This window comes from Kocuria sp. CH-021 (genome assembly GCF_049716185.1).
GTDB classification, from domain to species: Bacteria; Actinomycetota; Actinomycetes; order Actinomycetales; family Micrococcaceae; genus Kocuria; species Kocuria cellulosilytica.
On the sequence record NZ_JBNAFK010000014.1, the window covers coordinates 1 to 57,415 of the forward strand.

Here is a 57,415-nt window from a genome sequence, read left to right on the forward strand (position 1 = left end):
TGGTCCATCTCGCCGTGGTCCATCTCGCCGTGGTCCATCTCGCCGTGGTCCATCTCGCCGTGGTCCATGCCCCCGTGACCCCCATGATCCGCGTCCTCGGGGATCTCGGGTTCCTGCGCCCGCTCCCGGGCGTCCTTCCGGTGATGGGGGGTGTCGAGCAGGAGCGCTGCGGCGTCGTCGAGGGCGGCCCCCACAGCTGCGGGAGAGGCGATGTCGGCGCGGACGCGGGGACCGGGCATCTGCTCCCAGAGGCGCTCCACGAGTTCCGCGAGCTCGGGGCCGGGTGCGCCGCACACGGCGAGCACGTCCGCGTCCGCGGGCGTCCATGCCGGTCGCCACCCGCGGCGGAGCAGCTGGTGCTCGACTTCCATGCGGGTCGCCCCGTGTCCCGGGACCTCGACGACGAGGACCTGGGCGGCCCGGACGGCGAGCCGGGCGAGGATTCCGCTCAGGCCCATCGGAAGGCTCCCTCTCGCCAGGCCCAGGCCACGGCGACGAGCAGGGCCCCGAGGAACAGGAACATCTCCACCACCGCGGAGATCCCCTTCTCGATCACCACCACCGCCCACGGATACATGAAGAGCATCTCGACGTCGAAGGCCAGGAACACGATCGAGGCGAGGTACCAGCGGGCGTGGAACCGGGACAGCGCGTGCTCCTGAGGCATCCACCCGGACTGAGCGGGCAGCACCGTCAACGGGTCTGCCGTGACGGCGGCAACGCGGTGCAGCGCGTGGAGCAGAACGACGAGCGACAGCGCCACCAGGGCCATGGCCACGATCCCGGAGTACACGACGGTCTCCCCTTTCGCGCGGTCGGAACATGGAAGTCTGTCGTTGATCGGTGGGGCCACCCTAACGGGCGGCCCCACCGATCGCGCCGTTTCAGCTCGGTGATCAGGCGCGGCCGGCGAGCCAGGTGCGGAAGTCCGCGACCTGGGCCTGCTGGGTGGTGATCCCCGAGGTGGCCGCCACGCGCAGCTGCGGGTGCACGGCGCGGGACTGCGGCTCGAGGAACTCGATGATCCCGCTGTTGTGGTGTGGAATCATCTTCTGCACGAAAGCGACATCGAAGTCCTCACCGGCCTCAACGGCCGAGAGTTCCTCGATCATCATCTGGGTCTCCTCCTCCAGGATCTTCATCTCCTCCTGGGCTTCTGCCGGGGCTTGGGCCATGGCCTCTTCAGGGGTCAGCCCGTACCACTCCTCCAACCAGGTGGTGAACTGGTCGATCTGGTGCTGCTGATTGGCGATGATGTTCTCCGCGTGGGTGCGGATGTCCGGGCTGGTTCCGCGCTCGAGCTCCAGCTGGGCCATCTCGATCGCGGCCCGGTGGTGCGGAATGATCTCGGCCAGGAACGTGATCTCCAATTCCTCGCCCTCCAGCCCGGCCAGGGTCTCACCGAACTCGTAGGCGGTCGGGGAGGTCGGGTCCGGCTGGAGCATCTGCGTCTGACTGTGGGAGGACACCGGGGCGGCCTCCCAGTGGGAGGATGCCGGCGCAGTGGCTCCGCCCAGCAACGCAGTGGCCACAGCGGCCGCGGAGGCGGCGGCCGCGGTACGGCGGCCTAATGGAATGTGGTGCATGGCAGGTTCCCTCTCGGGCGATGAGCCGGTCCCTCGATACCGGCTCGGCGGATGCCGGGCGGTCTGTCACCGGGACCATGCGTGCACCGCGGTGAAGCAAACGCCAGGCAGTAGTGGGTGGTATGGGGGAAGACGGAACCTGTCCCCGTGCAGCTCGTTCGTGCAGGGGCAGGCCCCGTCTTTTACCGGCGGATGGTGTAGATGGACATCGGCCGGTCAGCGGGTCGATCAGGCGGTGGCGGCGGGGCGGCCGCCTTGGCGGTCGTACCACTCCTCGAGCCAGGTCTGCATCTGTGCGATCTCGCTCAGCTGGACCGTTTTGATGTTCTGGCACAGCTGCAGCAGGTCCTGGTGCTCGGCGCGGTCCAGGCAGGTCTCGGCCTCCCGGATCGCCGCCCAGTGGTGGCGGATCATTGACTGCATGAACCGGATCTCGTACTCGGCCCCGGTGAACTGGTCCAGCCGTTGCATCGAAGCCATGTCTCCGGTGGACAGCTGGGGCTCATGGGTGATTCCGTACCACTCCTGCAGCCAGGTCTGCATCTGCTCGATTTCCTGGTTCTGGACCGTGATGATGTCCTCGCACATCGCGGCCAGCTCCGGGTGCACGGCCTTGTCCACGCACTCCTGAGCCATCACGACCGCCATGTAGTGGTGGTCGATCATGTTCTTCAGGAACTCCACCTCGAAGCTGGCGGCTTGCTCGTTGCCGGCCGGGGCATCGGCGAAGGCCGGGGCCGCCGTCGCCACCCCTGTGCCGGTCACCGCCCCGAGAGCCAGAACGGCCGACGCGGCCGCGGCAGGAACACGCCGCCGAAGGCGCCGTTTGCCCGAGATCACGCTCTGTTCTTCCATGCTCGTCCTTTTCCTTTCCTGCGTCAGGTCAGTGTTCGGCCCGTCTCAGTTCAGGGAGGAGATCAGGTTCGCGCAAGCCTGCTCGCAGCGGCGGCAGGCCTCGGCGCACACGCGGCAGTGCTCGTGCTCACCCGCGTGCTGGGCGCACTCGTCGCCGCAGGCCTTGCAGGCGGCCCGGCATGCCTCCAGGACGGCCCGGGTGACCTCGGCGTTGTTGCCGGTCTGACGGGAGAGCACATTGCCGGTGGTCGCGCAGATGTCGGCGCAGTCCAGGTTCTTGCGGATGCAGGTGCTCAGTTGCGCGACCATGTCCTCGGCCAGGCAGGCATCCGCGCAGGCGGTACAGGTCTGGGCGCACTCGAAACAGGCCTCGATGCACTCCGCCAACTTCTGCTGGTCGATGTCCCCCAGGTCCTTCGGGTAGGTCTCCAGCATCGAGCTCACGTGATGGGTCATGGTTCTGCTCCTTCTCTCATACTGCGGTTTGTGCGGTATATCGATCTGGTGCCGACGGATCGTGCGATCCACCATGTTTCCGACAGTAGCCTTATCAGCGTTGTATCGAAACGGTGATCAACTCCATGTCAGGGCGATGAGCGGGAATCTTCATAGAACCTTCAAGAAGGAGGTCCTGGAACCGTGGGCTCTTCCCTGGCGTGGCGGGCTGGTGAGCTTGTCGGCATGGAGCAGCGCCACGCGCGTGGACGCATCCGTGCGGCTGGGCCCGTCCGGCATCGGTTCCGCACTTCGGGTGGCTGCCCCAGCCGGGACCGTGAGAACGTGGCGGACACCCGGGGATGGAGGGGAGGAAACTGTCCCAGCTGGCCAGAAGGCTGTGTCTGTGCGGTTTTCCTCCGTGGGGTGACCCGGCCAGCTGATGTCCGTCTGAGCGGCGGAGGACCGAGAAGGGAGCACACCATGCAGGTGGGACTGGTAGGACTGGGCAAGATGGGCGGCAACATGCGGGAGCGGTTGCGCGAGGCCGGGCACACGGTGGTCGGCTACGACACCGATCCCGAGCTCTCCGATGCCGAGAGCCTCACCACCATGGTGGAGCAGATCGGCAGCCCGCCCCGGGTCGTGTGGATCATGGTGCCGGACACGGTGGTGGACACCGTGATCGACGAGCTGGCCGCCGTGCTGGGCGAGGGCGACGTGATCATCGACGGCGGCAACTCCCGGTGGGTCCACGACGCCCCCCGCGCCCGGAGACTGGCGGACCGGGGCATCGAGTACCTGGACTGCGGTGTCTCCGGCGGGGTGTGGGGGATCACCCAGGGCTACGCCCTGATGGTCGGCGGGGACGAGGAGACGGTGGCCAAGGCGCAGCCGATCTTCGACTCGCTCAAGCCCGCCGGCGAGTTCGGCTTCGTCCACGCCGGTGAGCACGGTGCGGGCCACTTCGCGAAGATGGTCCACAACGGCATCGAGTACGCGATCATGCAGGCCTACGCCGAGGGCTGGGAACTGCTCGAGGCCGCCGGTCACGTCCGCTCGGTACGGGAGACCTTCAACTCCTGGCGCGAGGGGTCGGTGATCAAGTCCTGGCTGCTGGACCTGGCGGTGAACGCGCTGAACGAGGACGAGCACCTGGACCGGCTCGCCGGCTACGCCGAGGACTCCGGCGAGGGCCGCTGGACGGTGGAGGCCGCCCTGGACCTGGCGGTCCCGGTGCCGGCCATCTCCAGCGCCCTCTTCGCCCGGTTCGTCTCCCGGCAGGACGAGGCCCCGGCGATGAGGATGATCGCGGCGATGCGCAACCAGTTCGGAGGCCACACGGTCCGCGACGTGGCCGCGGGCCCCGAGCACGTCGAGGCCGCACCCGGTGAGGAGCCGGCCCACCCCGCCGAGCAGTAGGTCCGACCGTCCCCGGCCGCCAACGGCTCGGAAGCGGCCACCCTCACCCCCCTGCAAGGCCTGCGCCATGCCGATCCGCACGGTCACCACGGTCGGCACTGCTCCCGCCCGGTGCCGGCCTTGTCGAGGAACGCCTGCGGGGCGAGGGGATCGCGGATCAACCGCCCGTGACCACGATCGAGGCAGCGGTGACGGCACCGCCCGGCGTCCACAATCGGCCCCGGAATACTGATCGGCCCAGCTACGTGGCAGCCGGCAGCCCAGTGGCTCCGCCGCTGACCATCCTGGCCTCACCCACGACAGCGAAGGACCCGCTTAATTACTTCCCTCGCACCGGGCCATTGATCTACCGGTCCGATACATGGACCCGGATGAATTTGAAGATCTCGTGAAGAAAGCAGCTCTTCTCACCTGTTCGACACCCTTGGATATGAAGATTTCATGAAGAAAACAGCTCACTCCCCCAAGCCATGCTGGGCGGTTCCGTAAAAAAATCCGAGAACACCCTTGAGGGACGCTGAAGCTCCCCCGGGGGTTCACCTTCCCCCGCACCGGGCGCAGGCCGGAGAATTCCACGGGTAGTGAGGGGCAGCGAATCCGAGCTCCCACCGCGCTCATCGGCGCGATACCGCAGGTCAGAGCCTCCCCGGGCGGCCCCGATGAGTGGTGGCACCGGGAGAAAACACAGCTGGCGGCGCCACCCCGCCGGAACGAATATGCCCCAGGCGTGGTGGGCTACCGGCCGGTTTCCCGGCGACCGCGCGAGGCCGGTGCAAGCCTTTTCCCGGCACCACAAGGAATGTGACCTTTTCGTTATCTACGCGCTAGTGTCCTCTGCGTGCCGTTGGCTGATCTCATCGGCTTCCCCGGGTGCTTCGCCGAATTCTGCCGGCAGCCGGGGTCCCCATCACAGAAATGACTTGGCAGAAGCGGGGGAACCATACCCGGTCCGCACCCGGACCTTGGGGTGAAGCCGCCGGAGCTGCAGGCTCGGCGGCCGGGTGCCTCCCACCCGAACCCGACAGCTCACCTCGTAGGCAAAAGGAGGACCCTCATTCATGGCTTTCTTCACGCGTAGCTCTGCCCGCCACCGCGCCCAGACCCCCTCGCACCTGGTGCGCACCACGACCCTGGCCGCCGCTGTCGGCGCGGCGGTGATCGGCTCCGTCGCCCCGGCTCAGGCCTATGCCGAAGCCCCCGCCATGTCCGGCGCCGCTTACTCGGCCCCCGCGACCTCCCCGGCTCCGGCCGTTTCCCAGGCTCCCGTCACTGTGCAGGCGGCGAGCCTGCCGGCCGCTCCGGCCGCTGGGGCGGCCACCTCGAGTCTGTCCCCCCAGTCCTCGGACATTTCCGAGATCTCCGCCACCTCCGCTGCGGCCGGCGGCATTGTCGGCACCGCGATGCAGGGTGTGGGCACCGGCTACGTCTGGGGCGGCACGGACTTCGGCGCCTGGGACTGCTCCGGGTTCACCCAGTGGGTCTACGCCCAGCAGGGCATCGACATCCCCCGCACCAGCCAGCAGCAGTGGGCGGCCGGCACCCCGACCACCGACCCGCAGCCTGGCGACCTCGTCGTCCAGAACGGCGGGGCCCACATCGGGATCTACCTCGGTGGCGGCAAGATGATCTCCGCACTGAACCCCACCCAGGGCACCTTCGTGCACAGCGTGAGTGCCATGCCGACGGTCGGCTACGTCACTTTCCGCTGAGCCAACACGCCGCCCGCCACGAATGCCGCTCGTGGCGGGCGGCGGGTGTGCACCCACCTGACCAGCATCCGGGACCGGCCGGCCAGAACCGAAGATGCCTGCACCCGGCCACCGCCGGGGAACACCCCGATTCGGCCCCCTGATGGGCCCGCTCTTGAAGGTTCGGTGAAGATCTACCGCCCAGCCCTCCCAACCCGGAGAAGCCAGCTGCGGCGGGGCTACCGTGGACGGATCGGCCCGCCTCGACCCGAGGCTGACCAGAGCAAACACCACGATGTGCAGGCCCGGCACGGGCTCTTGCGAAAGAGAGGTTCGTCATGACGTCGACGATCAAGCACCTGGCCGCCGGGACGGCCCTGGCGCTGGCCCTCAGCGGTGCCGGGGCGACCGCGGCGGTCGCGTCCCCGACGCACAACCCCGCCTCCGCGCAGATGAGCGATGAGCGGAACATGAACCACGACCGCCATTTCGCCGTGATGATGGTCCCCCACCACCAGGGTGCGATCGACATGGCCGAGCTGGCCCTGGAGAAGTCCGAGCGCCCCGAGATCCGCGACCTGGCGGAGAAGATCATCGAGGCCCAGACCAAGGAGATTCAGCAGCTGGAAGCAGCGGCCCAGCGGCTGGCCGACGAGAACACCCCGGGGCACCACCGCCACCACGGCCACGGCCACCACCACGGACACGGGCATCACGGACACGGCCACGGCCACGGCCACGGTCAGAGCATGAATGCCGACATGCAGGGCGCCATGATGGGCGATATGGACGGCATGGACGGCATGGACGGCATGAGCCTGGAGGAGCTGGCGAAACTGTCCGGGGATGATTTCGACCAGGCCTTCCTCGAAGAGATGATCGCCCACCACCAGATGGCCCTCGAGATGGCCGAGATGGAGCTGCAGATGGGCACCGACCCCGAGCTGCGAGCCATGGCGGAGAAGATGATCGAGGACCAGCAGGCCGAGATCGAGCTCATGCAGGGCTGGTTGGAGGAGTGGTTCGCGGCCTGATCCAGGACCACGAGCTGAGCCGTCACCTACTGGAACGGGCCGACACCGGGATGTCATGGTCCCCGTCGATCCGTTCCAGCCGGTCCAGTGCGGTGATCCCCGACGCGGCACCCGATGGGCGCGCACCCTTCGCGCAGTCAGCAGCACCCCGAACGGTCACCGACCAACCGTAGGTTCGCCAGCGCCGCGCCCTCTTGCCTCAGGACACGGCCCCCCCCTCCCCTTCGCCTGGGGTCCTGTTCCTCCCGCGCGCACCGTCACCGAGATGGCCGAGATGGCCGAGACCACCGGAGTCCCCTCGCTCGGTGGTGGTGGCCGGGTCCCGGCCGTGTTGCGTCTGTCCGGGCTCGTGGAGGGGCGACACGCGATCTTCTCCGTGCCCGATAACCCTCTCCTCCGCCCGGGGCAGGGGATCGTTAGCCACAGCGACCACCGGTTCACCGGTGAGCCCGGCCACGACGAGTCCGCCCCCCCTGTTTCGTTTCCGAGGCCTCAGACACGGTCGCCCTGGGACGCTGGGGCTCGCAACACAGTGTTCATGTCACAGCGATCAGTACCGGGAGGACAGATGACGGATCCGCTCACCGGACGTGTTCTGGTGGTCGACGACGAGGTCGACCTCGCGCAGCTGGTCGCGGGCTATCTGCGCAAGGCCGAGCTGGAGGTCGTGGTGCGCCACGACGGCACGGAGGCGGTGGCCGCGGTGCGGGAGTACGCCCCGGACGTGCTCGTGCTGGATCTGGGGCTGCCGGGGATCGGGGGGATCGAGGTGTGCCGTCAGGTGCGGACCTTCTCGGACTGCCACGTGCTGATGCTCACCGCCCGGGATGATGAGGTCGACAAGATCGTGGGCCTGTCGGTCGGTGCCGACGACTACGTGACCAAGCCGTTCAGCCCGCGCGAACTCGTGGCGCGGGTCCAGGCCATGCTGCGCCGGGCCCGCACGGGAAGTGTTGAATCCACTACGGCCTTACCGCACGGGCAGCAGGCACTGGTGATCGGGGAACTGGTGGTGGACGGGGACTCCCGCCAAGTGCACCTGGCTGGGGAACCGGTGGCATTGACCCGGATCGAGTTCGATCTGCTCCTGTGCCTGGCTGCCCGCCCCCACCTGGTGCTCTCCCGCCGGCAGCTGGTGGAGCTGGTCTGGGACACCGCCTGGACCGGGGACGAACACCTGGTGGACGTGCACATCGGGCGGATCCGCAAGAAACTCGGCGACGTCGCCACCAGGCCGACGTTCATCCACACGATCCGCGGGATCGGCTACCGGATGGGCACCGGGCGATGAGCGCCGCCGTCTCCGACCGGACCCGGGCCTGGTCTTGGTCCTGGAGCCCGTTGACGGTGCGATTGATGCTGGCCCAGACCGCGGTGCTGGCCATCGGGCTGATCATCGTGGTGATCACCGCGGTGCTGGTCGGGCCGAGCATGTTCTATCACGAGCTCGTCGAGACCGGCCACGCCGATGCGGCCACCGGCTTGGTGCACCTGGAGGACGCCTTCCGCTCGGTGAGCCTCACCGCCCTGACCATCGGCGGGCTGCCGGCGCTCTACATCGCCGGGATGCTCACCTTCTACCTCTACCGCACGATCGGGCGGTCCCTGACCTCCTTCAGCGCCGCAGCCCAGGAGGTGGCTGCCGGCAACTACGACGTGCGCGTCACCTCCACCAGCCTGGGCCCGGAATTCGACTCCCTGGCCGGGTCTTTCAACGACATGGCCGCCAGGCTCGACGCCGTGGACACCACCCGGCGCCAGATGCTGGCCGATCTGGCGCACGAGATGCGCACCCCCCTGGCCAGTCTCAAAGGACATCTGGAGGGCATCGAGGACGGAGTGGTCGAGTGGGATGAACGAACCACGGGCATCTTGTACGCCCAGATCGCCCGGCTGGAACGACTGGCCCGCGACATCCGCCACCTCACCGCCGCCGAGGAAGGCATGACCCACCTGCAGCTGACCCTCCAGGACCCGGGCCAGCTGGCAGCCCAGGCGGCCGCGGCCGTCCAACAAGACGCCGCCGCTCAGAACATCTCAGTGACCGCCATCAACACCGGCATGGAGGTCACACCGGTGCTGGTTGACCGGGAACGGATGGGACAAGTGTTGGGCAACTTGCTGGAGAACGCATTGCGCCACACCCCATCCGGCGGCGCCGTCACCGTGCGCACCGATCACACCCCGGAAGCGGTCACCCTCACCGTCGCCGATACAGGGGAAGGTATCGACCCCCAGCACCTTCCGCACGTCTTCGCACGCTTCTACCGCGCCCACCCCGGCCGGGAAGCCCACCGCGGCGGCTCCGGCCTGGGACTGGCCATCAGCAAATCCCTCGTCGAAGCCCAGGGCGGGACCCTGGAGGCCACCAGCGGCGGCCCCGGACGCGGGACCAGCTTCCGGATCCGCCTGCCCCGCCACACGCCCCCGGACTGACTCCAGCGTCACCACCAGACCGTGCTGTGACGACGGCGGGCCGTGCCCGCCGCAGAGAGCACATCTGCTGCGGCGGGCACGGCCCGTCATGTAGTGGCTGCCGGCACAGCCTATCCGTGGCTGTCCTTGGCCGGCCTGCCCAGTACCAGCCGGCGGGTGCCTTTCACACTGGTGCTGACCACCTTCTCCAGCGGTCCCTGTCCCAGGCTCCGGTGCCAAGCCACCGCGAACAGCGCCGCCACCGCCAGGTGGACCATGAACCACAGGTAGGGCAGCTCGTAGTGGGCCTCGAAGGACAGTGCCACCAAGTGGACGGTGTAGAGGGTCAAGGTCATCACGCCCATCGCCGACAGCGGCAACAACCATGCCCCGATCTTCGGGCCGATCAGCAGGAAGACACCCAGCACCGCCAGGCTCACCCCAAGGCTGGCCGCGATCGCCAGCGGGGTGTTGGTGTGCGGGGTGGCGATCGCCAACCACCACACGGTCTCCGTGGGCAACGAGTCCGGCCCCCAGACCAGCACATCCTCCAGCTCGTGCTCGCCCATCGAGGAGGCATCCAGCAGCCGCTGGTAGCCACCCAAGGCATAGAGCAGGACATAGGAAGTGGTCTGGGCGAAGATCGCCAGCCCCACGCCCACCACCACCAGTCGAGCCTGAACCTCCGTCTTGCGCAGATTCAACCGCCCCAACCCCAACCCGACCAGCAGATAGGTCATGTACGGCAGGGCCGGATAGGTCCCGGTCAGCAGCAGCTGGGAGGCCGTGGCACCGGGCTGCGTGAGCAGATCCGTGAAAGTGGGGTTGTAGGAGACAAATTCGGGCAACCCATCCTGGAGTCCCTGCATCAGCATCGGAGACACCACTCCGAAAAGCACTGCGGAGATGAACAGGGCCTTCGGGCCTGCGTGCAGGAACGGAATCGCCAGCAGGAAGAACACCCCGTAGTAGATCAGGATGTTGTAGGCGGGCGGGTCCTCCGACATCAGCGTCCCGATCCACAACCCCACGATCGCGATCAGCACCGCGCGCACCACCAGGCCGATCCGGTCAGCGGTCATCGTCCTACCCTCGTGCGGGTGCCGCCCCCCGGAGGTCAGTGCCAGCCCCACCCCTGCCAGCAGGGCGAACAGGGCCGCTGAGTCCCCCGAGAACAGCCGCCACGACCAGCTCGCTTCCCCGGTCTCCTCGTTCCAAGCCGGCAGCAGATGAATGGCCATCAGCCCGATCAGCGCCAGCCCGCGAGCCGCATCGATCCCCACCAACCGGCGCGTGGGCCTTACCACCGCGTCTCCAAGACCCGCTGACAAGTGCCCTCCCATCCTTGATCCAGTACTCATCATTCCCCCTGTTGACTACAAGGTCCCGGTGCATCCAGGACCGTCTGTTCCCAGGGTGGACGTCTCACTTGGAGTCCCCGTCGCGGGATTCTCAAGGTTCCATGAAGACTCCAGAGTCCATGGACGACGCAGGAGCTCCTCCGTGCGACCGAAGCACGAAACGAGGAAAGGGAAACCCAGCGCAGAACCCGCGAGGTAGCCCAGGGTCCGCTGGGCCCCTCGATCCGAGCCAGGCCACCCCTTCACGTTAAAGACGGGTGCCCCAGCCCTGGGGAGGAATACTGGGGCACCCGAATGTCCGTGCACGAACGGATGAGAACGGGGTGTTCTCACTGGCAAACTATGCCCTCATTGACCCAGAAAAACAGGACGTAGAGCACCCAGGAGAGCAAGCTTCAGGGAATCTTCATGTCGTCTTGAGGGAAGCTCCACAATTGACTTCACATCCCGTCGTCACCCTTGAGCTGCCACAGGATCCGCGTCGATGAGCGACCCACGAACAGCTCCTTCAAGTGCCGAAAGAGTCTTAATTCATGGAGGGCGGGAGCTCTCGGATTCGCCGATACAGGGTGGCTCGCGACATCCCCATATCCCGGGCTACTTGGGTCGCAGGCTCTCCGCCCTGGATCAACCGGAGGGCACTGCGGATCTGGCTGTCTGTGAAGGTTGGACGGCGCCCGCCCAGGTCCTTGGCGGCGGCCCGACGCTTGGCCACCGAGTCGGTGATCCGCTCCCGCTTGATCTCCAACTCCATCTGGGCCAGGGCGGCCATCACGGTGAAGACCATCGAGCCCATTGGGGTGTGGGTGTCCACGTCTCCCCCACCCAAGTTCAGCACCCGCAGACCGGCGCCCCTGCTCCGCAGCGCTTCGGCGAAGGCCAGCATGTTCTGGGTCGAGCGCCCCAGACGGTCCAGGGTCGTGACGACTAACGTGTCGCCCTCGACGAGAGCAGCCACGGCCCTGTCGAACTGCGGACGCGAAGCATGAGCTCCAGACACTCCATGATCGACATAGAGGTCATCGCGACGCACTCCAGCAGCAACCAGATCGGACACTTGACGATCCGCATCCTGCAGCGACGTCGATACGCGCCCATACCCAATCAACTTATCCACGTCAACCCCAATGTGTCTCGCAACCAACGTCCAGTACACGATTCTAGGCGCACAGATAAAGCACATAGTTGCAAGACTTGCCGGTCCGCGGAAACCCGCACAAATCTGGGACCACAAAAATTCACCGACGAGACGTCTCGCATCCCATCGCTTGAGATACCTGGTGCGCTTTCGTGACTGTCGCTCTTCCTAGGTTCGAGCACACGACGCCGGAACGCGAAGATTTTGGCGCTGACGACCTCGCACCCTTTCTGGACGTCGGCCAGCGTGTCAGAGCGCGGCTGTCGCACGTCCTGCTATTTCGAGAGAAAGACTGGGGGGTGGGCCACGCCGTCCCTGATGAACCGGGCTCATTGCTCCTTGGCCGTTTGGATGCGGTCCTAGCCAGGTCTCAATAGCCAGTAGGCAATCTGCTCATTTGCCTTTCGCAGTTTGAAGACCTTTGACCAAAAGCGGTTCCCTACGGCGTCGACCCTGACCGTCAATTTTCCAGGGATCACTGGAAGATTCCATGGACTCACTCAAACAGCTTATGTCTCGTAGTGGCCAGCCGCGCCTTAATCAAGATCCAGTTTCCCTGAGGGTCGTTCAGTTTTGCCTGTATCTCGATACCGCCGACGGCCCTGCACGTCGCCCTGCGAGCGCTACAGCCCTTCGTGGGCCATGTTCGCGAACCGGGAGTAGTGGCCCTGGAACGCCACCACGATCGTCTTGGTGGGGCCGTTGCGGTGCTTCGCCACGATCACGTCGGCCTCACCGGCACGCGGCGACTCCTTGTCGTAGACGTCGTCACGGTGCAGCAGGATCACCATGTCGGCATCCTGCTCGATCGAGCCCGACTCGCGGAGGTCCGAGACCATCGGCTTCTTGTCCTGGCGCTGCTCGGACCCACGGTTCAGCTGGGACAGCGCGATGACCGGGACCTCCAGCTCCTTGGCCAGCAGCTTCAGCGCACGGGAGAACTCCGAGACCTCCTGCTGGCGGGACTCGACCTTCTTGCCCGAGCTCATGAGCTGGAGGTAGTCCAGCACCACGAGCTTGAGGTCGTGCTTCTGCTTGAGCCGCCGGCACTTCGCCCGGATCTCCATGAGGGACATGTTCGGGGAGTCGTCGATGAACAGCGGCGCGGAGTCCATCTTGCCCATCGTGGTGGCGATCTTGGCCCACTGCTCGTCCTGCAGGCGGCCCTTGCGCAGGTCCTGCATGTTGAGCGTGGCCTCGGCGGAGAGCAAGCGCATGGCGATCTCGTTGCGGCTCATCTCGAGGGAGAAGATCACCGTGGTCTGGTTGTGCTTGATCGCCGCGGACCGCGCGACGTCGAGGGCCAGGGTTGATTTGCCCATGGCCGGCCTCGCCGCGATGACGATCATCTGGCCGCCCTGGAAGCCCTGGGTCAGCTCGTCGAGCTCGATGAAGCCGGTGGGCACGCCGCGCATGCCCTCGCCGCGCGAGCCGGCGGCCTCGATCTCGTCGACGGTGGACTCGATGACCTCCTTGAGCACCGTGTAGTCCTCGGAGGAGCGGCGCTCGGCCACCTGGTAGATCTCGGCCTGGGCGGCGTTGACGATGTCGTCGACCTCGCCGTCGGAGCTGTAGCCCAGCTGCACGATCTTGGTGCCGGCCTCCACGAGCCGGCGCAGCACGCCGCGCTCGCGCACGATCTCGGCGTAGAAGCCGGCGTTCGCCGCGGTGGGCACGGAGGAGATGAGGGTGTGCAGGTACGCCGGGCCGCCGACGCGCTCGATCTCGCCGCGCTTGGTCAGCTCGTCGGCCACGGTGATGGCGTCGGCGGGCTCGCCGCGCCCGTACAGGGAGATCACGGCCTCGTAGATGGACTCGTGGGCGGGCTTGTAGAAGTCGACGCCGCGCAGGACCTCCACCACGTCCGCGATCGCGTCCTTGGACAGCATCATCCCGCCGAGCACGGACTGCTCCGCCACGTTGTCCTGCGGCGGGGTCCGGCCGAACTCCCGGTCGCTCCCGGACGAGCGCTCCGACACCATCGACACCTGGTCCACCTCTCCTCGCGCGTCCTGCGGGGGGCAGGGTGCGCACACGACGACGACGCCCCGACCTTCCGGGCAGCCCCTCCATTCTCGCACCGACCGCGGACACCGCTTGCCGCCCGGGCCCGTCCGTGGACACCATGGACCATGACGCTCAGCACAGATCTCAGCGGTCCCTTTTCGTGGGACATCCGGACCACTCGGGCGGAGCTGACGGCGGGCCGGATCAGCCACGTGGAGCACCTCGACGCCCTGCTGGAGCGCCTGCCCGCGGCGCGGCGGCTGGGCGCGGTGATCAGCGCGGACCCGGAGCTGGCGCGGATCTTCGCCCATGCGCTGGACCGGCGGCAGACGCGGGGCCCGCTGACGGGGATCCCGCTGGCGGTCAAGGACATCGTGGACGTCGCGGGGTTCCCGACCACGGGCGGCACGCGAGCGCTCGAACGGGACGTGGTGGGCCGGGACGCCCCGGCGGTGGCCCGGCTGCGCGAGGCGGGCGCCCTGTTCACCCTGAAGACGAACCTGCACGAGCTGTCCTTCGGCATCACGTCCAACAACGGCTCGTTCGGCCCGGTGCGCCACCCCGCCGACCCGGCGCTGAGCCCCGGCGGCAGCAGCGGGGGCTCGGCGGTGGCCGTGGCGGTGGGCCTGGTCCCGGCGGCGGTCGCCGCGGACACCGGGGGCTCGGCCCGGATCCCCGCCGCCCTCTGCGGGATCGTGGGGTTCCGGCCCACGCTGGGCCGCTACCCGTCGTCGGGCGTCCTGCCGATCGCCCACTCGCGGGACACGATCGGCCCCATGGCCCGGACCGTGGACGACGTGGTGCTGCTGGACGCCCTGCTCGCGGGCGAGCACCCGCACGGCGCGCCCGGTGCGCGGCACCTGGAGTTCGACGACGAGGGGCCCGGCCCGCTGCACGGCGTCCGGCTGGGCGTGCCCGAGCTGTTCCTCGAGGACCTGGAGCCGGGTGTGGACTCGGTCTTCGGCGCGGCCCTGCGGGCGCTCGAGGCCGCCGGTGCGGAGCTCGTGGGCGTCGACGTCCGGCCGGCCCGCGAGCTGGCCGCCGCGGCCGGGATGACGATCGCCCTCCACGAGTTCCTGCCCGATCTGCAGGCCTACCTGGAGGCCCGCGGCACGGGGCACTCCCTGGACGAGGTCCGGGACGGGATCGGCAGCCCGGACGTGCGGCGGATCTGGGAGCTGGCGCAGGTCTTCCGCGCCGCCGACGACGACTACCGGGCGGCCCAGGAGGAGCGCCGGCTGGCCCTGCGGCTGTACACGGGGGCGATCCAGGGCCAGGGGGTGACGGCCCTGGTGCAGCCGACGTGCCCACTGACGGCCCGGCCGATCGGCGACGACGAGACCGTGGAGCTCAACGGCCGGCGCGTGCCCACCTTCGACACCTTCACCCGCCACTCCGACCTGGCGGGCATCCTCGGCACCCCGGGGATCAGCATCCCCGCCGGGCGCACCGCGGAGGGCCTGCCGGTGGGCCTTGAGCTCGCGGCGGGCCCGGGCGCGGACGCCGTGCTGCTGGACCTGGCGCGCACCGTGGAGGCGTTGCTGCGCGACCAGTGAGCCCGCCCGGTTCTCTTCGGGGGACAACGCAACGGTTCAGAGCCACAACCGTTGACGAATCCAACGGTCTGCCTCTACGGTGAGGACACCGGCGTGCGTGATGCATGTCACAGCGGATTCACCGGTGCCGGCCGCCGGCAGGACCGACCCGAGGAAGAGGACCCACCATGAAGCACCCGTTCGCCAGCGCAGCCGCCGTCGGAACCGTCCTGACGTTCGCCCTGACCGCCTGCGGCGGCGGGGGGACCACCGGCGGGGGCGGCGAGGAGCTGCAGCCGCTCACCATCGGCGTCATCCCCATCGCGCCGTCCGCGCCCGTGCAGCTCGCCCTGGACGAGGGGATCTTCGAGGAGCACGGCCTGGACGTCACGATCGAGACCGCCCAGGGCGGTGCGGCCATGCTCCCGGCCGTCTCGGGCGGCTCCATGGACATCGGCGTGGGCAACCCGCTCTCGGTCATCCTCGCCAAGGACCAGGGCCTCGACATGAAGATCCTCAGCGGCTACAGCAGCTCCCTGCCCGAGGGCGAGGACATCACCGGTGTCGCCGCCAACCGGGACGCGGGCATCGCCTCCTGGGCCGATCTGGCCGGCAAGCGGGTCGCGGTGAACACGGTCAACGGCCAGGGCGACCTGACCATCAAGGAGGCCGTGAGCCAGGACGGCGGCGACCCCGACGCCGTGGAGTTCGTGGAGATGCCCTTCCAGGACATGCCGGCCCAGCTGGACCGCGGGGAGATCGACGCCGCCTGGGTCCCGGAGCCGTTCCTGACCCAGCTGATCAACGGCGAGCAGACCGAGCTGGTCGGCTACAACTACCAGGACACGGTGCCGGGCCTCGACACCATGGTCACCTTCAGCAGCGCCGCGTTCGCCGAGGAGAACCCGGAGGTCCTCGAGAACTACGACGCCGCGATCGAGGACGCGCTCGAGTTCGCGCAGGACAACCCGGAGCGGGTGCGCGAGACCCTGGTGAGCTTCCTCAACATGCCGGAGGAGGTCGCCGCCGACCTCCGGCTGGAGGAGTTCGACGCGGAGGTGGACCGCGACGAGCTCGAGACGCTCTCGGAGCTGATGCTGAAGTACGACGTGATCTCGAACGAGGCGAACCTGGACGAGATCATCCAGGCGGACTAGTCCTCCGGGTCCGGCCGCGCCGGCGGGAAGTCGTCGGCGCGGTCGATGGCCTCCTCGGTCATCCGCCGGCCGAGCTCGATGAGCTCCCCGGCGCGGTGGAAGTCCAGCAGCCGCCCGGCGCTCTTCGGCACGGTGACGAGGAGGTCGGGCGGATAGCCGGCCAGCCGGTAGCGCAGCACCATGGACTGCAGCACCTCGAGGGACAGCTGCATGACGTCGAGCGTGCGCAGCCCCGCCGGCAGGACGCCGAACCCCTCCGCCACGGCCTCCTCGACGGCCTCCTCGACGACGTCCTGCACGAGGGCCTCGCCCACGTCGGCGGGGACGGCCCCGGCGGAGCGCGGGAACCGGGACGACGCGCCGCGGCCGCGCGTCTCCGCGAAGCGCTCCAGGACGCTGCGCGTCAGCTCGCGGTCCAGGACGTGGGAGGCGCCGCGGCGGAACCGCCCCACCCACTCCTCCGCGGGACGCGCGGCGGCCGTCTCGTGGGCGGGGACCCGGCCTTCCCCGGACTGCTGCCCCCCGGAGAGGGAGACCGCCACCGTCACGTCCGCGCGGGTGGCGACGGTCGCGGCGATGGGCACGGGGTTCATGATCCCGCCGTCGGCGAGCAGCCGGCCGTTGAGCATGACGGGGGTGATGATGCTGGGCAGGGCGATCGACGCGCGGACGGCCACGTCCACCGGGCCCTCCTGGAACCAGACCTCCTTGCGGGCGAGCAGGTCCGTGGCCACCGCGGTGAAGGGGATGGGCAGGTCCTCGATGAGCATGCCGTCGAGCAGCTCGCGCACTTTCGCCATGATCTTCTCCGCCCGGATCACCCCGGGCGCCGAGGGGGACGGGTCCAGCAGCCGCAGCACGTCCCGCTGGCTCAGCCCCAGCACCCACTGCGAGTACGCCTCCAGCCGGCCGGCGGCGTGGAGCCCGCCCACGAGGGCCCCCATGGAGCTTCCCGCGACGGTCACGATGTCGTAGCCGCGCTCCTCGAGGACCTGGATGGCACCGATGTGCGCGTAGCCGCGGGCGCCGCCGCTGCCCAGCGCCAGGGCCACACGAGTGCGTGGGGACATCCGCCGCTCCTCCTCCGCAGGGGCTTCCGGGCCGGTCCGGCCCGGGTGCCCCGAGCCTAGCCCGCCGATCGCCGTCCGCGGCGGGCGACCGGCGCGCGGAGGACCGAAAACCCTACCAGCCGACGCGGTTTTCCACCCTGTGGACAACCGGTGGAAAACGCCGTGGACGGCTGTGCACAGGTTGGGGAGAAGACTGTGGAAAGTCTGCTGTGGAACTCCGCGAAATCCGCTCTGACCTGGGCTGATGTCGATGCACACCCTGTGCAGGGACAGTGCGGACAACACCGGCACCGTCCACAGCACTGTGTTTTCCACCTCGTGCTCCGGCCCACGTCGGAGGCCCCTGCCGGAGGTCCATCGAGCGGAGCCGCCGCACCCCGGCGGAGCGCCGCGCCGGGGCGGTCAGGCCACCGAGACGAGCAGCGCCAGCCACAGCAGCGGGTGGCACAGCACCGAGAGGCCCAGCAGCACCAGGAACCGGACCCGGGCGGCCGCGAACCCGACGGCTCCCGCGAGGGCCACCACCGCCGTGACGGTCGCCCCCACGGCCGCCGCGACGAACCCGATCACGAAGAACGCCATGGAGGTCTCGGTCCCCGCGGAGTTGCCGCCCAGGAACGCCACGGCGAAAGCCAGTACCGTGAAGAGCAGGCACCCCACGCCGAACCAGTACAGGGCGGACGGTGTGACGCGGGAGATCAGGGAGGGCATGCACCCATTGTCCCCCGGGGCGCCCGGCGGCACCGCCGCGCCGCCCGCGAGATCCGGAACCGCCCGACCCAGCCGCCCGAACCACCCAGGAGATGCCCGTGGACGACAACCAGCGCATGTGGGAGGACCGGTACGCCTCCGGGGAGTCCTCCCCCGACGGCGCCCAGCCGCACCCGGAGGTCGCCGCCCTCCTGGACCGGGCGGACCGGCAGCCCGCGGACGGCCCGCCGACCGCCCTCGACCTCGGGGCGGGCACCGGCCGCCACACCCTGGCCCTGGCGGTCGCCGGCTACGACCCCACCGCCGTGGACTTCTCCCCCAGCGCCGTGCGGACCGTCGCGGGTGCCCTGGCGGAGCGCGGCCTCCCGGGCCGCGCCCTGATCGCCGACCTGCGGACCTGGTCCCCCGAGCAGGAGCAGCGCTCGGGGCCGGACGCCGTGCCCCTGCAGTTCGACCTGATCGTCGCCGCGTACTTCCAGCACGACCTCTCCCTGCTCCGCCGCGCCGCCGAGTGGCTCGTTCCCGGGGGCCGGCTGCTGTGGATCACGCACGCCCCCGGCAGCGTCGAGGGGCCGCCCCCGACCGTGCCCCGGCCGACCCTGCAGGAGACCGTCGCCGTGCTCGAGGGCAAGGGCCTGGACCTGCTGCGCGCCGAGCAGGTGCGCACCACCGAGACGGCGCTCGACGTCGTCGTCGAGGCCGTCCGGCCCCGCTGACCGGCACGCCTGGGGACCCCGGGAACGCGCAGAGGGCCCCCGCGGCGCACCGCGGGGGCCCTCTGTGCTCGGACGGACCGGAGGAACCGATCAGGCCGGGACGACCTCGAACTCGACGTTCGCGTTGACGTCCTCGTGCAGGCGCACGGAGGCCTGGTACACACCGGTGGTCTTGATGTGCTGGTTCAGCTCGACCTTGCGCTTGTCCACGGCGCCGAGGCCGGCGGCCTCGACGGCCTTGGCGACGTCCTCGGCCTTGACGGTGCCGAAGAGGCGTCCCTCGGAGCCGGCCTTGACCGGGATGGTCACGGTGGCGGAGGTCAGCTTCTGGGCCAGGACCTGGGCGTCCTCGAGCGAGGCGACCTCGCGCGCGGCGCGGGCGGCCTTGATGCTCTCGATCTGCTTCTCGCCGCCGCGCGACCACGGGGTCGCGAAGCCGCGCGGGAAGAGGTAGTTGCGGGCGTACCCGTTCTTGACCTCGACCACGTCACCGGCAGCGCCGAGACCCGTGACCTCGGTCGTCAGGATGATCTTTGCCATGAGTGTCTGTCCTCTCTGATCAGCGGCCGGCGCCGGAGTAGGGCAGCAGCGCGACCTCGCGGGCGTTCTTGATCGCCAGGGCGATCTTGCGCTGCTCCTGCACGGTCACACCGGTGACACGGCGGGCGCGGATCTTGCCGCGATCGGAGATGAACTTGCGCAGCAGCGCAACGTCCTTGTAGTCGATCTCAGTGACTTTGGCAGCCTTGAGCGGGTTCTGCTTTGGTTTGGGCTTACGGAGTTCAGCCTTGGCCATCGTGGTGCTCCTTGTTCTTCGAGTGGAGCCCGCGGCTTGTCACCGCGGGATGGGGTGGATGGGAAAAGTGCGGAAGGTCTAGAACGGCGGTTCGTCGTCCTGGCCGCTGCCCCAGTCGTAGTTCCCGCCGGAGGACTGGCTCCAGGGGTCGTTCTGGGGTGCTGCCTGCGGGGCGGGCTGACGCCCGCCGCCGGAGCGGCCGCCCTGGCCGAAGCCGGAGCCGCCGCCCTGCTGGCCGCCACCGAATCCGGAGTCGCCCCCGAACCCGCCGCCGGCCGGGGCGCCGGCGCCGAAGCCGCCGCCCTGCTGGCCGCCGCCACCGCCGCCGAAGCCGCCGCCCTGCCCGCCGGAGCGGGCGTTGCGGTTGACCTTCGCGGACGCGTAGCGCAGCGAGGGACCGACCTCGTCGACGTCGAGCTCGGTGACGGTGCGCCGCTCGCCTTCCTTGGTCTCGTAGGACCGCGACTTGAGCCGACCCTGGACGATGACGCGCATGCCCTTCTGCAGGGACTCCGCCACGTTCTCGGCCGCCTCCCGCCACACGGAGCAGCGCAGGAACAGGGTCTCCCCGTCCTTCCACTCGTTGGACTGGCGGTCGAAGGTGCGGGGCGTGGACGCAACGGTGAAGTTGGCCACGGCCGCACCCGACGGCGTGAAGCGCAGCTCGGGGTCAGCGGTCAGGTTGCCGATTACGGTGATGACGGTGTCACCAGCCATGTGGACCTCCCGGGTCGAGGGTGTTCGCGGTCGTGCGGGACGTGCTGGGATCTCACAAGCATCTCACCGGGGGCCCGTCGGGGCGCTCTCGATGATCGGTCTGTGAAGTCCTACTCGGCGGAGATCTTCTGCTCTTCCGGGCGGATGATCTTGGTGCGCATGATGGCCTCGTTGAGGTTCAGGACGCGGTCGAGCTCCTGGGTGGTCTGCGGGGTCGCGGTGAAGCGCACGACCGCGTAGATGCCCTCGGTCTTCTTCTGGATCTCGTAGGCGAGGCGACGACGGCCCCAGATGTCGACGTTGTCGACGGTCCCGTTGTCCTTGGTGACGACATCGAGGAACTTCTTGAGAGTCGGCTCCACGGCACGATCCTCGACCTCGGGGTTGATGATCACCATCAGTTCGTACTCACGCATGTTCGAACCCACCTCCTTCGGGCTGAGCGGCTGCGGTCCTTCCGCAGCAGGAGGTTCTGTAGCGTCGTCCGCGCGCCGGCGCCGCACGTCGGGCGGCGGGCACACAGACCTCACAACACTACTACATCTGCGGGCCCGGGCAGAACGGGGTGCTCACCAGCGGTAGGCGCTGCGGGCGATGGAGGCGTTCACGAAGGCCGTGCGGAACGGCATGGTGAAGATGTCCAGGAACATCAGCAGCGTCCACGGGATCAGGAACAGGATCCCGACGCCGACCCCCGCCAGGGTCCAGCCCAGGCCGCCGAGGAACAGGTAGATCAGTCCCCAGACCGGCTGGCGCAGGTAGAACTTGTGGATCCCCAGCCAGCCCAGGAAGAGCCACAGGACGTAGGCGAGGACCACGGACTTCCCGCCCACCACGTTGACCACGGGCGGCCCGGGGTGCGGAGCGCCCTGCCCGCCCCCGCCGAACGGCTGTCCGGACGGTGCGCCGAACGGCGCCCGGGAGTACCCGGCGCGGCCGGGGTCGTTGTTCAGCGGGACGGGGCGGTAGTACTCGGGCTCGGGAGCCACGGGGGTCCTTTCGGCACGGACGGGGAGGCGGGAGGGCCGTTCCGCGGGGAGCGGCCCGACCGGTTCAACGGTCCGCCCGCGGGCGCTATTCCGGTGCGCCGCCGCGGCGGACCGCTCCGGGGCGCGGGCCGCGGCGGGGCGCTCGGCCGGGTGCCTCGGGGAGCCCGTGCCCGGGCCCCGGGCGCGACGCGAGGGGCGTTCCGATTAGGTTACGCTTTCCTTGCCAAATGATCGTCGCGCGGTCCCCGAGCGCCGCGCCCTCCGGAAGAGGCTCCGATGCGTCGTCGTTCCCTGTACGCCACCACCGGCATCCTGACCGCGCTGGCGACCCTGGTCACGGGGTGCGGCACGCTCGGGCTGGGCGAGCAGCCCGCCGACCTGCAGATCTACTCGGCACGGCACTACGACCTCGAGGGCGCGTTCGGCGAGTTCACCGACGAGACCGGCATCAGCGTCGAGTTCATCACCGGCGACGACGCCGAGCTGCTCGAGCGGCTCAAGGCCGAGGGGGACGACAGCCCGGCGGACGTGTTCATGACCGTGGACGCGGGCAACCTGTGGAACGCCGCCCGGCAGGACGAGCTGGCCGCCCTGGACTCCGCGGCCCTCGAGGAGGCGGTCCCGGAGGACCTCCGCGACCCGCAGGGCCGGTGGTACGGCCTGGCCATGCGCGCGCGCACCGTGACGTACAACCCGGACAACGTCGACACGGCGGAGTTCGACCCCCAGGAGACCTACGCGGGGCTGGCCGACCCGAAGTGGCAGGGACGGCTGTGCATGCGGGACGCCACCTCGGCGTACACCCAGTCCCTCGTGGCGAGCCTGATCGACCTGCACGGCCGGGAGCGGGCGCTCGAGATCGTCGAGGGCTGGGTCGCCAACGACGTGCAGATCATGAGCAACGACATCCTGCTGCTCGAGGCCATCGACGCCGGCACGTGCGACGTGGGGATCAACAACCACTACTACCTGGCGCGCACCCTCGAGGAGAACCCGGACCTGAACGTCGACCTCTTCTGGGCCAGCCAGGAGGGCGCGGGAACGCACGTGAACATCTCCGGGGCCGGTGTGGTCGAGGGCTCCGACAACGCCGAGGACGCCCAGCGGCTCATCGAGTGGCTCGCCACCGACGGCCAGAACGCGTTCGTGGACGCCAACCACGAGTTCCCGGTGAACCCCTCCGTGGAGCCCGCCCCCTCCATCGCGGCCTTCGGCGAGTTCGAGCGGATGCCCCTGAACGCCGAGGCCTACGGGGACCTCAACGCCGAGGCCGTGGACCTGCTGGCCGAAGCCGGCTACCAGTGACCGAACCCGCCGTCCTCGCGGACACGAGGACACCGACCCGCCGGCCGCGCCGGGCGCCCGGCTCGGGGCGCCCGGCGTGGTCGGCGCTCGTCGTCCTCGTCGCCGTGGTCGTGGCCACCCCGGTCCTGGCCGTGGTCGTGGACGGCCTGGGCAGCCTGGGCACCGCCGCCCCGCCGCGCGACCTGGGCCGGATGGTGCTCACCACGCTCCTGCTGATGCTGGGCGTGGGCGCGGGCACCCTCGTGGTGGGCGGCGGGCTGGCGTGGCTCGTGACCGCCTTCCGCTTCCCCCTGCGGGACGTGCTGGTCTGGCTGCTGGTCCTGCCGCTGGCCATGCCGGCCTACATCCTCGGCTTCGTGTTCCTCTCCGTCTTCGACGTGGCCGGGCCGGTGCAGGGGGCGCTGCGCTCCCTGCTGGGACCGGACGTGTGGGTGCCCGAGGTCCGCTCGCTGCCGGCGGCCGTGCTCGTGATGTCCCTGACGCTCTACCCGTACGTCTACCTCCTGGCGCGCTCCGCGCTGGTCGAGCAGACCACCGGGACCTACGACGCCGCGCGCACCCTGGGCGCCGGCCGGGGGCGCGCGCTCGGGCGGGTCCTGATCCCCCTGGCCCGGCCCTCGCTCGCGGCGGGGCTCGCGCTCGTGATGATGGAGACGCTCACGGACTTCGCCACGGTGCAGTACTTCAACGTGCAGACGGTCTCCGTGGGGGTCTACCTCGTGTGGAAGGGCACCTTCGACTTCCACTCCGCCACCCAGCTCGCCGTGCTCGTGCTGCTGTTCGCCGTGGCCGTGCTGACCGGCGAGCGGCTGCTCCGGGGCCGCGCCCGGTTCCACCAGCGGGGCGGCCGCGGCCAGGGCCTCCAGCCGCGGCGGCTCGCCGGGTGGCGCGCCTGGGGCGCCACCCTGCTCTGCCTCGCCGCCCTCTCCGCCGGGTTCCTCGTGCCCGTGCTGCAGCTGCTCGTGTGGGCCGTCGGGGAGGCGGTCGGCAACCCCGCGTCCCTCTCGGACCCGCGCTTCGCGCAGTACCTCGGCAACAGCCTGGTGGTCGCCGGGATCGCCGCCGTGGCCTGCGTGGCGCTCTCCCTCGCGGTCGCCCACGGGGTCCGGATGGGCGGCGGCCGGGCGGTGGCCCTCGCGGCGCAGCTCACCACCTTCGGCTACGCCGTGCCCGGCGCCGTGGTGGGCATCGGCGTCCTCATCGCCTTCGCCGGGCTGGACACCGCCCTCGAGCGGGCGGGCGTGCCCGGGGGCACGGGGCTGCTGGTGACCGGCTCGGTGCTCGGCATCCTCTACGCCTACGTGATCCGCTTCCTCGCCCCGGCCTACCAGGCCGTGGACGCGAGCCTCGCCAAGATCTCCCCCACCGTCACCTTCTCCGCGCAGAGCCTCGGCGCGTCCCCGCTCCGGGTCCTCACCCGGGTGCACCTGCCCATCGCCCGCCCGGGGGTCGCCACGGCCCTCGTCCTGGTGATGATCGACGCCGTCAAGGAGCTGCCCATCGTGCTGCTGCTGCGCCCGTTCGGCTTCACCACGGCCTCCGTGTGGGTCTACGAGCTGGCGCGCGAGAACTTCTGGGAGAAGGCGGCCCTGCCGGCGCTCGTGATCGTGGCGGCGGCGGTCGTGCCCGTGTTCTTCCTCGTCCGGCAGGCCCACCGCGCGGACCGCCACGGAAAGGTGTCCCCATGACCGTGCAGACCACGAGCGCGCAGACCGCGCCCGGCAGCCGCGGCACCGAGCCCGCCCTCGTGCTGGAGGGGCTGAGCAAGCACTACGGGTCCTCCGTGGGCGTCAGCGGGCTGGAGCTGACGGTCCCGCCCGGCGAGCTGGTCACGCTCATCGGCCCCTCCGGCTGCGGCAAGTCCACCACGCTGCGCCTCGTGGCGGGTCTCGAGCGACCGGACGAGGGCACCATCCGCATCGCCGGGGACGTGGTGGCGGGCCGGCACCGGTTCCAGGAGCCCGAGCGGCGGCGGGTGGGCCTCGTCTTCCAGGACCACGCCCTGTTCCCGCACCTGACGGTCGCGAAGAACGTGGCCTTCGGCCTCGACCGGCTCCCGCGCGCCGACCGGCGGGCCCGCGTGGGCGAGGTCCTCGAGCTCGTGCGGCTGGGGCACCTCGCCCACCGCTACCCCCACGAGCTCTCCGGCGGCGAGCAGCAGCGCGTGGCCCTGGCCCGGGCCCTGGCCCCCCGCCCGGCCGTGGTGCTCCTCGACGAGCCGTTCTCCAGCCTGGACGAGTCGCTGCGCGCGCAGGTGCGCCGGGACACCGTGGCCACGCTGCGCGAGACCGGCACCACCGCCGTGCTGGTCACCCACGACCAGACGGAGGCCCTCTCGGTCGGCCACCGCGTGGTGGTCATGCACGACGGGGTGATCGAGCAGTCCGACACCCCCGAGAAGGTCTTCGAGCAGCCCGCCACCCGTTTCGTGGCGTCCTTCATGGGAGACGCGGACTTCCTGCCCGCCCGCGTCCACCGCGCGCTGCTCACCTGCGAGATCGGCATCGTCTCCACCGTGCCGGGGTGGGCGGACAGCGACGTCGACGTCGACGTGGTGCTGCGGCCCCACGAGGTGGCGCTGCGGCCGGACCCCGCCTCCCCCGCGCGGGTCAGCGCGGTCGAGTACCACGGCGCGTTCGTGCTGCACCACGTCCGGCTGGCCTCCGGGCGCACGCTGCGCTCCTGGCAGCCCCACAACGTGCGCCACCCGGTCGGGACGCCGGTGGCGGTGACGGTCACGGCCGGGACCACCCCCACGCTGCTGGTCGACGACCGGGCCGTCACGGCCCCGCCGCCGCGGTCCGCCGACGGCACGTCGAACCGGCGATCCCGCATGTCGGACGAATTAGGCAAGACTTTCCTTCGCTAAAGGTTTTCTCTACCCTGGACCGGGTGAGCATCCAACCTGACCTCTCCCGGGTCTCCTTCGCCGCCGGTCTCGCCCGCCACGGGGACCGCCCCGCCGTCCTCACGGGCGAGCAGGTCCTGAGCTACCGGGAGCTGGCCGGGCGCGTCGAAGACGTGGCCGCGCGCCTGGGCCCGGAACGCCGGCTGGCGGTGCTCGCGGCGTCCAACGACGTCGACTCCCTCGTGGCCTACCTCGCGGCCCTCACGGCCGGCCACCCGCTGCTGCTGGTCCCGGCGGACAAGCCGGCCGCCGTCGACGCGCTCGTGGCGGCCTACGACCCCGACGTGGTGCTGCGCTCCGGGAACGGGACCCCGGTGCTCGAGGAGCGGCGCCCGGGCAGCCGGCACGAGCTGCACCCGGACCTCGCCCTGCTGCTGAGCACCTCCGGCTCGACCGGTTCCCCGAAGCTCGTGCGGCTCTCGCACGAGAACCTCGCGGCCAACGCCGAGGCGATCGCCGAGTACCTGGGCATCGGGCCCGACGACCGCGCCGCCACCACGCTGCCCATGTCCTACTGCTACGGGCTGTCGGTGCTCAACAGCCACCTCCTCCGGGGCGCCGGGCTGGTGCTGACGGACCTGTCCGTGGTCGACCCCTGCTTCTGGGACCTGTTCCGAGCCCACCGCGCCACGTCCTTCGCCGCCGTGCCCTACACCTTCGAGCTGCTGGAGCGGGTCGGGTTCGCGGACACCGACCTCCCGCACCTGCGCTGCGTGACCCAGGCGGGCGGCCGGCTCGCCCCGGAGAAGGTCGAGCACTGGGCCCGGACCGGCCGCCGCCGCGGCTGGGACCTGGTCGTGATGTACGGGGCCACCGAGGCGACCGCCCGGATGGCGTACCTGCCCCCGGAGCTGGCGACGGAGCGCGCCGGGACCATCGGGGTGCCGATCCCCGGCGGGCGGTTCCGCATCGACCCCGTGGACGGGCTGCCGGACGGGGAGCTCGTCTACAGCGGGCCCAACGTCATGCTCGGCTACGCGGAGCACCCCGAGGACCTCGCCGCCGGGCGGACGGTCGAGGAGCTGCGCACCGGGGACCTCGCCCGCCGCCACCCGGACGGGCTCTACGAGGTCGTGGGGCGGCGCAGCCGCTTCGTCAAGATCGTGGGCCTGCGCGTGGACCTCGGCCAGGTCGAGCGGATCCTCGCCGAGCTCGGGGTCAGCGCGGCCGCCGCCGGCTCCGACGAGCGGCTGGTCGTGGCCGCCGAGGGGGACCAGGACACGTCCCTGCTCGCCAAGCTCGTGGCCGAGAGCATCGGCCTGCCGCGCCCGGCCGTCGAGATGCACGCGGTCGAGCAGCTGCCCCGCCTGGGCACGGGCAAGGTGGACTACCCGGCGGTCCTGGCGCTCGCCGCGCCCCCCGCCGCGCCCGCGCCGCCGCAGCGCCGGGCCGAGGGGCCCGAGGACGTCCGGCGGATCTTCGCCGAGGTGCTCGACCGCCCCGACGTCGGCGACGACGACACGTTCGTGTCCCTGGAGGGGGACTCGCTGTCCTACGTGGCGGCCTCCGTGCGGCTGGAGCAGGCCCTCGGGCACCTCCCGCCGGACTGGCACCTCACGCCCGTGCGGGACCTGGCCCCCCGGCCCGTTCCGCGCGGACGGGGCCTCGTCTCGTTCCTGGAGACCGGCATCGTGCTCCGGGCGGTCGCCATCGTGTGCATCGTGATGACGCACGTGGAGATCTTCACGTTCCAGACCGCCCACGTGCTCTTCGCGGTGGCGGGGTACAACTTCGCGCGCTTCCAGCTGACGGGGGAGCGGCTCCCCCGGCTGCGGCGCCAGCTGCGCAGCCTGGCACGGATCGTGGTGCCCTCGGTGGCCTTCATCGCCGTGGCCCACCTGCTCACCGACGACTACACGCTCGCCAACGTCCTGCTGCTCAACGGCATCGTTGGGCCCCAGGAGCTCACGTCCCAGTGGCACTTCTGGTTCGTCGAGATGCTCGTCTACGTCCTCGTGGCCGTGACCGCGCTCATGGCGCTGCCCTGGGCCGACCGCGCCGAGCGGGCCGCCCCCTGGCTGTTCCCGCTCGGCCTGCTCGCGGTCGGGCTGGTCAGCCGGTACGACATCGTGGACCCGGGGCTGCCCAAGCCCGCGCCGGTGTTCTGGCTCTTCGCCCTGGGCTGGGTCGCGGCCCGGTCGGGGACGGCCCTGCAGCGCTCCCTCGTGACCCTCCTGACCCTCCTCACCGTGCCGGGCTACTTCGACAGCACCGTGCGGGAGGCCACCGTGATCGCCGGGATCCTGCTGCTGCTGTGGGTGCCCACCCTGCCGGTGCCCGTGGGCCTGCGCCGGGTGACGGCCCGGCTCGCGAGCGCGTCCCTGTACATCTATCTGACGCACTGGCTGGTCTACCCCCCGCTGGCGCCGGTGAGCCCGGCCCTGGCGGTGCTCGCGTCCCTCGTGGCGGGGGTGGCCTACTGGGCCCTGGCCGAGCGCGTGCTCGGCGGGCTCCGGCGCCCGCCCCGGCGCGCCGCGGAGCCGGCCCACGAGGCGCCGCTCACGGCTGCTCCAGGCCCACGCTGATCTCCGCGCTCTGCCCCGTGGAGCGCACGGTGGCGCGGACGGGGAACTCGATCCGCTCGGTGACCGTCTCCCCGTCCTCCTCGTAGCTCAGCCGCGCCACCGCGGGCCGGTAGGGGTCCGCGGTCCAGCGCAGCGGGTCGCCGGGGTCCTGGACCAGGACCAGGGCGGGCCGGGAGACCAGCTCCCACCGGACACCGGTGATCTCGGGCTCCGGGGCCCCGGACGCCGCCGCGGACGGCTCGAGGGGCACCCCCGGCGCCGCCCAGCGCCGGGACGAGGGGCACTCCTCGGAGGACAGCTCCTCCGAGGCCGTGCAGTCCTCCAGCCACTCCTCGATCCGGTCGTCGACCTCCTGCCACATCCTCGGCGAGGGCTCGATGCGCAGCGCCACCGTGGCCGGCAGCGGGTCCCGGAACGCCACGGTGTGCGGCTCCAGGGGCGGGTCCGCCACGTAGTAGGAGTGGCCCGGCAACCCGATCGCGTAGTCCCCGGGCAGGGCCTCGAAGCGCCACGTCCCGCCGGGACCCTGGGGGTCGGGCACCCGCTCGTCCGCGTCCGGGCGGATGCTCTCACCGTTGACGGAGAGCTCGTCGAGGGCGGCGGGCAGGTGGATGGAGAGCGGTGCCGCGTCCGGGGAGTCCAGCTCCCACTGGTCGTTGAAGGGGCCGGTCCGCCGCACCTGGTGCACCCGGTAGACGTGGACCTCCTCCCGGGCCCGGGTGCCGTCGGGCCCGTCCCACCACACGCGCGCCCGCACCTCGCCGCGGCTGCCGGTGCGGTCCACCCCGAGGATCTCGTGGCCGCTGATCCGCCCCGCCGCGTTGCGGTACACGCGGTTGGCGAAGATGGTCAGGGTGGGGTCCGCCACGACGTCCTCGGTGCGGGACAGCAGCTGCCGCGAGCTGCCGCTCTCGAGCCCCCCGAGCCACGCCTCCACCGGGTCCTGCGGCTCCCGGTCGACGAAGACCCAGTTGACCACGGAGGCGAACACGGTCACGAGGACCACGACGACCGTCAGCCAGTGCAGCAGCGATCGCCGCAGGCCGCGGGCGTCGACCGCGGAGAGGGCCCGGCCGGCCTCCCGCTCCCGTGACACCGACACCGCAGCTCCCGTCCCCTGTCGGTCCGCCCGGCGCCCGCGCCGGAGGTCCGGGCCGCGTCCCGGCCCACCAGCTCACATCGTAGGGCCGGCGCCGTGGCCGCGGCGGGAGGCCGTCAGAGCGCGCGTCTCCTGGTGACCAGGATCCCGGCCAGCACGAGCACCAGGCCCCAGGCGCCGTAGACCAGGCCGGACTCCACGTGGTTCAGCACGGCGTCCGAGGGCTGGTACATCGCCGTCAGCTGCGCGCCCGCCGCCGCCGGGGAGTACGGCTTGACGTCGTCGAGCCACTCGAAGGAGAGCGCGAAGAGCACGATCTCCAGGACCATCAGCAGCACCACGAGCACCACGATGCCCCAGGTGGTGGACTTCAGCAGGGCGCCCAGGCCGAAGCCGAGCCAGGACGTGAGCATGTAGAAGACGCCCACCGCCAGGACGTTGAGCAGCACGGCTTCCTGCAGCAGGTCGTACCCCAGGTCCCCGCCCGCCAGGATCGGCTGCACGAGCAGGTGGGACAGCAGGGCGCTCAGCAGTCCGAACCCGAAGGTGACGGCCGAGAGCACGGCCGTCTTGGCGAGCATCACCGGCGTGCGCCGCGGCACCGCGGTCATGGTCGTCTGGATGGAGCGGGTGGAGTACTCCGAGCCGATCGCCAGCACGGCGAGCGCGCCGAGGAGCAGCATGACCAGCTGCAGGCCGCCGTTGGCGCTGGACATGGCCATGTACTCGCCGAAGCCCATGCCGTCCGGCAGGGACAGCCCGGAGCCCTCCGTCATCTGCTGCTCGGACTGGGCGACGAACTCGTCCTTCTGCTGCTGGACGTCCTCCTCGGTGAGCCCGAGCTCCTCCGGGCTGCGGCCGTCCAGCATCGCGTCGACCTGTTCCTGGGCCGCCTGCTCGTTGAAGTCGATGAAGGTCAGCGCGCTCGAGGCCGAGAGGGCGGCGAAGCCGAGGGAGAGCAGCAGGGCGATGCCGAGCAGGATCCAGTGCGAGCGCAGGGACCGGAACTTGATCCACTCCGAGCGCAGCACCCGGCCGAAGCCCAGGTGCACCCGGGACGCGTGGCGGGACGGCCCGGCGGGATCCGGGGCGCCGGTCTGCCGGCGGGGGGCGGTCGAGGTGCTGGTGCTCATGCTCGGTCTCCGGTTCGTGCGTCGGCGCCCGCCCAGGGCGCCGGGTCGGTCGGTTCGGGAGCGCCGCCGGAGCGGTACTCGACCTCGTTCTGGGTCATGGCCATGTACACGTCCTCGAGGCTCTCCGAGAGGGGCGTCAGCTCGTGGACCAGCACCCCGTCGGCCAGCGCGGCCTCGGCGATCCGCCGCGGCTCCGGGCCCGTGACCAGCAGCCCGTCGTCGTCGAACTCCGTGATGCCGGCGTCCGCGCCCTGCAGGGCGCGGCGCAGCGCCGCCCGGTCGGTGGTGCGCACGCGGGTGCGCGTGCGGCCGCCGGCGAGGATCTGCTGGATGGGCGCGTCCGCGAGGATCCGGCCGCGGCCGATCACCACGAGGTGGTCGGCGGTCTGGGACATCTCCGACATGAGGTGGGAGGACAGGAAGACCGTGCGACCCTCGGCGGCGAGGTACTTGGCGAGGTGGCGCACCCACACGACGCCCTCGGGGTCCAGCCCGTTGACGGGCTCGTCGAGGATCACGGTGTGCGGGTCGCCGAGCAGGGCCGCGGCGATGCCGAGCCGCTGGCCCATGCCCAGGGAGTAGCCTCCCACCCGCTTGTCGGCCGCGGCCCCGAGCCCGGTGAGGTCCACGACCTCCTGGACGCGGGACCTCGGGATGCCGTGGGTCGCGGCGAGCGCGGCGAGGTGCGCGCGGGCGGTGCGCCGGGGGTGGACGGCCTTCGCGTCGAGGAGCACCCCCACCTCCGCGAGCGGCGCCCGGTGCTGGGCGTACGGCCTGCCGTTGACCCGGGTGCTGCCCCGGGTCGCGGACTCCAGCCCGACGACGAGGCGCATCGTGGTCGACTTGCCGGCCCCGTTGGGCCCCAGGAACCCGGTGACCCTGCCGGGGCGCACGGTGAAGCTGACGTCGTCCACCGCCGTCTTGCCGCCGTAGGTCTTCGTCAGGTTCTCGATCTCGATCACCGGCGCTCCTCCCGAGCACTCGTCGTTCTTCTCCGCCACCAACCTACGGGAGAGCCGGCGCGGGGCGGCACCACCGGCAGGATGAGCCCGTGCGGGCGTGGCGCGGATGCTCTCCCCCTCCCGGCGGAGCCGGTGCCGGGGCGCTCAGCCGGGCTCGGACAGCCCGATCCGTCGCGCCCGGCCGCCCCGGAGGACGTCGACCGCGACGGCGACCACGAGCAGCGCCAGCAGCAGCACGCGCACGGCGGCGAGCAGGTCCTGCACGTCCCAGCCGATCGGGCCGAGTCCCGGCAGCACGGGCCAGACCGACGCGGGCAGGACCAGGGTGGCCCACCACAGGACCTCCACGAGCTGCCAGGCGGCGAACTCGAGCCAGTTGCGCCGGCTGAGCACCACGAGCGGGGCCAGCCACAGCGCGTGGACGGGCGAGTAGCCGGGGCCGGCGAGCACCAGCACGGCCAGCAGGAGGAACGCGATCTGCACGACACTGGGCTCCTGCCGGGTGAGCAGGGTCAGCACGAGCACCGCCACGAAGCCCAGCACGAGGGCGAGGAGCACGTACTGGTCCCCGCCCGCGGGGTCCGGGGCCGCGCCCGTGCGCGCCTGCTCCACCCGCGCCCACACGCCCCACGGCGAGGAGCCCGCCACGGGCTGCGCCCACGGCGTGCTGAGCTGCCGGGCCCACCGGTCCCCCGCCGAGAGCAGGAACGGTCCGTTGACCAGCGCCCAGGTCAGCGCCGTCCCGGCCAGGACCAGCGCGACGTCCCGGAACTGCCGGTACCGCACGGCGAGGAGCAGCACGGCCAGGAGGACGACCAGGGGGAACAGCGCCACGGACGCCGCGAGGCCCAGGACGATCCCCGCCGGCACCGGGCTGCCCCGGACGTGGAGCAGCAGCGCCAGCACCATGAGCAGCACGGCGAGCAGGTCCCACGTGCCGAAGCCGACCAGGACCGCCACCGGCGCGAGCGCCAGCACGAACGCGTCCGCCCCGCGCCGGCCCGACAGCGCCGAGACCGCGGCCACCGTGCCGATCCACGCCGCCGCCAGCAGCAGCACCGACAGGTCGGCGGACGCACCCCGGCCCGCGTCGGCGCCGAGCAGCGCGGGGACGCGGTCCGCGAGCCAGCCGAGCACCGTGCTGATCATCCCGACCAGGGCGGGCTGGTCCCCCGCGGGGCCGCCCGTGAAGAACCCGCCCGCGCCGGTGGGCTCCCCGGGGGCGACCTCGGTGGCGCACAGCGCCGGGAGGCTCTCCGCCGCGCCCCGGCCGGGCACCCGGCACGGCAGCCGCAGCAGCCAGGCCGTCATGACCGTGTAGAGGCTCAGCCCCACGAGCAGCGCGCCGGGCCCGCCCCGGGGCGTGCCGCCCTGCGGGCTCACGGGCTCGTCCCGCGGCCGCGCAGCACGTCCGCCGCGACGCGCACCACCAGGTAGCCCACCGCGAGCGTGTGCAGCGCCACCGTGGTGAAGTAGACGTCCTCGGCGAGCGCGAGCTCCTCCCCGCCCCCGGTGACGTGGCCCAGCCAGTTGAAAACCGCCGCCCAGTGCAGGACCTCGACGAGCTGCCACACCACGAACTCCCCGACGCGGGGCCGGGCCAGGAGCACGAGGGGCACGAGCCAGATCACGAACTGCGGCGAGTACACCTTGTTGGAGAGCACGAACGCCGCCAGCACCAGGAAGGCGAGCTGCTCCAGCCGCGGCTCCTCGCGCGCCACGAGCCCCAGCACCAGGATCAGGGCGCAGGCGAGGGCGAAGCCGCCGAGGGCCAGGACGTTGATCCCCTCGGCCGAGAGCAGCGGGATGTCCAGCCGCGGCGCCGCGACGTCGTTCCACCAGTGCCACACGGAGGAGAAGCCCGCGCCGCGGTCCTGGCTGAACTGCCAGAACCAGCCCCACTGCACCGGGTCCAGCAGGGCGAAGGGGAGGTTGACGGCGGCCCAGGCCCCCACCGCGCCGGCGGCCGCCCGCAGCGCGGGCCCCGCCTCGCGGCGCCGGACGGCCAGCACGAGGACCGCCCCGAGGAGCAGGAACGGGAAGAGCTTGAACGCGGTGCCGACGCCCAGCAGGACCCCGCCCAGGGCCCACCGGTCCCGGCGGAACGCGAGCAGGGCGGCCACGGTGCACAGCACCGGCCACAGGTCCCAGTTGATGAACCCGGTGACCACCACGGCGGGCGCCAGGGCCGCGAGCACCGCGTGGCCGGGGTGCGCCACCATCCGGCCGAGAACCAGCACGACCGCCACCCACACGGCGGCGAGGAGCACCGCGTTGAGGTCGAAATATATGCCTTGTCCGACATGGACGCCGGCGCGGGGGTCGACGGCGTGGGCCAGGACGCCGGTGGCGCTCGCCACCACGGTCTGCAGCACGGGGTACTCCAGCAGCGCCGAGGCGTCCAGGTAGGGGAACCGGCCCTCGGCCATGCCGCGGGAGGCATACAGTGTGGGCAGGTCCGAGTAGCAGAGCTGCCGGAAGGTCTCCGGCTGTTCCCAGGTGACCAGCCGGCACGGGAGCTTGGTCAGGTACGCCAGGAGCGCGGCGTACAGGGCGCAGCCCGCCAGCACCCCCGGCCCCACCCGGAGCGCCTCCGGGCGCCCGGCCGCCGGCACCGGCCCGGCCGTGCCGGTGCCGAGGCGGGTGCTCACAGGGCGTCCGCCGCCCAGGCCCGCAGCCGCCGCTCGGCCTCCTCCGGCCCCAGCTCCCCCTCGTCCAGACGCAGGTCCAGCAGGAACTTGTACGCCCGGCCCACCACGGGCCCCGGCGGGACGCCGAGCACCGCCATGATCTGCTCGCCGTCGAGCTCGGGCCGCACGGCGTCGAGCTCCTCGCGGGCGGACAGCTCCTGGATCCGCGCCTCGAGGTCGTCGTAGGCCGCGGCCAGCCGGGACACCTTCCGCCGGTTCCGGGACGTCACGTCCGCCCGGGTGAGCCGGTGCAGCCGCTCCAGGCACTCCCCCGCGTCCCGGACGTAGCGGCGCACCGCGGAGTCGGTCCACTCGGCGTCCCCGTACCCGTAGAAGCGCATGTGCAGCTCCACCAGCCGGCTCACCGTCCTGATGGTGTCGTTGTCGAAGCGCAGCGCCCGCATCCGCTTGGCGGTGAGCTTGGCGCCCACCACCTCGTGGTGCCGGAAGCTCACCGCGCCGTCCGCCTCGAAGCGCCGGGTCGCGGGCTTGCCGACGTCGTGCATGAGCGCGGCGAAGCGCAGCGCGAAGTCCGGGCCGGGCACGGGGCCGTCCGGACCCGACTCCAGGGCCGCGGCCTGCTCCAGGACGGTCAGGGAGTGCTGGTAGACGTCCTTGTGCCGGTGGTGCTCGTCCGTCTCGAGCCGCAGCGCGGGCACCTCGGGCAGCACGACGTCCGCGATCCCCGTGCTCACCAGGAGGTCGACGCCGCGGCGGGGCCGGCGCCCGCAGACCAGCTTGACGAGCTCCTCCCGCACGCGCTCGGCCGAGACGATCCCGATCCGCTCCGCCATGCCGGCCATGGCCGTGCGCACCTCGGGCGCCACCTCCACGTCGAGCTGGGACGCGAAGCGCGCGGCGCGCATCATGCGCAGGGGGTCGTCCGAGAACGAGTCCTCCGGGGCGCCCGGGGTGCGCAGCGCCCGCGCGTGCAGGTCCTTGATCCCGCCGTGCGGGTCCACGAGCTCCAGGCCGGGCAGCCGCAGGGCCATGGCGTTGATGGTGAAGTCGCGGCGGAACAGGTCGTCCTCGAGCGAGTCCCCGAAGGCCACCTGCGGCTTGCGGGAGTCCGCGTCGTAGGCCTCGGCCCGGTACGTGGTGACCTCCAGCTGGACGTCGCCGCGGCGCATCCCGATGGTGCCGAAGTCGCGGCCGATCTCCCACACCGCGTCCGCCCACCCCGTGACCACGGCGAGCGTCTCGTCCGGCGTCGCGTCGGTGGTGAAGTCCAGGTCCAGGGCGGGCCGGCCGAGGAAGAGGTCCCGCACGGGACCGCCCACGAGGGAGAGCTCGTGGCCGGCGGCGGCGAACCGCCGCCCCAGGTCGAGGGCGGCGGGATGGATCGCGGAGGCGTCGGGGAGCTGCGTCATGGTACGGCCCATTGTTCCAGACCGCGGGGCGCGGACCCGGCCGCCGCGGCCCCTCCGGGACCGGCCGCCGGAGCCCCTCCCGCGCTCCGGCGGGAGCCCGGGCGATTGTGGCAAGGTAGGAGACATGGCTTTCCCCGTACCCAGCGCACCGAAGAAGCGGCCGACCGCGCCGGCCGCTGCGCTGCCCACGGTCGAGGAAGTCTCCGCCGGGGGGATCGTCGTCGACCTCGGCACCCCGTCCCACCCGGTGGCCATCATTGCCCGGATCAACCGGGGCGGACGCCTCGAGTGGTGCCTGCCCAAGGGCCACCCCGAGGGCGAGGAGAGCAACGAGGAAGCCGCGATCCGCGAGATCGAGGAGGAGACCGGCATCGCCGGGGAGGTGCTGAGCCCGCTGGGCAGCATCGACTACTGGTTCACGGTCTCCGGCCACCGCGTGCACAAGACGGTGCACCACTTCCTGCTGCGCGCCACGGGCGGTCACCTCACCACGGACAACGACCCCGACCACGAGGCGGTGGACGTCGCCTGGGTGGACATCGACGACCTCGGCCGGAAGCTGTCCTTCCCCAACGAACGGCGCATCGCCGACATCGCCCGTGAATACATCATCCACCAGCTCTGAGACCGCGGAGCCCTCCGGGGCGGCCGGAACGGGCACCCCGGCCGCCCCGGCCCGCCGCTCGGGCGCGGCCTCCAGCGCCATCATGGCCTCGGGCACCCTCGTCTCCCGCGCGCTGGGGTTCGTCAAGGTCGTCCTCATCACCGTGGCCATCGGTTCGGTCACGACCGTCTCCGACGTCTTCGAGCTCGCGAACACCCTGCCGAACCTGATCTACGTCCTGGTGGCGGGCGGCGTCTTCAACGCCGTCCTGGTGCCCCAGATCATCAAGGCCTCCAGGACCGCCGAGGACAGCGGGGCCGACTACATCTCCCGCCTGCTCACCCTCGCCGTGCTCGCCCTGCTCGGCGTCACCGCGGTCGTGGTGCTGCTGGCGGGGCCCATCGTGCGGACCATGGGCACCGACTGGACCGAGGCGCAGCTGTCCCTCGGGCTGACGTTCGCGCTCTTCACCTTCCCGCAGATCTTCTTCTACGGCCTCTACACCGTGGTGGGCCAGGTCCTGAACGCCCGCGGCGCCTTCGGCTGGTACATGTGGGCGCCGGTGGTCAACAACGTGGTGGCCATCGCGGCGCTGCTCGTGTTCGTCCATCAGTTCGGCGCCTACGAGCAGGACCCGCACACCCTGGAGAACTGGACCCCGGCCAAGACGTTCTGGCTGGCGGCCATGGCCACCGTGGGCGTCGCCACCCAGGCCCTCGTGCTGCTCTGGCCCCTGCGCCGGCTCGGACTGGAGCTGCGGCCCAGGTTCGGCTGGCGCGGCATCGGGCTCTCCACCGCGGCGCGGCTCGCGGGCTGGACCCTCGCCACCGGGATCCTCGCCAACCTCGCGTTCCTGACCCTGACCAAGGTCGCCGCGATCCCCACCGGATACCGCCCGGAGTACCTCGCCATGGACCCGCCGCAGCAGATCGCGGGCGTGGCGGCGCTCAACCAGGCCTCCATGCTGTACTCCCTGCCGCACGGGGTGATCGGGCTGTCCATCGCCACGGTGCTGTTCAACCGGATGGCCGCGGCCTCCACGGACGGCGACCGGGCCGGCATGGTCGCCTCCCTGTCCTCGAGCCTGCGCATCACCGGGGTGGCCACGGTCTTCGCCACGGTCGCCCTCGTGGTCTTCGCCGGCCCGCTCGGCATGCTCTTCAGCGGCGGCGTCCCCTCCGCGGGCGCCGTGGTCGGCCAGGTGGTCGCGGTGATCGCGGTCGGTGCGCCCTTCATGTCGATCTCCTTCATGCTCGGCCGGGCGTTCTACGCCCAGGAGGACGCCCGCACCCCGTTCCTGGTGCAGGTCGGCGTCGCGCTCTTCACCGTGGCCTGCGCCCTGCTGATCTGGTCCTTCGTCCCGCCGGACCGCATCGTCTTCGCGGTCGCCGCGTGCTACGCGGCCCAGAACGTGCTGAGCACCCTGATCTACCACGCGGTCCTGGTCCGCCGGCTCGGGGACTACGACGTGGCCCGCATCGTGGACTCCCACGCCCGGATCCTCGCGGCCTCCCTGCTCGCCGGCGCGGTGGGCGCGGTGGCCCTCCTGCTGCTCGGCGGCTACGACCCCGACGGCTTCCCCTGGACGAACCAGCTGACGGCGATCGCGACCCTCGCGGTGGGCGGCACCGTCATGGGGATCGCCTACCTGGGCGCCCTCCGGCTCTGCCGCGTCCAGGAGCTCGACAGCCTCGTGCGCCCGGTCCTCGCCCGGCTGGGCCGCTGAGCGTGTGACGGAGCTCTCGGCCCCGGAGCGCCGGGACCGGTAAGGTGCTGAGTGGTCGGCGACGTGGGTCAGGAACACCCCTTCTGCCCCGCCGGCCACCCCCGCCCGCGAATTCCGGCCCCCTCCGCGAATTCCCGACCCCCAGGGAGCCAACGTGCCCGCACCGATGAAGCTCGGTTCCGTCCTCGGCGGCCGCTACAAGGTCGTCTCCGACGTGCTGGCCACCGCCGAGGGCGACCACGTGCTCGAGGGACAGGACCAGATCCTCGGCCGCCGCGTCTCGATCCTGCTGCCCGCCGAGCGGCACACGTCCCTGCTGGTGGAGAACGCCCGCTCCATGGCCAACGGCAGCATCGGCGCCCCCTTCCAGATCCTGGACCTCGGCCAGGCGGAGGCGCACACCTACCTCGTGACCTCGTACACCCCGGCCGCGGACATGCTGGACTCCCTGCTCGTGGAGCCGGACGAGGTCGAGGACGAGTCCCTCAGCGACGACATCTTCGGGGCCCCGCGCGGCGGCGGCACCGGCTCCTACGTGTACGAGGAGCCCGCCCCCACCAGCCCGGCGCCCGTGGTCGCGACCGAGCCCTCCGACGACCTGGGCGGCGCGGCGCCCCAGCCCAAGGTCACCCGGTGGCGGGACGACGACTCGTACGACGACGCCGCGCCCGCGCCCTCGGTGCGCACCCGGCTCGGTCGGCCCGTGCGGGTCAGCGCCACCTCGACCCGGTCCACGCTCTTCGACCGGGCGGCGGCGAGCGGCACCGCGGCCTCGGCCGTCCGCACCGCCGGGACGGACATCGATCCCGGCTACGACGGCGACAACCGCTACGACAGCTACGAGAGCGCCGAGAGCTTCGAGAGCTACCGCAGCGCGGCCCCGGGCACCGCCCCCCGCCCGGAGGAGCCCGCCGCGGCCGCACCGCCGCGGAAGGAGGACACCGCGCCGCAGACCCGGAAGGGCGGCAGCGGCCTGCTGCTGCTCCTGGTCCTGCTCCTGGCCCTGCTGGTCGGCGCCGTGGTGTTCAGCTTCGACCGGCTGGGCGGGCTCTTCGCCGGGGCGGACGCCCCCGAGCCGGCCGTGAGCGCGCCCGCGGAGGAGCAGGCAGCGCAGGAGGAGCCGCGGCCGAGCCCCGAGCCGGAGGCCCCGGCCGCCGAGCCGGAGCCCCGTGCCGTCACCCGAGTGGTGCCCACCGACCCGGGCTTCATGGCCGACCAGGACGCCCAGCTGGGCCAGACGATCGACGGCAACCCGTCCACCTTCTGGATCAGCTACGGGTTCTCCGACCAGAACTTCGGCAACCAGACCCCGAGCGTGGGCCTGGCGGTCCAGCTCGAGGAGCCCGCACCGGTGGAGACCCTGCAGCTCGACCAGTCGTCCGGGTCGGGCGGGATGTTCGACGTGTACGTCAACGACGCCCCGAGCCTGGACGGCGCCGAGCAGGTGGCCTCCGGCTCCTTCACCGGCCCGGAGATCACCGTTCCGCTCTCGGCGGCGGCCCGGGACGGGGAGCACGAGTACGTGATCGTGAACTGGACGCAGCTGCCGCAGCTGACGAATCCCATCGCAGGGTTCGACCACGGCCTGCGGATCGGCGAGATCCAGCTCGGCTGAGGCCTCCGGTCCCCCGCCGGGCCCGGCACGGCGGGCCCGGCACCGGAATATCCGCCGTGCACGCCCCGTTGTGCCAGTGGTCCCTGCGGTCGGCGTGCCCGGCCGCTCCCTGTACGGAAGGTCTGCAGAACAGTGAGCCCCGACTTCGGTCCCGTGATCAACGCCCTGAACCTCGCCCCCTCGACCGGCGAGCCGACGGCCCCCGCGGACGACGGGACCGTCCACGAGGTGATCATCGTGGGGTCCGGCCCCGCCGGGTACACCGCAGCGGTCTACGCCGCGCGCGCCGACCTCCACCCCATCGTGTTCGCCGGGTCCGTGACCGCCGGCGGCGAGCTGATGAACACGACCGAGGTCGAGAACTACCCGGGATTCATCGACGGCATCCAGGGCCCGGAGCTGATGTCGAACATGCAGCAGCAGGCGGAGCGCTTCGGCGCCGACATCCGCTACGAGGACGTCGTGGCCCTCGAGCTCGAGGGCGAGATCAAGACCGTGACCCTCGAGGACGGTTCCGTGCACCGCGCCCACGCCGTGATCCTCGCGACCGGCTCCGCGTACCGCGAGCTCGGCCTGCCGGACGAGAAGCGGCTCTCCGGGCACGGCGTGAGCTGGTGCGCCACCTGCGACGGCTTCTTCTTCAAGGAGCAGCACATCGCGGTGGTGGGCGGCGGCGACTCCGCGCTGGAGGAGGCCACGTTCCTCTCCCGCTTCGCCTCCAAGGTCACCATCATCCACCGGCGGGACAGCTTCCGCGCCTCCGAGATCATGCAGCAGCGCGCCTTCGAGGACCCCAAGATCGAGGTCCTGTGGAACGCCGAGGTCGTGGGCATCAACGGGGAGGAGAAGGTCCGCTCCGTGACCGTGCGCGACACGGAGTCCAAGCAGACCACGGAGCTGCCCGTGACCGGCCTGTTCGTCGCCATCGGCTCCGATCCTCGCACCGCCCTGGTCGCGGACCAGCTGGAGCTGACCGTGGACGGCACCATCGCGGTGGACGGCCGCAGCTCCACCACGAGCCTCGCCGGGGTCTTCGCGGCCGGCGACGTCGTGGACGCCACCTACCGCCAGGCCATCACGGCGGCGGGCTCCGGGTGCGTCGCCGCCGTCGACGCCGAGCACTACCTCGCCGCCCTGCACGACCGCTCGGTCCTGCACAGCTGAGCCGGCCCGTCCCGGGACGCACGGCGCCCCGGCCGGCATGGGTCATAATCGAACCAGTTCCGCCTCCCGCACGTTCCACCCAGAGCGGCCAGGGCCCGCAGACCGCAGGTCCCCCGCCCGGACAAGGAGAAACATGAGCGCCGCCAAGAACGTCACCGACGCAGACTTCCGCACCGAGGTCCTCGAGTCGGACAAGCCCGTCATCGTCGACTTCTGGGCCGAGTGGTGCGGCCCCTGCCGCATGGTCGGCCCGGTCCTCGACGCGATCGCCGCCGAGCACGCGGACGCCGTCGAGGTCGTCAAGCTCAACGTGGACGAGAACCCCGCCGTGGCGTCCCAGTACGGCATCACCTCGATCCCGGCCATCTACCTCTTCTCCGGCGGCGAGGTGGTCAAGAAGGCCATCGGCGCGAAGCCGAAGAGCGCCCTCGAGAAGGAGTTCGCCGACTACCTCGTCGCCGGGAACTGAACGGTTCCTCCGACATCCTCCTCGGCACCGCGGCCTCGTCCGCCCCTCCCCCGCTGGGGAGGGGCGGACGAGCCGTCGTCCTGGCACCCCGCCGACCCTTCCGACCCGTGGGACACCCGTGAACAACGACGAGACCGAACCGATGCTGCGCCGGACCATGACGAGCCGGCGGGTGGTGAGCCTGCGGGAACGACTGCTGCGGGCCGGCGTCACCGTGGCCTATCTCGCGCCGCAGGACGTCAACAACCCCTCCTACTTCGACGACCACGTCGACGCCGCCGTGCGCGCGTTCCAGCAGGAGCGCGGGCTGATCGTCGACGGCCTGGTGGGCCCGGAGACGGACCGGTGCCTCAACGAGGCGCAGTACGCCCTCGGTGACCGGCCGCTCTACGCGGACGACGACCGCCCGCTCCGGGGCGACGACGTCAACCAGCTTCAGCACAACCTTTCCCGGTTGGGTTTCTACTACGGGCACCTGAACGGCGTCTTCAGCAGCAGCACGCACCACGCGGTCACGGAGCTCCAGCAGAGCCTCGGCCTGCCGGCCACCGGAGTGGTGGACCGGGAGACCATTGCGGCCCTGGCCCGGATCAACAAGAACATCACTTCGTCCAAGGCCTTCTCGCTGCGCGAGTACCACCGCCTCGAGCGGGCCACCTCCGCCCTGCGCGGCCGCTCCGTGGTGCTCGTCCCCTCCGGCGCCGCCGGGCAGCAGCCGCCGGCCTCCGCCGCCGCGGACTTCCGGGAGCGCGCCGACGGGATCACCCGTGACGTCGCCCTCCGCGCCTTCGAGCTGCTGCGCGAGATCGGTGCCGACCCCGTGGTCGTCTCCCCCGGCCAGGACCTCCGCGACCGCCGCGGCGAGCCGGTGCGGACCGCCGCCTCGGCCCAGGAGGTCGTCGCCGGGGGCCGCTCGGACTCCGTGGTGGTCACCCTGCACTGCGACTGGAACGCCTCCCCCGCCGCCGGCGGGGTCGCCTCGTACTACTGGGGCGAGCAGGACCGATCGGAGATCTACTCCCCCATCGGCGAACGCGCCGCGGTGCTCGTGCTCAAGGAGATGGTGGCCCGGACCGGAGCCCTCGACCTCGGCACGCACGCCCGGCAGTGGGACCTGCTGAGGTCGCAGGACGCCCCCACCATCTGGCTCGACCTCGGCTATCTCTCGAACCCTGCCGATCGTGCGGCCCTCGGCGACTCCGAGCACCGGAGCCACCTGGCCGAGGCGGTCGTCTTCGGGCTGCAGCGGATGTTCCTGCTGGCCGAGGACGACGTCCCGACGGGCACCATGAGCGTGGACGACGTCGCCGAGTACAACGGCCGCTGACGCCGGCTCCTGCCGGCCGGCCGCCACGGTGTGCGAGAGCCCCGATGTTCCACGTGGAACATCGGGGCTCTGGCGTACGGAGGTGCTAGTTGCGCTCGATCCCCGGATCCAGCACCTCGATGATGCGGTTCAGGTCCTCCACCGAGGCGAACTCGATGGTCATCTTCCCCTTGCGCGCGCCCAGGGCGATCCGCACGCTCGTGTCCAGCCGGTCGGAGAAGGCGTCCGCGATGTAGTCCAGCCGCTCCTTGTGCCGCCCGGCCGGGGCCGGCGTCCGCTGCGGCTTGCGCTCCCCCGTTCCCGCCAGCTGGACCGCCTCCTCGGTGGCCCGCACGGACAGGCCCTCGGCCACGATCCGCTGCGCGAGCCGTTCCATCTCCGCAGGTTCCGCGAGGGAGAGCAGGGCTCGGGCGTGTCCTGACGAGAGCACACCGGCCGCGACCCGGCGCTGGACGAGGGGCGGCAGCCGGAGCAGGCGGATCGTGTTGCTGATCTGCGGGCGCGAGCGGCCGATGCGGCGGGACAGCTCCTCCTGCGTGGTGCCGAACTCCTCCAGCAGCTGCTGGTAGGCGGCAGCCTCCTCGAGCGGGTTCAGCTGGCTGCGATGCAGGTTCTCGAGCAGGGCGTCCCGCAGGAGCTCGTCGTCCGCCGTCTCCCGCACGATCGCCGGGATGGTCGCCAGCCCGGCACGCTGAGTGGCCCGCCAGCGGCGCTCACCCATGACCAGCTCGTAGGACTGCTCGCCGCCCTCACGGCTCGAGCGCACCACGATGGGCTGCAGCACGCCCAGCTCGCCGATCGAGTACGCCAGCTCCGCGAGCTCCTCCTCGTCGAACACCTGACGCGGCTGCTTGCGGTTGGGGTGGATCGAGGCGACGGGGATCTCCGCGAAGGTGGCCCCGGGCACTGCGGCCAGCTCCTCGGCCCCCGCGTCCGTTTCACGTGAAACATCCTCGGTCCGGGTCCGGCCGGACGTTGCCGGGCCATTATCGGCCGAGGCGGTCGAGGCAGGCGAGTTCGTCGGGTCCGCCGGGTCCGCCGCACCGCCGGAGGCCGGGGTGGCCGGTTCCGGTGCTTCGGCGCCCTCGTTTCCGGGAGCGTTTTCGGCCGGGCCCTCCGGGGCGCGGGAGCTCGAGTCGGTCTCGAGTTCGGCCGGGATCTCCGACGTCGACCGTTCCGTGCCGCTCTTCCCCGCACGGGAACGCCGGGCCGGGCCCTGCCGACCGGCGGCCTGGTCGGCGGACGCGGCCGTTCCACGTGAAACATCCGCCGAAGCGTCCGTGGCAGCAGTCTCGCTCGGGGCCTCGGTGGCCGTCGTCTCGGTCGCGGCCGCGGGCTCCGGCGTCGGACCGGCAGGTGCCGATGCGGCGCCGTCACCCTCGGGCGTGGCGCCGGACGGCAGGAAGAACATGTCGGACGGCCGGCTCACGAGCGTGGTGTTGCGCAGGGCCTCGCCCATGTCCATCCGCGCCTTCATGGCCTTCTGCCGTGCTGCCGGGCTGACGGTCCGCCCGCGTCCGCCGGCTGCCGGGCGCTTGGGCCCGCCGGTCGGCTCGGCCGGCTCCGGCGCCTCGTCCCCGGACGACTGTCGCGGTTCTTCCGAGGCCGGCTTCCGCGTGCTGCTGTCCGCCCTGCCGCCGCTCGCCCGGCGGGGAGATTCTCCGGACCTCGGATCCTTGTCCGCCGTGCCGGCGTCCGCGGGGGAGACGTCCTCCGGTGTCGGCGCAGTCGTGGTCGCTGGCGTTTCACGTGAAACACGCGTCGTCCCGCCGACGGGGGGAGCGGTCTCGGAGCCGGCCGGCGGGGTCGGGGGAGTGCCGGCGCCCGGTTCCTCCCGCTCGGCGGTCTCCGCCGCGGGCGCGCTCGGAATGAGCGCCCCCAGTCCTCGACCCAGACCACGTCGTCGTTCGCTCACGGTGTTCCTCTCCTTCGCCCGGCAATCCGGACAATTCTAGCGGAGCAGCACCGTCCCGCGTGCCGTTCCACGTGGAACGGCGCGACGCCCGCGGTCCCGTCCGGGGACAGCACGACGCCCGCCTCCGGGAGGAGGCGGGCGTCGGGCGGGGAACGGGCGGGGGGACCCGGACAGGGGTGCCCGGGTCAGCGCTGGGGTCGCTGAGCGATCTCGGCGGCGGCCTCCAGATAGGACAGGGCACCCGTGGAACTCGGGTCGTAGCTGATGACGCTCTGCTGGTAGCTGGGCGCCTCGGAGATCCGCACCGACCGGGGGATCATGGTCTCCAGGACCTCCGCGGGGAAGTGGTTGCGCACCTCGTCGGCCACCTGGGAGGCGAGGTTGGTGCGGCCGTCGTACATGGTCAGCAGGATGGTCGAGACCGACAGCTCCGGGTTCAGGTGCTTCTGGATCATCTCGATGTTCTTCAGCAGCTGGCTGAGCCCCTCGAGCGCGTAGTACTCGCACTGGATGGGGATGAGCACCTCGGTGGCCGCGACGAACGCGTTGAGCGTGAGCAGTCCGAGGCTCGGTGGGCAGTCGATGAAGACGTAGTCCAGCCGCGGCAGGCCGTCCGTCTCCCGCTGGCGGGCGTAGGCCTCGATCGCACGGCTGAGCCGGTGCTCGCGCGCGACCATGGAGACGAGCTCGATCTCCGCGCCGGCCAGGTCGATGGTGGCGGGGACCACCCACAGGTTCTCCGCCTCGGCGGAGGGCTTCACCACGTCGGCGATGGGCATCTCGTCGATGAGGACGTCGTACGTGCTGTCGACCTCGGAGCTGTGCTCCACGCCGAGAGCAGTCGACGCGTTCCCCTGGGGATCGTTGTCGATCACGAGCACGTTCTGCCCCTGCCGGGCCAGCGCCACAGCGAGGTTCACCGACGTGCTGGTCTTGCCCACGCCGCCCTTCTGGTTGCTGATCGTGAAGATCCGCGTTGCGGCGGGCTTCTCCAGCTGGACCTTCTTCAGCCTGGCGCGTCGCCTGGTCTCCTCCACGAGCTTCCTCCCCAGCGGCGTGTCCTCCGCCATCGTTGTGGTCATCTTGGGCAGCTGTCCGTCCGTTTCACGTGAAACACGAGTACCCCGGTCCGGAACAACCTTGATCGATTGATCAAGGGGATCGGGGGGGAACTCGGCGTCGAAGCCTCGGGGACTTCCCGCGCCGTCGTCGATCGGCATCTGACTGCGCACCTTCCCGGTTCGTCTCGAACTCGTTCCGTCGGAGCACGTCTCCCATGGGGGAGAGGTGCCTGGGGCCGCACCGCAGGTCAGGAAGCCCTCGACCCGGGGCCGAGCGCGGCGCCCCGCCCGTGGCACACTCCGCCCAGCCTACCGCCGCCGCCGGACGTCACCGGCGGCGCCGCGTCAGAGCCGGACCCGGACCACCGTGGTCGGCTCCTCGAGCAGTTCCTGCCCGGCCGTCACGATCTCGGTGGACCGGGCGCCCAGCCGGTCCAGCTTCTTCTGCGCCCTGCGCACCTCGTCCGCCGCCGACCGTCCCTTGAGGGCGAGGAGCTCGCCCGTGCCCCGCAGCAGCGGCAGGGTGATGTCCACGAGACCCACCAGCGCCGACACCGCCCGGGCCGTGACCACGTCCACCTCGCCGACCTCCTCCTTGGCCTGCTCCGCTCGGGCGCGCAGCACCCGCACGTTGCTGAGCCCCAGGTCGGCCACGACCTCGTCGAGCCACTGGACGCGCCGCTCCAGCGGCTCGATGAGCGTGATCCGCAGATCGGGGCGCGCCAGGGCGAGGCAGAGTCCGGGCAGTCCGGCGCCCGAGCCCACGTCCGCCACCCGGGCGTCCTGCGGGATGCACTCCTCCACCACGGCGCAGTTGAGCACGTGGCGGCTCCAGAGCCGCGGCACCTCACGCGGGCCGATGAGCCCCCGGACGATGCCCGAGGACGCCAGGTGCGCCACGTAGTGCTCGGCCAGCGGCAGCCGCTCGCCGAACAGCCGCTCGGCGGCGCGCCGCTCCCGGGCGTCCGGAAGCGGCGGGTCCTGCGGGGCGGGGGAGGGGCGCCGGTCCTCGGCCATCAGCCCTGCGGGACGGACACGACGATGTGCCGTGCCGCCCCCTCGCCCTCGGACTCGCTGACGAGCCCCTGCTCGGCGACCACGTCGTGCACGATCTTGCGCTCGTAGGCCGAGAGCGGATCGAGGTGCACGCGCTCCCCGGACTGCCGGGCCTCGCGCACGGCGGAGAGCGCCAGGTCCTGGAGCTCGTCCGCCCGGCGGCGGCGGTAGCCGCCGATGTCGAGGACGAGCCGGGACCGGCGGTCGGTGGCGGCGAGGACGGCGAGCCGCAGCAGCTCCTGGAGGGCCTCGAGGACCTCCCCGTCCGCACCGACCAGCACCGCGAGTCCCTCGTCGTCGTCCCCGTCGGCCACGACCGACAGGTAGGTGCGGCCGTCGCGGACCTCGATGTCGATGTCGCCGTCGAGGTCGGCCGTGTCGAGCAGCTCCTCGAGGTAGTCGGCGGCGATCTCGCCCTCCTCCTCGAGCGGGTCGGCCGCGGCGCCGTCCTCGGCGCCGCTGTCGGCGGGCTCCTGCCCGGCCTCCGGCCGGCCGGCGTCCCGCGCCCCCGGCTCCTGCGCGGAAGCGCTCTCCGTCCGCGCGCCGCGCTCGGCGTCGTCGGCCGGCACGGGGTGCTGCACGTCGTCGGCGTCCTGGGTGGTCTGCCGGATGTCGGTCATGTCGTCTCCTGGGGCCGTGGAAGCACGGGGCCGGTCGTGCCGGTCCCGTGCGGGGCGGGGGTCGAGCCGGATCGACCGGCGGGGGTCATCGTGCCTGTTTGCGCTTCGCCTGCTGCTTCTGACGCTTCTTGCCGACGGGCTGCTGACGCTGTCCCGCGGCGGCACGGGCGCGCTGCTCCTCGACCTCGGCCTCGTGCTCCTCCTGCGTCTTGCCGAGCGGGGGGAGACCCTTGGCGGCGCGGCGCTCGTTGAGCTCCTGCTCGGCCTGCGAACCCGGCGTGGGGTTGTTGCGGATGACCCACCACTGCTGGCCCATGGACCAGAGGTTGGAGACGGTCCAGTAGATGAGGACGCCGATGGGGAAGTTGATGCCGCCGATCGCGAAGACCAGGGGGAACAGGTACAGCATCATCTGCTGCTGGCGGTACATGGGGGAGGCCTTGGCGGTCTCGCTCATGTTCTTGGCCGTCAGCTGCTTCTGCGTGAAGAACTGCGAGGCGGACATCGCGATGATCATCACGATCGCCAGGAGGATCGTGGCCACGTGGTTGCCGTCGCCCGGGTTGAGCAGCGTGGAGAACAGCGGGGCGCCGAAGAAGGTCGCCTCGTTGAAGGACTCCACGGTCGCGGCGTCCAGGACGTGCACTCCCTCGCCCGCCGCCGCGGAGCCCGGAACACCGTTGAGGACCTGGAACAGGCCGAAGAAGATCGGCATCTGCACCAGGATGGGCAGGCAGGCGGAGAACGGGTTGGAGCCGTGGCTCTTGTACAGCTCCATCTGCTCCTGGGCCATGGCCTGCCGGGACAGCTGGTCCTTCTTGCCCTTGTACTTGGCCTGCAGCTTCGCCATCTCCGGCTGCAGCTCCTGCATGCCGCGCATGGACTTGATCTGCTTGAGGAACAGCGGGATGGTCAGCGTGCGCATGACCAGGGTCAGGCCCACGATGCACAGCACCCAGGTGATGCCGGCGGCGGGGTCCATCCCGATGGCGGTGAGCAGCTCGTGGAACACCCACAGCACGGCGGAGACGACCCACCTGAAGGGGAAGAGGATCATTTCGAACAGGTTCATGGGGAAGGCTCTCCTTGGGCCGTGGGACCGGTGTCCCCGGCGGGGTGGTGCTGGTGGCGCTCGGCAAGGGTGGGATGGTTCAGCAGGACGATCCGGGGAAGGGACGCGAAGTCGGGGAAGACCCGGCCGCCGTCCGGGACCCTGTCGATCCCACCCGCCGCCCAGGGATGGCAGCGGAGGAGCCTGCGGACGCTGAGGCCCAGGCCGCGCACGGCGCCGTGCACCGTGACGGACTCGAGCGCGTAGGCCGAGCAGGAGGGGAAGTACCGGCAGACGTCCCCGTACAGGGGGGAGACGATGGTCCGGTAGAGCTTGAGGCCCGCGATGAGCGCGTTCTGCGGCAGGAACCAGAGGACCTGCCACGCCGACGCCGGGCGGACGAACTCGTGGGGAGCCGCCGCGAGGAGGTCCTCGGGTGCGTGAGCGTGCTCGCTCATGACTCCGGCTCCTCCCGTGCGGGTCGTCGGTCTTCTGCGGTGGTGCTCGCCCCGGCGGCCCCGGGGAGCCCGGCCCGCGCGGAGGCCGTCCGCCACGCCTTCGCGTAGTCGGCGGCCAGCTCCGCCCAGTCCGCGCGCGAGGCGGGCGGCAGTGCGCGCACCACGACGTCGTAACCGTACGGCGCCTGCCTGACCGTGGTCTGGGCGAGCTCCCGGAGGCGCCGCTTGACCTTGTTGCGGCGCACGGCGTTGCCCACGGCCTTCGAGACGACGAACCCGAACCGGGCCGGCGCACCCTCGTCGGTGGGACGCACATAGACGACGACGTTCCGGCGCCCGTTGCGGGCGCCGGAACGCGTGGTGGCCGAGAACTGGACCGAGGTCCGGATCCGGTGCTGGTCAGGCAGCACGGTCCCGCTCCTGCCGGTCCGGCCGTTCAGGCGGCTCCGGCACGACGACGACCGCCCGTCGCGGGGCGGTCGTCGGGAGCGCCGGCGCCGACACGGGCCGGCTCAGGCGGAGAGCTCGGTGCGGCCCTTGCTGCGGCGGGCGGCGAGGATGGCGCGACCGGCGCGGGTGCGCATCCGGGCACGGAAGCCGTGCTTCTTGGCGCGACGGCGGTTATTCGGCTGAAAAGTCCGCTTGCTCACTGGTTACTCCAAAGGCGTCAGGGTGTGCGCCCGTCCTCGTGCTCGCCGCACCGGGTTCGGGGCGGACGAGACGGACGGTCACAGCGGTGCTGGTGGATGCGTCCGAGCATGCGGATGGGCATGACGGTGGACACAAAAGACTGTCTCACCCTAGACAACGGGCAGGGACCGGTCAAATCCGCAGTGGGTGGCCACAGGCCCCGGCGCCGGATCGCGGGGAGCGGGACTGCCGGGGAGGACGCGGTATCGGGAGCTGTTCGGTGCTGGAACGGGCGCCGGGACGCCCGGTGCCGCTGTGCAGTGCACATCCTACCCACAGCTGTGCACGGATCTTTCTCACATCCTGTGGAAAACCGGTCCCGCTCCCGCCGCGGAACGGCGCGGATCGGGGCCCGAACTACACACCTGTAGTTCCCGGAGGGCCTGAAAAACGGCTATGAACTGGTCTGACGCATGTTCTAGGCTGGCACTCGCGGCTGGCCCCCGACAGCTTTTCCACCGTTGTGAACAACGCTGTGGACAAGATCCCCGCCGAGGGGCCGGGACGATCCGTCCACCGCCTCGTCATCCCGACGACATCTCGACGACAGCAGGAGTACGTGTGGGCACGCAGGACAATCAGGCGCTCAGTGCGCAGTGGGCGGAATGCGTGCAGTACATGTACGAGGACCCCATGACCACGGGGCGCTACCGGGGGTTCATCTCCCTGGCGCAGCCCCAGGGCCTCATCGGCACCACGCTGCTCGTCGCGGTCCCCAACGAGCTGACCCGCGAGTTCTTCCAGAACCAGATGGCGTCCGTGCTCCGGTCCTCCGTGGGCCGCGCCTTCAGCCCCGAGACGCTCGTGGCCTTCGTCGTGGACGCCGACCTCGAGACCGCTCCCGCGCCGGAGCCCGGCGCCGCGGCGCCGGGTGCGGCGCTGCCCCCGATCAGCGAGCTCGAGGCGGAGCGCAACCGCACCGACCTGCCCGCCCGGGCCGACCACGCCGACACCGCCGACACGGTGGGCGTCGACCGGCGGACCGCGGGCCTCGACCAGCTGCCCGTGGGGCTCGCGGCTCCGGCCGCGGAGCCGGCGTCCCGCTCCGGCCTGGGCACCGCCGACCGGACCCTGCCCCCGCCGCGGGACCCGCAGGCCGCCCCGCCCCGCCGGCCCGTGCAGGACACCGGCACCGCCCCGGCCGTGGTGGGGGAGTGGGACAGCTCCGCACGGCTGAACCCTAAGTACGTCTTCGACTCGTTCGTGATCGGCCAGTCCAACCGGTTCGCCCACGCCGCGGCGTTCGCGGTGGCCGAGACGCCGGCCAAGGCCTACAACCCCCTCTTCATCTACGGGGAGTCCGGCCTGGGCAAGACCCACCTGCTCCACGCGATCGGCCACTACGCCAAGCGCCTCTACCCGCAGGTGCGGGTGCGGTACGTGAACTCGGAGGAGTTCACCAACGACTTCATCAACTCGATCCGCGACGACGAGGGCTCCTCCTTCAAGGAGATCTACCGCAACGTGGACATGCTGCTGATCGACGACATCCAGTTCCTCGCGGGCAAGGAGCACACGCAGGAGGAGTTCTTCCACACCTTCAACGCGCTGCACAACCACGAGAAGCAGATCGTGATCACCTCCGACATGCCGCCCAAGCAGCTCACCGGCTTCGCCGAGCGGATGCGCTCCCGCTTCGAGTGGGGCCTGATCACCGACGTGCAGCCGCCGGAGCTCGAGACGCGCATCGCGATCCTGCGCAAGAAGGCCACCAGCGAGGGCATGGACGCCCCTGACGACGTGCTCGAGTACATCGCCTCCCACATCTCCACCAACATCCGCGAGCTCGAGGGCGCCCTGATCCGGGTCACCGCGTTCGCCTCGCTGAACAAGCAGTCGGTGGACCTGCCCCTGGCCGAGCTGGTGCTCAAGGACCTCATCACCGACGACGGGGCGCAGGAGATCACCGCCGCCTCGATCCTGGCCCAGACCGCGGTCTACTTCGACATCAGCCTCGAGGAGCTCAAGAGCAAGTCCCGCACCCGCACCCTGGTCACCGCCCGGCAGATCGCGATGTACCTGCTGCGCGAGCTCACGGACATGTCCCTGCCGAAGATCGGCCAGGAGCTCGGCGGGCGCGACCACACCACGGTGATGCACGCGGACCGCAAGATCCGCACGCTGATGGCCGAACGCCGGCAGATCTTCAACCAGGTCACCGAGCTCACCAACCGGATCAAGCAGCAGCAGCGCGAGGGCTGACCCCCCCCTCCTCAGCTCCGAAAGTGGCCCGGCGGACTCCCGCCGGGCCACTTTCGTGTAGTTCGTCCACAGGCCCGGGCCGCGGCATCCCGAGCCCGGGCGGACCGTTCTGCACAGAAGATCCGCCCTTGTGGAGCGCCTGTGCACAGGACAGAACCCACACCTGTGGATAAAATTGTGGAATTCCCGCTCCGAGCGGTGGAGAACCTCGGTACAAGTCGGGGGAGGGCTGTGGAACCCGCGGAAACGCGCGGATCTCGTCCACCGGCACCCGGCCTTCCTGTGGTCCGCGAACCACAGGAAGTCAACAGGCACCCGCCGCCCGGGAGCTGGCCGGGAGGCAGTTATCCACAGATTCCACAGCGGTTATTAACACTCCCGTCCTTAAAGAGAGATCCGGCCAAACAACAAGAATCCTGGAGCTCCGACCCCGTCCGGGCCGTTCCGGACGGCCGAACCACAAGAACGCCGCCACGGGACGGCCGAATGGCCGTCCTGTGAAACGGACCGATACGATGCAGAGGGCGAAGACACCGTCCGCACCGCTGCACCCGGCGGCGCAGCCGGCACCGGTTCCTGCGGAACCGTGGCTCCGCCCTCCTGGCTCACACTGAAAGGCAGCAACCTCTCGTGAAGTTCTCCGTCGAACGCGATGTTCTCGCCGAGGCCGTCACCTGGACCGCACGGTCCCTCTCTCCTCGGCCCCCGGTCCCCGTGCTGTCCGGCCTGCTCATCCGTGCGGAGGGCGGTTCGCTGTCCATCGCGAGCTTCGACTACGAGATCTCGGCACGGCTGTCGATCAGCGCCGACGTCCAGGAGGAGGGCACCACCCTCGTCTCCGGCCGTCTGCTCGCGGACATCTGCCGCTCCCTGCCCTCCGCCCCGGTCGAGGTGCACGCCGACGAGGGCAAGGTGACCCTGACCTGCCGGTCCTCCCGGTTCAACCTCGCGGCCATGCCTGTGGGCGACTACCCCGAGCTCCCCGCGCTGCCGGACGTCTCCGGCGTGGTGGCCGGCGACGAGTTCGCCCACGCCGTGGCCCAGGTCAACATCGCCGCGAGCAAGGACGACACCCTGCCGATCCTCACCGGCGTCCGGGTGGAGATCGAGGGCGAGAAGATGACGCTGCTCGCCACGGACCGCTACCGGCTCGCGATGCGCGAGCTCACCTGGCGGCCCAGCGCCCAGGACATCTCGACGGCCGCCCTGATCAAGGCCCGCACCCTCAACGACATCGCCAAGACCCTCGGCCCGGCCGGTGACATCAACATCGCGCTGTCCGACTCCGCGGAGCTCGTCGGCTTCGAGTCCGGCGGCCGCCGCACCACGAGCCTGCTCATCGACGGCGAGTACCCCAAGATCCGCTCGCTGTTCCCGGAGCACACGCCGATCACCGCGGCGGTGCGCACCACCGAGCTCGTCGAGGCCGTCCGGCGCGTCTCGCTCGTGGCCGAGCGCAACACCCCCGTGCGCCTGGCCTTCACCCAGGGACAGGTGGCCCTGGACGCCGGGACCGGCGAGGACGCCCAGGCCTCGGAGGTCCTCGACGCGCACCTCACCGGCGACGACATCACCGTGGCCTTCAACCCGACGTACCTGTCCGAGGGCCTGCACGCCTTCGACTCCGACTACGTCCGGTTCTCGTTCACCGCCCCGCCCAAGCCGGCCGTGCTCTCCGCCCAGGCCGAGCCCGAGGGCGAGGACAAGGACGACTACAAGTACTTGCTCATGCCGGTCCGGCTCCCCAGCCAGTGACCGGCCGGCCCGGAACCGGAAGCTGCTGATCCCGGCGTGTTCGTCGACCACCTCTCACTGCTCGACTACCGGACGTATGCCCATCTGGACATACGTCTCGCGCCCGGGACCACCGTGTTCCTGGGGCCGAACGGCGTGGGCAAGACGAACATCGTCGAGGCCCTGGACTACACGGCGGGCCTGTCCTCCCACCGGGTGTCCTCCGACGGACCGCTGATCCGCTTCGGCGCCGAGCGCGCCATCGTCCGCGTCCGGGTGCGGCGGGGCGCTCAGCAGACCGTCCTGGAGCTCGAGCTCAACGACGGCCGCGCCAACCGGGTGCGCATCAACCGGGCCTCCCCGGTGCGGGCGCGGGACGCGCTCGGCATCGTGCGGACCGTGCTGTTCTCGCCGGAGGACCTGGCCCTGGTGAAGGGCGACCCCTCCCACCGGAGGCGTTTCCTCGACGACCTGGCCAAGTCCATGCGCCCCGTCCTCGCCGGCACCCTGGCCGACTACGAGAAGGTCCTCAGGCAGCGCAACGCGCTGCTGAAGTCCGCCCGCCGGAGCGGCCGGTTCACGGACGTCCACCGGTCGACGCTGGCCGCCTGGAACGACCAGTTCGCCCGGGCCGGGGCGGCCATCCTGCACGCGCGCCTGCAGCTCATCGACGCCCTGGCCCCCCAGGTCGCGACCGCCTACGGCCAGCTCACGGACGGGAGCAAGGCGACGACGCTGCGCTACGTCTCCTCGGTGCTGCCCGAGAGCGCGGCCGGGGACGCCGAGCGGCTGCGCGGCTTCAGCCCGGCGGATCTCCACCAGCTGGTCCTCGACGCGTGCGCGGCCGCGGAGCAGCGCGAGCTCGAGCGGGGGCTGACGCTCGTGGGCCCGCACCGCGACGAGCTCGAGCTGCTGCTCGGCGAGGCCCCGGCGCGCGGCTACGCCTCGCACGGCGAGACCTGGTCCTACGCCCTGGCCCTCCGGCTCGGCTCCTGGTACGTGCACCTCGCGGACGACCCCGCGGAGGGCGCGGCGCCGATCCTCGTCCTGGACGACGTGTTCGCGGAGCTCGACGCCCGCCGCCGCAGCCGCCTCGCCGCGATCGTGGCCTCCGCGGAGCAGGTGCTCGTGACCGCCGCGGTCGAGGAGGACCTGCCGGCCGAGCTCGTCGCGGGCCCGCACGACGTGGTCCGGGTGGGCCCCGGCACCGCCGTCCGGGACGACGAGCCGGCGCCCGCCGGCACCGGCCCGGAGCCGGAGGAGGCGTCGTCGTGAGCCGGCCGCCGCGCGAGGAGGGCGACCGCCCGGCCCGGGAGCCCGGGGGGACGCCCGGCTCCGGGCCGCCCGCCCCCGGAACGGACGTGGCCGGACCCAACGTGCCCGGGCGGAACGTGCCCGAGGCGAACGTCGTGCGGATCGAGGACGAGATCGACGCCCCCGCGGCGCTGCTCACCCGGATGCGCCGCGCCGCGGAGGCCCGCGGGGACGGGCGGCTCCACGGCGCGGCCGCGCGGCGCAACCTCAAGGGCTTCGGCGCCGCGATGGAGTCGGCCACCGCGTCCGCCGCCGAGCGCCTGGGCCGCCGGGGCAACGACGTGGACCCGCGGGCGCTCGGCGGGTACTCCGGGGCGGGACGCTCCGCCCGCGACCCCCGGGGCGTCGGCGCGGTGCTGGACGGCCTCGTGTCCGGACGCGGCTGGAAGTCGCCGGTCGCCGTGGGCTCGGTGCTCGCCCGCTGGGACGAGCTCGTGGGCCCGGGCATCGCCGGGCACTGCCGGCCGGAGAGCTTCGACGAGACCGTGGTGCGCGTGCGCTGCGACTCGACCGCCTACGCCGCGAACCTGCGGCTCATGGTGCCGCAGCTGCTGCGGATGTTCGACGAGCACCTGGGGGAGGGCATCGTCACGCGGATCGAGATCCTCGGCCCCGCGGCCCCGAGCTGGAAGCGCGGCCGCCGCTCGGTGCAGGGCCGCGGTCCCCGGGACACCTACGGCTGACCGGGGACGGCCGGGACCGCTGAGCGGCCTCGTGGCGCGCTGCGGCCCCCCGGGGGCGTCCCGGGGGTCGCGGAGCGCGGAAAAAGTGGTCCTGAGGCCCTTTCCAGGCCGTTCAGAGGGGTCTGGGAGCACCCCGGGGCCACGGTTTTCCGATAGAATCGATCCCAGACAGCAATCGACGGACCGGGCCCCCACGGCCGATCGCGACAACCCCGCCCGCGGCGCGGGCACCCGGAGACGTCGAACCGTTCCGATCCTGCACGAGCCGATGAGCCGTCGAACGTCTCATCGGCGTTCTCTTGTGCTGTCCGGAGCGGGACCGGTGTGCCCAACAGGAGGAGCCAGGAACCCGTGGCAACAGAGGATCCGCAGAAGCGCGAGTACGGTGCCGGTGACATCACCGTCCTGGAAGGTCTCGAGGCCGTCCGCAAGCGTCCCGGCATGTACATCGGCTCGACCGGCCCGCGCGGGCTGCACCACCTCGTGTACGAGGTGGTCGACAACTCGGTCGACGAGGCCCTGGCCGGCTACTGCGACCACATCGAGATCACCCTCCAGGCCGACGGCGGCGTCCGGGTCGTGGACAACGGCCGCGGCATCCCCGTGGACATCCACCCGACCGAGGGCCGGCCCACCGTCGAGGTCGTCATGACGATCCTGCACGCGGGCGGGAAGTTCGGCGGCGGCGGCTACGCCGTCTCCGGCGGTCTGCACGGCGTGGGCATCTCCGTGGTCAACGCGCTGTCCCGGCGCGTCGAGACGGAGGTCCGGCGCCAGGGCCACGTCTGGCGGATGGTCTTCGCCGACGGCGGCATGCCCCAGGGCGAGCTGGTCCGGGGCGAGGAGACCTCGGAGACCGGCACCACCCAGGTGTTCTACCCGGACCCCGGCATCTTCGAGACCGTCGACTTCGACTTCGAGACGCTGCGGGCCCGCTTCCAGCAGATGGCGTTCCTCAACAAGGGCCTGCGCATCACCCTGACGGACGAGCGGGCCCCGGAGGAGTCCGGCGAGGAGATCGCCGGCTCCGCCTCGGACCGCACCGCCGTCCACGCGGACGCCGAGCCGGTCGAGGGCCGCGACGGCGGCACCGACGTGGCCCGGCTCAACCACGAGGACCAGGACGGCTCCGGGCACCGGCGGGTCGTCTACAAGTACGACCACGGCCTGCTCGACTACGTGACGTTCCTGAACACGTCCAAGAAGGCCGACCTCGTCCACGACGACGTCATCGCGCTCGAGTCCGAGGACACGGAGCGCAAGATGTCCCTCGAGCTCGCCATGCAGTGGACCACGGCCTACACCGAGTCGGTGCACACCTACGCGAACACGATCAACACCCACGAGGGCGGCACCCACGAGGAGGGCTTCCGCTCGGCCATGACCTCCCTCGTGAACCGCTACGCCCGGGAGAACAGGCTGCTCCGGGACAAGGACGAGAACCTCACGGGCGACGACGTCCGCGAGGGCCTCACGGCCGTCATCTCGATCAAGCTGGCCGAGCCCCAGTTCGAGGGCCAGACGAAGACCAAGCTCGGCAACTCCGAGGCGAAGACCTTCGTCCAACGCGAGGTCAACAACCGGTTCGGCGACTGGCTCGAGCGCAACCCGGCCGCCGCACGGGAGATCATCCGCAAGGCCATCAACGCCTCGCAGGCCCGGCTCGCGGCCCGCAAGGCGCGCGAGACCACCCGGCGCAAGGGCCTGCTCGAGTCCGGCGGGATGCCGGGCAAGCTCAAGGACTGCTCGTCCAAGGACCCGTCCCTGTCCGAGATCTACATCGTGGAGGGGGACTCCGCGGGCGGTTCGGCGGTGCAGGGGCGGGACCCCGCCCACCAGGCGATCCTGCCCCTGCGCGGGAAGATCCTCAACGTGGAGCGCGCGCGGCTGGACCGGGCGCTGTCCAACGCCGAGGTCCAGTCGATGATCACCGCCTTCGGCGCGGGCATCGGCGACGACTTCGACATCGAGAAGGCCCGCTACCACAAGATCGTGCTGATGGCCGACGCCGACGTGGACGGCCAGCACATCACCACGCTGCTGCTGACGCTGCTGTTCCGGTTCATGCGCCCGCTCATCGAGCACGGCTTCGTCTACCTGGC

At 71.3% G+C, this 57,415-nt stretch carries 51 protein-coding genes, 1 pseudogene and 1 riboswitch (1 of these 53 cut by a window edge); of the genes and pseudogenes, 23 read left to right on the forward strand and 29 right to left on the reverse strand.

Annotated features, from left to right (window positions below):
- The 5 genes and pseudogenes from ACPYN7_RS11905 to ACPYN7_RS11925 all read right to left on the reverse strand — a co-directional run.
- A pseudogene (locus ACPYN7_RS11905) lies at positions 1-458 on the reverse strand (hypothetical protein); the annotation flags it as partial.
- A complete protein-coding gene (locus ACPYN7_RS11910; protein ID WP_424347794.1) occupies positions 449-793 on the reverse strand; it encodes an NADH-quinone oxidoreductase subunit A in 345 nt (114 codons plus the stop codon). The gene ACPYN7_RS11910 and the pseudogene ACPYN7_RS11905, both read right to left, overlap by 10 nt.
- A gap of 103 nt (positions 794-896) precedes the next feature.
- The gene (locus ACPYN7_RS11915; protein WP_424347795.1) at positions 897-1,469 is read right to left on the reverse strand and encodes a DUF305 domain-containing protein; all 573 of its coding nucleotides are present in this window, start codon (positions 1,467-1,469) and stop codon (positions 897-899) included.
- A 345-nt stretch (positions 1,470-1,814) separates the two neighbouring features.
- Positions 1,815-2,441, reverse strand: coding sequence for a DUF305 domain-containing protein (locus ACPYN7_RS11920; protein ID WP_424347796.1), 627 nt, complete (start codon positions 2,439-2,441; stop codon positions 1,815-1,817).
- Positions 2,442-2,486: 45 nt separating this feature from the next.
- Entirely contained in the window at positions 2,487-2,897 is a 411-nt protein-coding gene (locus tag ACPYN7_RS11925) for a four-helix bundle copper-binding protein (RefSeq protein WP_424347797.1), read from the reverse strand.
- A gap of 462 nt (positions 2,898-3,359) precedes the next feature.
- Between ACPYN7_RS11925 and gnd the strand changes: the two genes are divergently transcribed.
- From gnd to ACPYN7_RS11950, 5 genes are all read left to right on the forward strand, one after another.
- Positions 3,360-4,298, forward strand: coding sequence for a phosphogluconate dehydrogenase (NAD(+)-dependent, decarboxylating) (gene gnd / locus ACPYN7_RS11930; RefSeq protein WP_424347798.1), 939 nt, complete (start codon positions 3,360-3,362; stop codon positions 4,296-4,298).
- Positions 4,299-5,181: 883 nt separating this feature from the next.
- A riboswitch (cyclic di-AMP (ydaO/yuaA leader) is annotated at positions 5,182-5,350 on the forward strand.
- A gap of 6 nt (positions 5,351-5,356) precedes the next feature.
- On the forward strand, positions 5,357-6,007 hold the full coding sequence (locus ACPYN7_RS11935; protein ID WP_424347799.1) for a C40 family peptidase: 651 nt from the start codon (positions 5,357-5,359) through the stop codon (positions 6,005-6,007).
- A 317-nt stretch (positions 6,008-6,324) separates the two neighbouring features.
- Complete coding sequence (locus ACPYN7_RS11940) at positions 6,325-7,020, forward strand: DUF305 domain-containing protein (RefSeq protein WP_424347800.1); 696 nt, start codon at positions 6,325-6,327, stop codon at positions 7,018-7,020.
- Between the two features lie 568 nt (positions 7,021-7,588).
- Complete coding sequence (locus ACPYN7_RS11945) at positions 7,589-8,311, forward strand: response regulator transcription factor (RefSeq protein WP_101851189.1); 723 nt, start codon at positions 7,589-7,591, stop codon at positions 8,309-8,311.
- Positions 8,312-8,376: 65 nt separating this feature from the next.
- Positions 8,377-9,456: a sensor histidine kinase gene (locus tag ACPYN7_RS11950; protein ID WP_101852970.1), complete on the forward strand. Its 1,080-nt coding sequence runs from the start codon at positions 8,377-8,379 to the stop codon at positions 9,454-9,456.
- A 110-nt stretch (positions 9,457-9,566) separates the two neighbouring features.
- On the opposite strand, the gene ACPYN7_RS11955 is transcribed toward ACPYN7_RS11950, so the two are convergent.
- From ACPYN7_RS11955 to dnaB, 3 genes are all read right to left on the reverse strand, one after another.
- Positions 9,567-10,718: a heparan-alpha-glucosaminide N-acetyltransferase domain-containing protein gene (locus ACPYN7_RS11955; RefSeq protein ID WP_242630429.1), complete on the reverse strand. Its 1,152-nt coding sequence runs from the start codon at positions 10,716-10,718 to the stop codon at positions 9,567-9,569.
- A gap of 604 nt (positions 10,719-11,322) precedes the next feature.
- The gene (locus tag ACPYN7_RS11960; RefSeq protein ID WP_424347844.1) at positions 11,323-11,913 is read right to left on the reverse strand and encodes a recombinase family protein; all 591 of its coding nucleotides are present in this window, start codon (positions 11,911-11,913) and stop codon (positions 11,323-11,325) included.
- A gap of 644 nt (positions 11,914-12,557) precedes the next feature.
- A complete protein-coding gene (dnaB, locus tag ACPYN7_RS11965; RefSeq protein WP_344120829.1) occupies positions 12,558-13,916 on the reverse strand; it encodes a replicative DNA helicase in 1,359 nt (452 codons plus the stop codon).
- Between the two features lie 150 nt (positions 13,917-14,066).
- Between dnaB and ACPYN7_RS11970 the strand changes: the two genes are divergently transcribed.
- Both ACPYN7_RS11970 and ACPYN7_RS11975 read left to right on the forward strand, forming a co-directional pair.
- On the forward strand, positions 14,067-15,497 hold the full coding sequence (locus ACPYN7_RS11970; RefSeq protein WP_424347801.1) for an amidase family protein: 1,431 nt from the start codon (positions 14,067-14,069) through the stop codon (positions 15,495-15,497).
- Positions 15,498-15,664: 167 nt separating this feature from the next.
- Positions 15,665-16,633: an ABC transporter substrate-binding protein gene (locus ACPYN7_RS11975; RefSeq protein WP_424347802.1), complete on the forward strand. Its 969-nt coding sequence runs from the start codon at positions 15,665-15,667 to the stop codon at positions 16,631-16,633.
- Here ACPYN7_RS11975 and ACPYN7_RS11980 read toward each other — a convergent pair.
- Together ACPYN7_RS11980 and ACPYN7_RS11985 are read right to left on the reverse strand one after the other, a co-directional pair.
- Positions 16,630-17,703, reverse strand: coding sequence for a patatin-like phospholipase family protein (locus ACPYN7_RS11980; protein WP_424347803.1), 1,074 nt, complete (start codon positions 17,701-17,703; stop codon positions 16,630-16,632). The two genes, ACPYN7_RS11975 and ACPYN7_RS11980, sit on opposite strands and share 4 nt — an antisense overlap.
- A gap of 402 nt (positions 17,704-18,105) precedes the next feature.
- Positions 18,106-18,414 carry a hypothetical protein gene (locus tag ACPYN7_RS11985; protein WP_058873267.1) on the reverse strand — a complete coding sequence of 103 codons (309 nt, stop codon included), beginning with the start codon at positions 18,412-18,414 and terminating at the stop codon, positions 18,106-18,108.
- Between the two features lie 98 nt (positions 18,415-18,512).
- Here ACPYN7_RS11985 and ACPYN7_RS11990 point away from each other — a divergent pair, with 98 nt between their 5' ends.
- Positions 18,513-19,130: a class I SAM-dependent methyltransferase gene (locus tag ACPYN7_RS11990; RefSeq protein WP_424347804.1), complete on the forward strand. Its 618-nt coding sequence runs from the start codon at positions 18,513-18,515 to the stop codon at positions 19,128-19,130.
- Between the two features lie 90 nt (positions 19,131-19,220).
- On the opposite strand, the gene rplI is transcribed toward ACPYN7_RS11990, so the two are convergent.
- From rplI to ACPYN7_RS12015, 5 genes are all read right to left on the reverse strand, one after another.
- Positions 19,221-19,670 carry a 50S ribosomal protein L9 gene (rplI, locus tag ACPYN7_RS11995; protein WP_058873269.1) on the reverse strand — a complete coding sequence of 150 codons (450 nt, stop codon included), beginning with the start codon at positions 19,668-19,670 and terminating at the stop codon, positions 19,221-19,223.
- A 19-nt stretch (positions 19,671-19,689) separates the two neighbouring features.
- Positions 19,690-19,926, reverse strand: a complete 237-nt coding sequence (gene rpsR, locus ACPYN7_RS12000; RefSeq protein WP_017835048.1) for a 30S ribosomal protein S18 — start codon at positions 19,924-19,926, stop codon at positions 19,690-19,692.
- Positions 19,927-20,004: 78 nt separating this feature from the next.
- Complete coding sequence (locus ACPYN7_RS12005) at positions 20,005-20,643, reverse strand: single-stranded DNA-binding protein (RefSeq protein WP_058873270.1); 639 nt, start codon at positions 20,641-20,643, stop codon at positions 20,005-20,007.
- A gap of 110 nt (positions 20,644-20,753) precedes the next feature.
- Complete coding sequence (gene rpsF, locus ACPYN7_RS12010; RefSeq protein WP_058873271.1) at positions 20,754-21,059, reverse strand: 30S ribosomal protein S6; 306 nt, start codon at positions 21,057-21,059, stop codon at positions 20,754-20,756.
- 153 nt (positions 21,060-21,212) lie between these two features.
- A complete protein-coding gene (locus ACPYN7_RS12015) occupies positions 21,213-21,632 on the reverse strand; it encodes a TM2 domain-containing protein (protein WP_058873272.1) in 420 nt (139 codons plus the stop codon).
- Positions 21,633-21,908: 276 nt separating this feature from the next.
- Here ACPYN7_RS12015 and ACPYN7_RS12020 point away from each other — a divergent pair, with 276 nt between their 5' ends.
- The 4 genes from ACPYN7_RS12020 to ACPYN7_RS12035 are packed head-to-tail and all read left to right on the forward strand — an operon-like array spanning position 21,909 to position 28,370.
- Entirely contained in the window at positions 21,909-22,937 is a 1,029-nt protein-coding gene (locus ACPYN7_RS12020; protein ID WP_424347805.1) for an extracellular solute-binding protein, read from the forward strand.
- On the forward strand, positions 22,934-24,625 hold the full coding sequence (locus ACPYN7_RS12025) for an ABC transporter permease (RefSeq protein ID WP_424347806.1): 1,692 nt from the start codon (positions 22,934-22,936) through the stop codon (positions 24,623-24,625). Before ACPYN7_RS12020 ends, ACPYN7_RS12025 begins: the two co-directional genes overlap by 4 nt.
- Positions 24,622-25,806: an ABC transporter ATP-binding protein gene (locus ACPYN7_RS12030; RefSeq protein ID WP_082696973.1), complete on the forward strand. Its 1,185-nt coding sequence runs from the start codon at positions 24,622-24,624 to the stop codon at positions 25,804-25,806. The genes ACPYN7_RS12025 and ACPYN7_RS12030 overlap by 4 nt, the downstream gene beginning before the upstream one ends.
- 23 nt (positions 25,807-25,829) lie before the next feature.
- Complete coding sequence (locus ACPYN7_RS12035) at positions 25,830-28,370, forward strand: AMP-binding protein (protein ID WP_424347807.1); 2,541 nt, start codon at positions 25,830-25,832, stop codon at positions 28,368-28,370.
- Here the strand turns inward: ACPYN7_RS12035 and ACPYN7_RS12040 are convergent.
- The 6 genes from ACPYN7_RS12040 to ACPYN7_RS12065 form a co-directional block, all read right to left on the reverse strand.
- Positions 28,345-29,472 (reverse strand): hypothetical protein, encoded by a 1,128-nt coding sequence (locus ACPYN7_RS12040; RefSeq protein ID WP_424347808.1) that lies wholly within the window; start codon positions 29,470-29,472, stop codon positions 28,345-28,347. The two genes, ACPYN7_RS12035 and ACPYN7_RS12040, sit on opposite strands and share 26 nt — an antisense overlap.
- A gap of 113 nt (positions 29,473-29,585) precedes the next feature.
- Positions 29,586-30,602, reverse strand: a complete 1,017-nt coding sequence (locus tag ACPYN7_RS12045) for an ABC transporter permease subunit (protein ID WP_058873277.1) — start codon at positions 30,600-30,602, stop codon at positions 29,586-29,588.
- Positions 30,599-31,564: an ATP-binding cassette domain-containing protein gene (locus tag ACPYN7_RS12050; RefSeq protein WP_058873278.1), complete on the reverse strand. Its 966-nt coding sequence runs from the start codon at positions 31,562-31,564 to the stop codon at positions 30,599-30,601. The genes ACPYN7_RS12045 and ACPYN7_RS12050 overlap by 4 nt, the downstream gene beginning before the upstream one ends.
- A 144-nt stretch (positions 31,565-31,708) precedes the next feature.
- Positions 31,709-32,947: a glycosyltransferase 87 family protein gene (locus tag ACPYN7_RS12055; RefSeq protein WP_424347809.1), complete on the reverse strand. Its 1,239-nt coding sequence runs from the start codon at positions 32,945-32,947 to the stop codon at positions 31,709-31,711.
- Positions 32,944-34,215: a glycosyltransferase family 87 protein gene (locus tag ACPYN7_RS12060; protein WP_424347810.1), complete on the reverse strand. Its 1,272-nt coding sequence runs from the start codon at positions 34,213-34,215 to the stop codon at positions 32,944-32,946. Before ACPYN7_RS12060 ends, ACPYN7_RS12055 begins: the two co-directional genes overlap by 4 nt.
- Positions 34,212-35,624: a CCA tRNA nucleotidyltransferase gene (locus ACPYN7_RS12065; RefSeq protein WP_424347811.1), complete on the reverse strand. Its 1,413-nt coding sequence runs from the start codon at positions 35,622-35,624 to the stop codon at positions 34,212-34,214. Before ACPYN7_RS12065 ends, ACPYN7_RS12060 begins: the two co-directional genes overlap by 4 nt.
- Positions 35,625-35,748: 124 nt before the next feature.
- Here ACPYN7_RS12065 and ACPYN7_RS12070 point away from each other — a divergent pair, with 124 nt between their 5' ends.
- From ACPYN7_RS12070 to ACPYN7_RS12095, 6 genes are all read left to right on the forward strand, one after another.
- Positions 35,749-36,249, forward strand: coding sequence for an NUDIX domain-containing protein (locus ACPYN7_RS12070; RefSeq protein ID WP_058873281.1), 501 nt, complete (start codon positions 35,749-35,751; stop codon positions 36,247-36,249).
- 82 nt (positions 36,250-36,331) lie between these two features.
- Positions 36,332-37,954 (forward strand): murein biosynthesis integral membrane protein MurJ, encoded by a 1,623-nt coding sequence (murJ, locus tag ACPYN7_RS12075; protein ID WP_424347845.1) that lies wholly within the window; start codon positions 36,332-36,334, stop codon positions 37,952-37,954.
- A 154-nt stretch (positions 37,955-38,108) separates the two neighbouring features.
- Positions 38,109-39,569, forward strand: coding sequence for a hypothetical protein (locus ACPYN7_RS12080; RefSeq protein WP_424347812.1), 1,461 nt, complete (start codon positions 38,109-38,111; stop codon positions 39,567-39,569).
- Positions 39,570-39,701: 132 nt separating this feature from the next.
- Positions 39,702-40,733: a thioredoxin-disulfide reductase gene (gene trxB / locus ACPYN7_RS12085; protein WP_424347813.1), complete on the forward strand. Its 1,032-nt coding sequence runs from the start codon at positions 39,702-39,704 to the stop codon at positions 40,731-40,733.
- A gap of 133 nt (positions 40,734-40,866) precedes the next feature.
- On the forward strand, positions 40,867-41,202 hold the full coding sequence (gene trxA / locus ACPYN7_RS12090; protein WP_058873284.1) for a thioredoxin: 336 nt from the start codon (positions 40,867-40,869) through the stop codon (positions 41,200-41,202).
- A 118-nt stretch (positions 41,203-41,320) separates the two neighbouring features.
- Positions 41,321-42,529, forward strand: a complete 1,209-nt coding sequence (locus tag ACPYN7_RS12095; protein WP_424347814.1) for a peptidoglycan-binding protein — start codon at positions 41,321-41,323, stop codon at positions 42,527-42,529.
- Positions 42,530-42,614: 85 nt separating this feature from the next.
- Here ACPYN7_RS12095 and ACPYN7_RS12100 read toward each other — a convergent pair whose 3' ends face one another.
- From ACPYN7_RS12100 to rpmH, 8 genes are all read right to left on the reverse strand, one after another.
- Positions 42,615-44,006 (reverse strand): ParB/RepB/Spo0J family partition protein, encoded by a 1,392-nt coding sequence (locus ACPYN7_RS12100; RefSeq protein ID WP_424347815.1) that lies wholly within the window; start codon positions 44,004-44,006, stop codon positions 42,615-42,617.
- A 623-nt stretch (positions 44,007-44,629) separates the two neighbouring features.
- A complete protein-coding gene (locus ACPYN7_RS12105) occupies positions 44,630-45,526 on the reverse strand; it encodes a ParA family protein (RefSeq protein WP_424347816.1) in 897 nt (298 codons plus the stop codon).
- Between the two features lie 324 nt (positions 45,527-45,850).
- Entirely contained in the window at positions 45,851-46,522 is a 672-nt protein-coding gene (gene rsmG / locus ACPYN7_RS12110; RefSeq protein WP_424347817.1) for a 16S rRNA (guanine(527)-N(7))-methyltransferase RsmG, read from the reverse strand.
- Positions 46,522-47,181: a protein jag gene (locus ACPYN7_RS12115; RefSeq protein WP_424347818.1), complete on the reverse strand. Its 660-nt coding sequence runs from the start codon at positions 47,179-47,181 to the stop codon at positions 46,522-46,524. The genes rsmG and ACPYN7_RS12115 overlap by 1 nt, the downstream gene beginning before the upstream one ends.
- A gap of 85 nt (positions 47,182-47,266) precedes the next feature.
- Positions 47,267-48,253 carry a membrane protein insertase YidC gene (yidC, locus tag ACPYN7_RS12120; RefSeq protein ID WP_058873290.1) on the reverse strand — a complete coding sequence of 329 codons (987 nt, stop codon included), beginning with the start codon at positions 48,251-48,253 and terminating at the stop codon, positions 47,267-47,269.
- Complete coding sequence (yidD, locus tag ACPYN7_RS12125; RefSeq protein ID WP_424347819.1) at positions 48,250-48,690, reverse strand: membrane protein insertion efficiency factor YidD; 441 nt, start codon at positions 48,688-48,690, stop codon at positions 48,250-48,252. Before yidD ends, yidC begins: the two co-directional genes overlap by 4 nt.
- Positions 48,687-49,100, reverse strand: a complete 414-nt coding sequence (gene rnpA / locus ACPYN7_RS12130) for a ribonuclease P protein component (RefSeq protein WP_058873292.1) — start codon at positions 49,098-49,100, stop codon at positions 48,687-48,689. Before rnpA ends, yidD begins: the two co-directional genes overlap by 4 nt.
- A 102-nt stretch (positions 49,101-49,202) precedes the next feature.
- Positions 49,203-49,340, reverse strand: a complete 138-nt coding sequence (gene rpmH, locus ACPYN7_RS12135) for a 50S ribosomal protein L34 (RefSeq protein WP_019181680.1) — start codon at positions 49,338-49,340, stop codon at positions 49,203-49,205.
- A gap of 658 nt (positions 49,341-49,998) precedes the next feature.
- Between rpmH and dnaA the strand changes: the two genes are divergently transcribed.
- The 5 genes from dnaA to gyrB all read left to right on the forward strand — a co-directional run.
- Complete coding sequence (dnaA, locus tag ACPYN7_RS12140; protein WP_058873380.1) at positions 49,999-51,582, forward strand: chromosomal replication initiator protein DnaA; 1,584 nt, start codon at positions 49,999-50,001, stop codon at positions 51,580-51,582.
- Between the two features lie 630 nt (positions 51,583-52,212).
- Entirely contained in the window at positions 52,213-53,337 is a 1,125-nt protein-coding gene (gene dnaN, locus ACPYN7_RS12145) for a DNA polymerase III subunit beta (protein ID WP_058873293.1), read from the forward strand.
- A gap of 36 nt (positions 53,338-53,373) precedes the next feature.
- A complete protein-coding gene (gene recF / locus ACPYN7_RS12150; protein ID WP_058873294.1) occupies positions 53,374-54,591 on the forward strand; it encodes a DNA replication/repair protein RecF in 1,218 nt (405 codons plus the stop codon).
- Entirely contained in the window at positions 54,588-55,313 is a 726-nt protein-coding gene (locus ACPYN7_RS12155; protein ID WP_424347820.1) for a DUF721 domain-containing protein, read from the forward strand. Before recF ends, ACPYN7_RS12155 begins: the two co-directional genes overlap by 4 nt.
- A 351-nt stretch (positions 55,314-55,664) precedes the next feature.
- On the forward strand, positions 55,665-57,415 hold the 5' portion of the coding sequence (gyrB, locus tag ACPYN7_RS12160) for a DNA topoisomerase (ATP-hydrolyzing) subunit B (RefSeq protein ID WP_058873295.1). It continues 337 nt past the right edge of the window; the window shows 1,751 of its 2,088 coding nt (coding positions 1-1,751); the start codon lies at positions 55,665-55,667; its stop codon lies off the right edge, out of view.

Excerpts from the sequence above, each read along its gene's own strand:
- ACPYN7_RS12115 (WP_424347818.1), bottom strand. The coding sequence starts at position 47,181 with ATGACCGACATCCGGCAGACCACCCAGGACGCCGACGACGTGCAGCAC.
- yidC (WP_058873290.1), bottom strand. The coding sequence starts at position 48,253 with ATGAACCTGTTCGAAATGATCCTCTTCCCCTTCAGGTGGGTCGTCTCC.
- ACPYN7_RS11950 (WP_101852970.1), top strand. The coding sequence starts at position 8,377 with ATGCTGGCCCAGACCGCGGTGCTGGCCATCGGGCTGATCATCGTGGTG.
- ACPYN7_RS11975 (WP_424347802.1), top strand. The coding sequence starts at position 15,665 with ATGAAGCACCCGTTCGCCAGCGCAGCCGCCGTCGGAACCGTCCTGACG.
- yidD (WP_424347819.1), bottom strand. The coding sequence starts at position 48,690 with ATGAGCGAGCACGCTCACGCACCCGAGGACCTCCTCGCGGCGGCTCCC.
- ACPYN7_RS12005 (WP_058873270.1), bottom strand. The coding sequence starts at position 20,643 with ATGGCTGGTGACACCGTCATCACCGTAATCGGCAACCTGACCGCTGAC.
- ACPYN7_RS11935 (WP_424347799.1), top strand. The coding sequence starts at position 5,357 with ATGGCTTTCTTCACGCGTAGCTCTGCCCGCCACCGCGCCCAGACCCCC.
- gnd (WP_424347798.1), top strand. The coding sequence starts at position 3,360 with ATGCAGGTGGGACTGGTAGGACTGGGCAAGATGGGCGGCAACATGCGG.
- ACPYN7_RS11925 (WP_424347797.1), bottom strand. The coding sequence starts at position 2,897 with ATGACCCATCACGTGAGCTCGATGCTGGAGACCTACCCGAAGGACCTG.
- ACPYN7_RS11920 (WP_424347796.1), bottom strand. The coding sequence starts at position 2,441 with ATGGAAGAACAGAGCGTGATCTCGGGCAAACGGCGCCTTCGGCGGCGT.
- ACPYN7_RS12105 (WP_424347816.1), bottom strand. The coding sequence starts at position 45,526 with ATGACCACAACGATGGCGGAGGACACGCCGCTGGGGAGGAAGCTCGTG.
- ACPYN7_RS12100 (WP_424347815.1), bottom strand. The coding sequence starts at position 44,006 with ATGAAGGCGCGGATGGACATGGGCGAGGCCCTGCGCAACACCACGCTC.
- trxA (WP_058873284.1), top strand. The coding sequence starts at position 40,867 with ATGAGCGCCGCCAAGAACGTCACCGACGCAGACTTCCGCACCGAGGTC.
- murJ (WP_424347845.1), top strand. The coding sequence starts at position 36,332 with ATGGCCTCGGGCACCCTCGTCTCCCGCGCGCTGGGGTTCGTCAAGGTC.
- rpsR (WP_017835048.1), bottom strand. The coding sequence starts at position 19,926 with ATGGCCAAGGCTGAACTCCGTAAGCCCAAACCAAAGCAGAACCCGCTC.
- ACPYN7_RS12045 (WP_058873277.1), bottom strand. The coding sequence starts at position 30,602 with ATGAGCACCAGCACCTCGACCGCCCCCCGCCGGCAGACCGGCGCCCCG.
- ACPYN7_RS12030 (WP_082696973.1), top strand. The coding sequence starts at position 24,622 with ATGACCGTGCAGACCACGAGCGCGCAGACCGCGCCCGGCAGCCGCGGC.
- ACPYN7_RS12070 (WP_058873281.1), top strand. The coding sequence starts at position 35,749 with ATGGCTTTCCCCGTACCCAGCGCACCGAAGAAGCGGCCGACCGCGCCG.
- ACPYN7_RS12020 (WP_424347805.1), top strand. The coding sequence starts at position 21,909 with ATGCGTCGTCGTTCCCTGTACGCCACCACCGGCATCCTGACCGCGCTG.
- ACPYN7_RS11940 (WP_424347800.1), top strand. The coding sequence starts at position 6,325 with ATGACGTCGACGATCAAGCACCTGGCCGCCGGGACGGCCCTGGCGCTG.
- ACPYN7_RS11980 (WP_424347803.1), bottom strand. The coding sequence starts at position 17,703 with ATGTCCCCACGCACTCGTGTGGCCCTGGCGCTGGGCAGCGGCGGCGCC.
- ACPYN7_RS11945 (WP_101851189.1), top strand. The coding sequence starts at position 7,589 with ATGACGGATCCGCTCACCGGACGTGTTCTGGTGGTCGACGACGAGGTC.
- ACPYN7_RS12065 (WP_424347811.1), bottom strand. The coding sequence starts at position 35,624 with ATGACGCAGCTCCCCGACGCCTCCGCGATCCATCCCGCCGCCCTCGAC.
- dnaB (WP_344120829.1), bottom strand. The coding sequence starts at position 13,916 with ATGGTGTCGGAGCGCTCGTCCGGGAGCGACCGGGAGTTCGGCCGGACC.
- rpsF (WP_058873271.1), bottom strand. The coding sequence starts at position 21,059 with ATGCGTGAGTACGAACTGATGGTGATCATCAACCCCGAGGTCGAGGAT.
- dnaA (WP_058873380.1), top strand. The coding sequence starts at position 49,999 with ATGTACGAGGACCCCATGACCACGGGGCGCTACCGGGGGTTCATCTCC.
- rplI (WP_058873269.1), bottom strand. The coding sequence starts at position 19,670 with ATGGCAAAGATCATCCTGACGACCGAGGTCACGGGTCTCGGCGCTGCC.
- ACPYN7_RS11985 (WP_058873267.1), bottom strand. The coding sequence starts at position 18,414 with ATGCCCTCCCTGATCTCCCGCGTCACACCGTCCGCCCTGTACTGGTTC.
- rsmG (WP_424347817.1), bottom strand. The coding sequence starts at position 46,522 with ATGGCCGAGGACCGGCGCCCCTCCCCCGCCCCGCAGGACCCGCCGCTT.
- ACPYN7_RS11970 (WP_424347801.1), top strand. The coding sequence starts at position 14,067 with ATGACGCTCAGCACAGATCTCAGCGGTCCCTTTTCGTGGGACATCCGG.